This window comes from Paenibacillus sp. J5C2022 (genome assembly GCF_025567625.1).
In the GTDB taxonomy this organism is placed as follows: Bacteria; Bacillota; Bacilli; order Paenibacillales; family Paenibacillaceae; genus Pristimantibacillus.
In genome coordinates this window covers 1-57,671 of sequence record NZ_JAOQJC010000043.1, presented here as the reverse complement: position 1 = coordinate 57,671, position 57,671 = coordinate 1, and the positions used below count along the sequence as shown (strand labels likewise).

General features: G+C 51.8%; 42 protein-coding genes and 1 pseudogene (1 of these 43 running past the window's edge). 12 read left to right on the top strand and 31 right to left on the bottom strand.

The genetic code is table 11. The features are described 5' to 3' along the window. Both M6D81_RS25860 and M6D81_RS25855 read right to left on the bottom strand, forming a co-directional pair. Positions 1 to 218 carry the 5' end (the start) of a carbohydrate ABC transporter permease gene (locus M6D81_RS25860; RefSeq protein WP_262680068.1) on the bottom strand. Its footprint begins 619 nt before the window's first position, so 218 of the gene's 837 nt are visible here — the first part of the coding sequence; its start codon is at positions 216 to 218; its stop codon lies beyond the left edge, outside the window. A 27-nt stretch (positions 219 to 245) separates the two neighbouring features. After that, positions 246 to 1,193, bottom strand: a complete 948-nt coding sequence (locus tag M6D81_RS25855; protein ID WP_262680067.1) for a carbohydrate ABC transporter permease — start codon at positions 1,191 to 1,193, stop codon at positions 246 to 248. A 329-nt stretch (positions 1,194 to 1,522) separates the two neighbouring features. Here M6D81_RS25855 and M6D81_RS25850 point away from each other — a divergent pair, with 329 nt between their 5' ends. After that, positions 1,523 to 2,929, top strand: a complete 1,407-nt coding sequence (locus tag M6D81_RS25850; protein ID WP_262680066.1) for an extracellular solute-binding protein — start codon at positions 1,523 to 1,525, stop codon at positions 2,927 to 2,929. A gap of 53 nt (positions 2,930 to 2,982) precedes the next feature. On the opposite strand, the gene M6D81_RS25845 is transcribed toward M6D81_RS25850, so the two are convergent. Beyond that, a complete protein-coding gene (locus M6D81_RS25845) occupies positions 2,983 to 5,013 on the bottom strand; it encodes a right-handed parallel beta-helix repeat-containing protein (RefSeq protein ID WP_262680065.1) in 2,031 nt (676 codons plus the stop codon). 101 nt (positions 5,014 to 5,114) lie between these two features. Between M6D81_RS25845 and M6D81_RS25840 the strand changes: the two genes are divergently transcribed. Continuing rightward, the gene (locus tag M6D81_RS25840; RefSeq protein WP_262680064.1) at positions 5,115 to 5,921 is read left to right on the top strand and encodes a helix-turn-helix domain-containing protein; all 807 of its coding nucleotides are present in this window, start codon (positions 5,115 to 5,117) and stop codon (positions 5,919 to 5,921) included. A 30-nt stretch (positions 5,922 to 5,951) separates the two neighbouring features. On the opposite strand, the gene M6D81_RS25835 is transcribed toward M6D81_RS25840, so the two are convergent. From M6D81_RS25835 to M6D81_RS25815, 5 genes are all read right to left on the bottom strand, one after another. After that, the gene (locus M6D81_RS25835) at positions 5,952 to 7,493 is read right to left on the bottom strand and encodes an FAD-dependent oxidoreductase (protein WP_262680063.1); all 1,542 of its coding nucleotides are present in this window, start codon (positions 7,491 to 7,493) and stop codon (positions 5,952 to 5,954) included. Between the two features lie 201 nt (positions 7,494 to 7,694). After that, complete coding sequence (locus M6D81_RS25830; RefSeq protein ID WP_262680062.1) at positions 7,695 to 9,581, bottom strand: hypothetical protein; 1,887 nt, start codon at positions 9,579 to 9,581, stop codon at positions 7,695 to 7,697. A 19-nt stretch (positions 9,582 to 9,600) separates the two neighbouring features. Further along, positions 9,601 to 10,503, bottom strand: coding sequence for a carbohydrate ABC transporter permease (locus tag M6D81_RS25825; RefSeq protein WP_262680061.1), 903 nt, complete (start codon positions 10,501 to 10,503; stop codon positions 9,601 to 9,603). After that, positions 10,497 to 11,402: an ABC transporter permease gene (locus M6D81_RS25820; RefSeq protein ID WP_262680060.1), complete on the bottom strand. Its 906-nt coding sequence runs from the start codon at positions 11,400 to 11,402 to the stop codon at positions 10,497 to 10,499. The genes M6D81_RS25825 and M6D81_RS25820 overlap by 7 nt, the downstream gene beginning before the upstream one ends. Before the next feature lie 27 nt (positions 11,403 to 11,429). Continuing rightward, on the bottom strand, positions 11,430 to 13,088 hold the full coding sequence (locus tag M6D81_RS25815; protein ID WP_262680059.1) for an extracellular solute-binding protein: 1,659 nt from the start codon (positions 13,086 to 13,088) through the stop codon (positions 11,430 to 11,432). 407 nt (positions 13,089 to 13,495) lie between these two features. Between M6D81_RS25815 and M6D81_RS25810 the strand changes: the two genes are divergently transcribed. Both M6D81_RS25810 and M6D81_RS25805 read left to right on the top strand, forming a co-directional pair. Next, positions 13,496 to 14,764 (top strand): response regulator transcription factor, encoded by a 1,269-nt coding sequence (locus M6D81_RS25810; RefSeq protein WP_262680058.1) that lies wholly within the window; start codon positions 13,496 to 13,498, stop codon positions 14,762 to 14,764. A gap of 26 nt (positions 14,765 to 14,790) precedes the next feature. Beyond that, positions 14,791 to 16,590 carry a sensor histidine kinase gene (locus M6D81_RS25805; RefSeq protein WP_262680057.1) on the top strand — a complete coding sequence of 600 codons (1,800 nt, stop codon included), beginning with the start codon at positions 14,791 to 14,793 and terminating at the stop codon, positions 16,588 to 16,590. A 61-nt stretch (positions 16,591 to 16,651) separates the two neighbouring features. Here the strand turns inward: M6D81_RS25805 and M6D81_RS25800 are convergent, their stop codons facing one another. The 3 genes from M6D81_RS25800 to M6D81_RS25790 are packed head-to-tail and all read right to left on the bottom strand — an operon-like array spanning position 16,652 to position 21,116. Beyond that, positions 16,652 to 18,139, bottom strand: coding sequence for an extracellular solute-binding protein (locus M6D81_RS25800; RefSeq protein ID WP_262680056.1), 1,488 nt, complete (start codon positions 18,137 to 18,139; stop codon positions 16,652 to 16,654). 30 nt (positions 18,140 to 18,169) lie between these two features. Beyond that, positions 18,170 to 20,740 (bottom strand): DUF4838 domain-containing protein, encoded by a 2,571-nt coding sequence (locus tag M6D81_RS25795; RefSeq protein WP_262680055.1) that lies wholly within the window; start codon positions 20,738 to 20,740, stop codon positions 18,170 to 18,172. Between the two features lie 16 nt (positions 20,741 to 20,756). Next, entirely contained in the window at positions 20,757 to 21,116 is a 360-nt protein-coding gene (locus M6D81_RS25790) for a hypothetical protein (RefSeq protein WP_262680054.1), read from the bottom strand. A 178-nt stretch (positions 21,117 to 21,294) separates the two neighbouring features. On the opposite strand from M6D81_RS25790, the gene M6D81_RS25785 reads away from it, so the two are divergent. Beyond that, entirely contained in the window at positions 21,295 to 21,627 is a 333-nt protein-coding gene (locus M6D81_RS25785; protein WP_262680053.1) for a hypothetical protein, read from the top strand. Here M6D81_RS25785 and M6D81_RS31920 read toward each other — a convergent pair. Both M6D81_RS31920 and M6D81_RS25780 read right to left on the bottom strand, forming a co-directional pair. Continuing rightward, a pseudogene (locus M6D81_RS31920) lies at positions 21,573 to 22,013 on the bottom strand (alpha/beta hydrolase); the annotation flags it as partial. The gene M6D81_RS25785 and the pseudogene M6D81_RS31920 overlap by 55 nt on opposite strands. 1,258 nt (positions 22,014 to 23,271) lie before the next feature. Then, positions 23,272 to 24,825: an FAD-dependent oxidoreductase gene (locus M6D81_RS25780; RefSeq protein WP_262680052.1), complete on the bottom strand. Its 1,554-nt coding sequence runs from the start codon at positions 24,823 to 24,825 to the stop codon at positions 23,272 to 23,274. Between the two features lie 156 nt (positions 24,826 to 24,981). Here M6D81_RS25780 and M6D81_RS25775 point away from each other — a divergent pair, with 156 nt between their 5' ends. Further along, the gene (locus M6D81_RS25775; protein WP_262680051.1) at positions 24,982 to 26,028 is read left to right on the top strand and encodes a LacI family DNA-binding transcriptional regulator; all 1,047 of its coding nucleotides are present in this window, start codon (positions 24,982 to 24,984) and stop codon (positions 26,026 to 26,028) included. 206 nt (positions 26,029 to 26,234) lie between these two features. Further along, positions 26,235 to 26,912 carry a M15 family metallopeptidase gene (locus M6D81_RS25770; protein WP_262680049.1) on the top strand — a complete coding sequence of 226 codons (678 nt, stop codon included), beginning with the start codon at positions 26,235 to 26,237 and terminating at the stop codon, positions 26,910 to 26,912. A gap of 184 nt (positions 26,913 to 27,096) precedes the next feature. Here the strand turns inward: M6D81_RS25770 and M6D81_RS25765 are convergent, their stop codons facing one another. The 7 genes from M6D81_RS25765 to M6D81_RS25735 all read right to left on the bottom strand — a co-directional run bounded on the left by M6D81_RS25765 (position 27,097) and on the right by M6D81_RS25735 (position 37,727). Continuing rightward, on the bottom strand, positions 27,097 to 27,531 hold the full coding sequence (locus M6D81_RS25765; RefSeq protein WP_262680048.1) for an SRPBCC family protein: 435 nt from the start codon (positions 27,529 to 27,531) through the stop codon (positions 27,097 to 27,099). Between the two features lie 163 nt (positions 27,532 to 27,694). Next, positions 27,695 to 29,815, bottom strand: coding sequence for a hypothetical protein (locus M6D81_RS25760; RefSeq protein ID WP_262680047.1), 2,121 nt, complete (start codon positions 29,813 to 29,815; stop codon positions 27,695 to 27,697). A 165-nt stretch (positions 29,816 to 29,980) separates the two neighbouring features. Then, entirely contained in the window at positions 29,981 to 32,341 is a 2,361-nt protein-coding gene (locus M6D81_RS25755) for a DUF4838 domain-containing protein (protein WP_262680046.1), read from the bottom strand. A 122-nt stretch (positions 32,342 to 32,463) separates the two neighbouring features. Then, positions 32,464 to 34,014, bottom strand: a complete 1,551-nt coding sequence (locus tag M6D81_RS25750) for an extracellular solute-binding protein (protein ID WP_262680045.1) — start codon at positions 34,012 to 34,014, stop codon at positions 32,464 to 32,466. 50 nt (positions 34,015 to 34,064) lie between these two features. After that, a complete protein-coding gene (locus M6D81_RS25745) occupies positions 34,065 to 34,940 on the bottom strand; it encodes a carbohydrate ABC transporter permease (RefSeq protein ID WP_262680044.1) in 876 nt (291 codons plus the stop codon). Positions 34,941 to 34,956: 16 nt separating this feature from the next. Further along, the gene (locus M6D81_RS25740) at positions 34,957 to 35,874 is read right to left on the bottom strand and encodes an ABC transporter permease (protein WP_262680043.1); all 918 of its coding nucleotides are present in this window, start codon (positions 35,872 to 35,874) and stop codon (positions 34,957 to 34,959) included. A gap of 35 nt (positions 35,875 to 35,909) precedes the next feature. Further along, positions 35,910 to 37,727 carry an FAD-dependent oxidoreductase gene (locus M6D81_RS25735; protein WP_262680042.1) on the bottom strand — a complete coding sequence of 606 codons (1,818 nt, stop codon included), beginning with the start codon at positions 37,725 to 37,727 and terminating at the stop codon, positions 35,910 to 35,912. A 124-nt stretch (positions 37,728 to 37,851) separates the two neighbouring features. Here M6D81_RS25735 and M6D81_RS25730 point away from each other — a divergent pair, with 124 nt between their 5' ends. Then, complete coding sequence (locus tag M6D81_RS25730; RefSeq protein ID WP_262680041.1) at positions 37,852 to 38,646, top strand: helix-turn-helix domain-containing protein; 795 nt, start codon at positions 37,852 to 37,854, stop codon at positions 38,644 to 38,646. Positions 38,647 to 38,847: 201 nt separating this feature from the next. Next, a complete protein-coding gene (locus tag M6D81_RS25725; protein WP_262680040.1) occupies positions 38,848 to 39,807 on the top strand; it encodes a MerR family transcriptional regulator in 960 nt (319 codons plus the stop codon). Positions 39,808 to 39,856: 49 nt separating this feature from the next. On the opposite strand, the gene M6D81_RS25720 is transcribed toward M6D81_RS25725, so the two are convergent. Further along, on the bottom strand, positions 39,857 to 41,281 hold the full coding sequence (locus M6D81_RS25720; protein ID WP_262680039.1) for an alpha/beta hydrolase: 1,425 nt from the start codon (positions 41,279 to 41,281) through the stop codon (positions 39,857 to 39,859). A gap of 224 nt (positions 41,282 to 41,505) precedes the next feature. Further along, a complete protein-coding gene (locus M6D81_RS25715; protein ID WP_262680038.1) occupies positions 41,506 to 45,984 on the bottom strand; it encodes an S-layer homology domain-containing protein in 4,479 nt (1,492 codons plus the stop codon). A gap of 291 nt (positions 45,985 to 46,275) precedes the next feature. On the opposite strand from M6D81_RS25715, the gene M6D81_RS25710 reads away from it, so the two are divergent. From M6D81_RS25710 to M6D81_RS25700, 3 genes are read left to right on the top strand one after another with little or no spacing between them, the layout of a single operon-like run. Next, complete coding sequence (locus M6D81_RS25710; protein ID WP_262680037.1) at positions 46,276 to 47,253, top strand: Gfo/Idh/MocA family protein; 978 nt, start codon at positions 46,276 to 46,278, stop codon at positions 47,251 to 47,253. 21 nt (positions 47,254 to 47,274) lie between these two features. Further along, a complete protein-coding gene (locus M6D81_RS25705; protein ID WP_262680036.1) occupies positions 47,275 to 48,327 on the top strand; it encodes a Gfo/Idh/MocA family protein in 1,053 nt (350 codons plus the stop codon). Further along, positions 48,324 to 49,172, top strand: a complete 849-nt coding sequence (locus M6D81_RS25700) for a sugar phosphate isomerase/epimerase family protein (protein WP_262680035.1) — start codon at positions 48,324 to 48,326, stop codon at positions 49,170 to 49,172. The genes M6D81_RS25705 and M6D81_RS25700 overlap by 4 nt, the downstream gene beginning before the upstream one ends. 67 nt (positions 49,173 to 49,239) lie before the next feature. Here M6D81_RS25700 and M6D81_RS25695 read toward each other — a convergent pair whose 3' ends face one another. The 9 genes from M6D81_RS25695 to M6D81_RS25655 form a co-directional block, all read right to left on the bottom strand. Beyond that, positions 49,240 to 50,136 carry a helix-turn-helix domain-containing protein gene (locus M6D81_RS25695; protein ID WP_262680034.1) on the bottom strand — a complete coding sequence of 299 codons (897 nt, stop codon included), beginning with the start codon at positions 50,134 to 50,136 and terminating at the stop codon, positions 49,240 to 49,242. A gap of 126 nt (positions 50,137 to 50,262) precedes the next feature. Continuing rightward, on the bottom strand, positions 50,263 to 51,324 hold the full coding sequence (locus M6D81_RS25690) for an alpha/beta fold hydrolase (RefSeq protein WP_262680033.1): 1,062 nt from the start codon (positions 51,322 to 51,324) through the stop codon (positions 50,263 to 50,265). Positions 51,325 to 51,581: 257 nt separating this feature from the next. Further along, on the bottom strand, positions 51,582 to 52,433 hold the full coding sequence (locus M6D81_RS25685; RefSeq protein ID WP_262680032.1) for a hypothetical protein: 852 nt from the start codon (positions 52,431 to 52,433) through the stop codon (positions 51,582 to 51,584). Positions 52,434 to 52,527: 94 nt separating this feature from the next. Then, on the bottom strand, positions 52,528 to 53,736 hold the full coding sequence (locus M6D81_RS25680) for a MerR family transcriptional regulator (RefSeq protein ID WP_262680031.1): 1,209 nt from the start codon (positions 53,734 to 53,736) through the stop codon (positions 52,528 to 52,530). Further along, positions 53,733 to 54,491 carry a class I SAM-dependent methyltransferase gene (locus tag M6D81_RS25675; RefSeq protein ID WP_262680030.1) on the bottom strand — a complete coding sequence of 253 codons (759 nt, stop codon included), beginning with the start codon at positions 54,489 to 54,491 and terminating at the stop codon, positions 53,733 to 53,735. The genes M6D81_RS25680 and M6D81_RS25675 overlap by 4 nt, the downstream gene beginning before the upstream one ends. A 605-nt stretch (positions 54,492 to 55,096) precedes the next feature. Then, positions 55,097 to 55,525 (bottom strand): ester cyclase, encoded by a 429-nt coding sequence (locus tag M6D81_RS25670; protein WP_262680029.1) that lies wholly within the window; start codon positions 55,523 to 55,525, stop codon positions 55,097 to 55,099. Positions 55,526 to 55,585: 60 nt separating this feature from the next. Continuing rightward, entirely contained in the window at positions 55,586 to 56,545 is a 960-nt protein-coding gene (locus tag M6D81_RS25665) for an NAD(P)-dependent alcohol dehydrogenase (protein ID WP_262680028.1), read from the bottom strand. A 200-nt stretch (positions 56,546 to 56,745) separates the two neighbouring features. Continuing rightward, positions 56,746 to 56,976 (bottom strand): helix-turn-helix transcriptional regulator, encoded by a 231-nt coding sequence (locus tag M6D81_RS25660; protein ID WP_262680027.1) that lies wholly within the window; start codon positions 56,974 to 56,976, stop codon positions 56,746 to 56,748. After that, a complete protein-coding gene (locus M6D81_RS25655) occupies positions 56,969 to 57,475 on the bottom strand; it encodes a hypothetical protein (protein WP_262680026.1) in 507 nt (168 codons plus the stop codon). Before M6D81_RS25655 ends, M6D81_RS25660 begins: the two co-directional genes overlap by 8 nt. Positions 57,476 to 57,671: the final 196 nt, after the last annotated feature.

The window sequence follows — 57,671 nt, the reverse complement described above, 5'->3', positions numbered from 1 at the left end:
GTATTCACCATCGCCTTCCCAAGCCCATAGGAATTCCACGCGTTGGCGTAATTGCTCCACAGCAACTTCTTGGGCAGCGACCATATATTTTGAAAAAACTCGGGATTCGACTTCAAGGACACATATACGATCCATGCCAGCGGAAACAGTATCGTAAGCGCCCATAAAAACAGCAGCAATCTCCATATCCCATCAACAAACGTTGCTCTATGTTCCATAGCCTATTCTCCCCCTTCGCCAATCCTCTAAAATTCATAACCCCGATTAGGCATAAACTTGTCAATCAACAGCTTCGCGCCGACCAGAATGGCGAACAGCAGCATGCCGATAGAAGATGCATAGCCATAACTGTGAACCTCCTCGCCGAAAGCCAGATTGAACATGTATAACCCGATGACATCCGTAGACCCCGATGGGCCGCCATTGGTCAGGATCAATATGAGCTCGAAGCCCTTAATCGTGCCCAGCGAGAGGAACAGCGCACCGACCCGCACAATCGGCATGATGAGCGGAATCGTAATTTTGAACAGCCGCGTCATTGGCTTCGCTCCTTCAAGAATTGCCGACTCGTACAGCGATTCCGGTATGGAACGCATCGCATTCATGTAGATAATCGTATACAGGCCGACTCCGCCCCACACCATTGGAGGGATCAGACACCAGAGCGCGGTCCGCTTATCCCCGAGCCAATAAAAGTTGCCCGTATCGATGCCGAACAGCTCCAGCACGCCGTTGAGCAATCCGTAGCTGCCATCGTAGATGAAAGCCCAGAGCAAAGTAACGACTACTGTCGCAAGTACATTGGGAAAGAAAAACAGCACCTTGTAAAATGAATTCTCACGATATCTTTTGCTAATAAGCAGATGAGCCAAAAACAGGGCGAGCATTGTCGTAGCCGCCGGAACGAATATCATAAGCAAAAAATTGTGGTAAAGCGCTTTCCATACGAACGGATCGGTTAGCATATGCTTATAATTGCTGAACCCGACAAAACTCGCATCCGTAAGTCCATCCCAATCCAATAGTGAGTAATAAATAGATAATATGTTCGGGTATAGCGTAAATAATAAATACCCGGCCAAACACGGGCCAACCGCCAATAAGACGAACAGCCTCTTCTGAGCCTTCTCCCGTAAAAGCCAACTTCCCTTTTTCAATTGTACGTCTTGCTGCAAAACTGCATTTTTCTCCACCTGTGACCCTCCCCATTGCGTTATAATAGGACTTAGAGATCGTAAGCGTTTTCTTGTTAGTTTATAAATTACTGTACAAAAGTAAAGATAAAGCATATTTAACTTAAACTCAACTTTATATATACTTTATATAGTGATTGTAATAACTGCTTCTTGAGCTGTCAACTCTTTCCTCTTCATTTCCCGCAAAATTAGCTTCTTGCTTCTTATTGCGTATTGTGCTCTCCCTTTACCCGTTCTTAACTTCACAATTGACAGTCCCAATTACTTCGACTATATTTTTATATAGCAACTATACAGTACAGATGACGATGAATGAGGGATATGTAATGAAGAACAGACCGACTCGAAAGAGCTTCCAAGCCAAGCTGGATCAGATGGTGCGGCAACTGCGGAACGATATCGTCACCGGTCGTTATGCGGCAGGCGATTTCCTTCCTTCCGAGGCCGCTCTGGTAGAGCAATATGAACTGAGCAACAAATCTATTCGCAGAGGGCTTGATCAGTTGGTAGAGGAAGGTTATATCGTGAAGAAGCACCGTATTGGCGCGATGGTCACGGAAGCTGCCCGTCAGAGCAAAGTCACGATTACGCTGGGAGTCAGCCCATCCATTGAGCGCGACTTGGATTTGCAGCATGTGCTGGACAGCTTCCATCGGGATAATCCCGGCATTCGAGTGAAGACGATTACCTTCTCCACCTCGACATCGTTCGATTACTTGAATACAGCCAGGCAGTATTTGGAGAACGGGCTGATCGACGTCATGTCCATCAACCATATAAACTTCCAGGAATTTGCGGAGCATGAGAGCACTCACTTGCTGGAACCGCTCACACCGAACGCCAAGCATTATCCATTCCTGACCGAAGCCTTCACGCTCAAGAACAAAACGTATGTGCAGCCGCTCGTATTCACTCCGGTTATTCTGTGCTACAACAAGGATCACTTCCGCGAGGCTGATCTGTTGGAGCCTGACAGCAGCTGGACATGGGACGATGTGGCGCGGGCGGCGGAGAAGCTAGCGAAGCCGCCGGAGCGGCACGGCTTGTACTTCCATCTGCTGTCCGAGAACCGCTGGCCGGTCTTCCTGCTGCAGAGCGGCATGACGTTCCGCAAGGAAGAAGAGGGGCGCTATCGCTTGAACGGAACGAAGCTGATGGACAGCATCGAGCTGTGCGGGGAGCTCATTCATAATCGCAAGGCGTTCCCCAACTTCCTGTCGGAGAACAGCGACGACGCCATTCAGCTGTTCCTGCAGGAGAAGCTGTCGCTGACGCTCATCAATTACTTGAGCTTGAACGAATTCAAGGATTCCAGCCTGAACTACGATATTTGCCCGCTGCCGTACATCAACAAGCCCGCCACCTTGCTTATATCCATCGGCATGGCCATCAATGCCAAGTCCGATCAGAAGGAAGCCGCGGGCGTGCTGGTAGATTACCTGGCTTCGGAGAAGGCTCAGCGCTTGCTGCGCGAGAGGACACTTAGTATTCCCAGCATGAAGCCGATCGCCGAGTGGAAGCCGGAGAGCGAGAACGAGTCGTTGAACAGGCCGGAGAGCTACTATTTGTTCAAGGATATTATACCGACCTATCACTTCCATCGCGATCTCAACTTATCTGCCAATCAGTTCAAGAGCATAAAGAGCACACTTCAGCTGTACTGGTCGGGCTTGCTGGACAAAAACGAGCTGGCCAGCAAGCTGGAGGAGGAATTGGCCGCTCCCGCACCGTGAAGCGAAGCTATGGTTAAGACGGCCTGTGTTGAGCTTACTTGAACAATCCTTCATTAATATCGCTCGAATGGGGCCCCCACTTCACTTAGGACAGGGTGGGCAATGTACAGCTGCTTGGAGGCCTGATCGGCAATCATGCCTACCGACAACTTGATCGAACCGCTGTCTGGCATACGGAACACACTGGATATGATGCGCCAGTCCGTGCTGTTGGCATACCCCTGCGTATTGGCCCCATTCCCTGTTATGAATAATTGCGCATTCATGCCGGAATGCGACTGCTTGATGTACATGCCGAAATACATATACTTGCCTGCTAATTCCGGATAGTCCTCTGCTTGGATGTAAAACCCCCATTGATCCGGCGTCCTTGCTCCTGTATAGGAATAAACGCTATGCATCCGATATTTGAAATTCGCTGCTGCAAACGTACCCGGCATGCCGAAATCTCTCACCTTCTGAAATTGATCAAGCGCAGGCGCATAATTCACTTTTGGACAATAGCGGATATCTGCGCCATGGAAGGTAGGCATATCGGCCAATTCCATATCGTCTATTTGCAATGGAATCACATTCAGATAAGGCCGATAGGAAGAGGTGACATCATTGTCCCGCATCGTAATGCCGTTTATTTTGGCTCCCAGCCCTGTCTTGTTGGTTCCTGTTCGAAGCACAGTGAAGTCCTTGTTCGGACCGGAGTAAATGAATGTATTCTTCTTTATTTCAAGCCCGATCTCCGCTGCGTAACCCGCCACGAAAACCTCCTCTTGCTTCACGGAGACAAAGTTGTCCGAAACGGTGACATTGCGCGATGGATAACGACCTTGAATGGCTTCCGGCTCGGCTGCCGATACATTGCCGTTCAGGATGATGCAAGCCTTCAGACTTATCGCCGGGTTCGTAAATGCAAGCCCGCTTGCGCCATTATTTTCGAAGTAGCAATTGTGTATGCCGAGATTAAAAGCTCCCTTCTTCACATAAATGCCGCATTGCTCATTTTTCTCAATCGTACAGCCCTGTATTCTGGCCTCCAGGCTTTCATGCGCCATATGAATGCCGATACCGCCATTTCCGAATATTTTGGTATTGATGACATTCAGAGCATTCACCTGTCCGGCTGTGAACAGCAGACCGTCTCCGCTATTGAAGGAAAGCTCGCAGGTGTCCAGATCGTTGCACCATCCGTACCCGATACCCAGCGCCGCTAATTGCGTCCCTTGAATGCAAAGCTTGCGGAACAACGTATGGGACAGCTTCGCCGCATACAGACCGTACCTCATCCGCTTAGGGTCATGAATCGTCCCGCTGACAATGCCGAATTCTGTGAATTCAAAGCGGTTCGCGACTCGTGTATCTGTAAACTTGAAGACAACTTCAAGCGGATTGTTCTCCGTGAATTGGGAGTGAGGCTTGAAGAGGGACAAATAAACGCCGTCACCCGCCATGCGAATCGGAGCGCCGTCCGAAGCGATCATTATTGGAGCGGATACCAAATAATGACCCGAAGGGACGTATACGCCATGCCCTTTCAATTGAGCCGTATTAATCGTCTGCTGTATCGCAGCCGTATCATCCGCCGCATCGTCCCCTTTGGCGCCAAACCATCGTATATTCAAGCTGCCGCTGAACATTCTTTTGAACCTTGCCCCCGCCAGCGCAACGATTGTGATGCCGTTATCATCAGCGGACAGAAGGTCTGTCGGGTCATAATAAAAGCATCCCTCTCTGCCTGATTCAATAACATAGTACACCAAATGTTCATGGGGCTCCGTTACCGTCCTCAGCTCAGCAATCGTTGTCGTAACAAGGAACTCCCCGTTTTTCAACGCTTCAATCCACGGGTATCTGTCCCCTATTGCATTAGTCAGCATATCGTCTCCATATACGCTGTCCGTTACAGACGAACCTTTATTGCTTCCAGGCGATGCCATTGCTGATCCTTGAAGCAGATTGCCCGCTGCGTAAGCCGCTCCCACCATTCCGATCGATGCGAGAAGCTTTCTTCTGCTGATCAAGCCCTCTTTTTTTGCATCGCTTTCATTTTCTGCTGCAAGATCCCCGTTATTTCTGATTTCATCCGTCATTTTTACAGCCTCCTGTACGAGAATTGGGTTGTTGCTCCTACATGGTGCTTGTATACTGGATGATAACGATACGACTAAATCAACTTTACCGGAGGAGCCCTATGGACTATCCTATCGTCGTTAAAGATCAACAATATATGAAGGATAAGCGCGCGTTCTTGCTGCGCTCCTCCACTTGCTTGAACTGGACCTTATTCGCGCCGGAAGCAGGCCGGTTCCAATTCCGCATCAACAGTTGCACAGGAGAAGCCGGCACAGGAGATCTTCTCGTCTGTCCGCCCCATACGGTGCTTCACCGTGAAATGGTCGATCCGTTAAGCTCGCATTACGTCAAATTCGATTATGCCCGCTCAAGCTTCCAGCATGAGAGCGATATGGCCGAGCAGCTGCGTGACCTATTCGCTTACAAGATAACGCTTACAGACCAAGAGCGCCTTCGCAGCACGCTGCGCAGTCTGCATGATGTCGACCATCTTCACGACCTGGACAGCGCTCTGTGGCGGACACATCTGATGAATGATCTCTGGTTATCCATTAAGCAAGAGGCGGCAGGCGCAGCCCACTCGCGCAGCATCGGCGATCCGCTCATGGCGGAAGCGCAACAATGGCTGCAAAGTCATCTGCACGAGGAGCTGTTCATTCGCGATGTGGCTGCACGCTTCCACCTGCATCCGGTACACTTCGCCCGCAGATTCAATCGTTGCTTCGGCGTTACGCCGTCCCAATACTTGACCGGATGCAGAATCGAGAATGGACAAAAGCTGCTGCGCCAGACCGACTATACGATTGAGCATATCGCCCAATTATGCGGATACGATAACGGCTTTTACTTCAGTCGCATGTTCACTAAAACTACCCGAATGAGCCCGTCCCAATACCGGAAGACGCATAGCCCGTTAATTCCGTAAAATGGATCAAACTATTCCGTGTCGCATCACTTAGAGCAATTGCCCATCTTGCTCCAGCCTCCGCCTGAGCGCTTCGTAATCCACATCCTGAATAGCGCAGTCGCTCTCCATCGCAAGCACAGCGGCCGTGCCCGCAGATTGGCCCAGCATCAGAAAAACCGGTTCCAGTCTAAGCGAGCCGTAAGCAATATGAGATGAGGATAAGCAGACGGGTACAAGCAAGTTCGTGCATTGCTCCCCCTTCGGCACAATCGCCCGGTATGAGATGGGATACGGACCCGCCGTCATCACTTCCACATTGCCTTCGTTGACACAGCAACCGTCAATGACAAGCCTTCTGCAGTTATGGGAGTCCATCTTGTAGGATGCGATTGCGACAGCATCATGCTCTCTGGCATAATGGCGGCAGTGATTCTCGTTAATGACGACATCGGATATCATGCGTCGCCCTTCCCGAATGTACAATTGATGCGGCCAGTTCGCCGTATTCATGAACTCGTCGCCCGCCAGTCCCCACTGCCTCATCTCTTCTCTAATATAAGAAGGTACGCTGTCATCATAGCTGAGGAAATATAGCATGCCCAGATTATAATTCACATGATCCTGGAAGATCGCTTCCCTCGTCTTGTAGTCCGCTTCCGGCCAGGCATGATTGGCGCCGATATGGTCGGTGCTGACCGCCCCGTGATTGTTCAGATCCGTCTTCCCATGCTGCAGCATGCTGTTCAGCGATACGGCGTCCCATACGCCTGCGCGCAAGTAGCGCTCCAATAGGGTGAATCGCTTCGGATCATAACCGGGCGGCTCGGGGAACGGCAGCCGATTATCGGGCACATTCGTCAGACAGATACGAAAGTTGTACGCCTGAACAGACTTGTCTCCTTGGCCTTGTACCCCCGGCGCTTCGTCCGACACGCCGGGAAGCAGTCCGCTGTCCGGCTTGCCCGGTATGACGTACGGATCAATCCAGGCATTGAAGCGATGGGTCGGCGAGCCGAACTGTATGCCGTTGTAGGTTTCCTGGTAGACGCTGTTCGCTTCCCTGCCCACATGATAAGCCACGCCCGAGCGGGCCATAAGATCGCCTTCGTACGTAGCGTCAATGAACATTTTGCCGCGGAATACGTTGCCGTTCTCCATCACAAGCTCCGTTATTCGACCTCCCCGCTTCGTCACTGAGCGCAAATATTGGCCGTAATACACCTTCACGCCCGCACGATCCAGCCAGCGCTGGAACACTTCTGTCGCTGCCGACGGCTCGAACAGGAACACGGCTCCATCTGCTTCGCCTCCGCCATACTTCTCCCCCATCTCCCGGTAGAACTGTCTTGCAAGCCCGCCAATGGTATCCTTCACGCCGAAGTCCGTCTTCCCCAATCCTCCCGCTGTCGTTCCTCCCAGATGAAAGCCGGCCTCGGCTATCACGACTGACGCCCCCATGCTAGCCGCCTGCACAGCAGCGGTAATCGCCGCCGGCGTCGCACCATATATGCACAAGTCCGCTTCTGCTGCCGACTGCAGTTTTTCACTGTCATCGGGCCTGTATACGTTTAACTGGCTGAAATCAATCATGTTCCTCGCCTCCGCCTGCGAATTGTTTGCTGCCTCTTAACTATACTTGCGGCAAGCAGCCGGACACATGCACTTAACCAATGGATGCATATACATTTGCAACATATCCCGTTATCCCATTGACGTGTGCTCAAATCAAAAAAGAGCGTCCGCCGCAGTGGATGCGGCAGACACTCTATCCTATGCTTTCAGTTTGAGAGCCTATACAAAATAAAACGAACCCATGCTTTTACTGGTTACATCGAATTGAATCGTGACTTGAACGAGTGCGTTGGTCAGCGCACCGCTTACCGTTAAAGCGGCGTCGGTGCCGGACGCCGTGAAATCCAGCGTGACCGCTAAATCGCCAGATTGCAGCACATCGAACCGGGACAGCGGCGTTGTCCAACTGCCTCCCGAGCCCTTGAATACGGTGCAGACGAACTCGCCGACCGCGCTCTGACCGGGAACATTCTGATGATTCACGATGGTGTAGGAGATTCTCGCCTTCAGCCATCCGAGCGTGTTCGGACTGAAGGAGGCGAACCGGGCCACCACCTCGCCGGAATCATAATTCTTCACATTCGTATACCGGATGGTATCCGTATAGCGGTATTCCTCTCCGTCGATCGGAATCTGAATGCCCTTCTTCCGTTCATTGGTCGAATAGCACGCAATCTCCTGACCAAGCTGCGAGTCGCCCGCGTGAGCGCCTGCACCCATTCCGTCTTGCCCCATCAGAATGCCGTACACCGTCTCCATATGCAGCACGGGGTACAATAATCCTCTGTCGGACAATACCTCGACGCTGCCGTCCGACAGCCTCACCTTGACCAGCTTCCAATACATGCTGTCATACTCCGGGGTGGACTGGTCTGCCGCGCTCCCGATCAGATAGTCGCCCACTCTTACATGCGTAGGCATATTGATGTATTCGCCGATCTTCACGGGCGCAGCTGACGAGATATCCAGCATAACGGTTTTGGCGAACAGCGTGCTATACCCTCCGACAGACATGACGCCGTTGTGAATCGTTCCGTAGCGGGGACGATAGATGCCCGGTATGCTGAACGTCCCTCTGCCGTATACGTTCCCGTCGCCGTCAATATCGAGACGCGTAATATTGTTGTCCGCCTTCCATGTGAGCAGATAGTGAATGGAGCCGTTCGATACGATGCTCGCATTGCCTACGGCGCCGATACTGAAGTATTTCTCGTTCGAGGGAGCACCATTCACGAGATCGAACACTTCGATCGTCCCCTGCCCCCAATTGGGAGCATACAGCCTGCCATTGATCATGCAGCAGGTCTGCACGAAGCCTGTCGACTTGCGCGTATACTCCAGCTTGAATTGAAGGGCGGCATCTACGATCCGGAACACCTTGATTTTATTCCCTGTGAATACGAACACGTCGTCTTGATAGACCGCCATCGCTCTTGCATCGGCGCCTACTCCGAGATCCATCCGGAACACGGCCTTGATGCTGCCCTCGCCGTCCGGCCTGACTACAGAAATATAGGAATTGTCATTCTGTGAATAGCTTCCCTTGAACAGGCAATAGAGCGCTCCTTTATAGGGAACAATAGTCTCCGCCTCATTCGCGATCTGACCGGCGGGAGGAACCGGCTTCACTCTGTCGTATTCATATAATCCGTTATCCCCGATCGGCGCTTCCTCCTTCTTCGCGTCGAATATGCGCTTATACCGGATGCCAGCCCCTGATACGATAATCGTCAGTCCGTCATCGGGCGATGATGTATCCTGATCGTCGCAGTAGAAGTGTCCTTCCTTCCCCCTATCCTTCACGAAGTAGATGACGTCGTTGTCGGGGGCGTCATTCTCTCTCAGATCCTCTATTGAAGAGACGACGACATAATCGTTCAGCATCAGATCCCGCACCTTCGTTCGCTCTTCGTCCGGATCGGCGTACGCTTTGTCCATGCCGCCATTCACAAGACTGGAGGCGGCGAAGGCTGCACCCGTCATTCCCATCCAGGCAAGCAGCTTTCTTCTGCTGATGCTTCCGTTCTCCCCCTCGCCACCCTGCCGAAGGGCTTCTTCCTCTTGCATATAGGGCTTGGACAGCCCTTGTTCCCGTTCGTTCGACATCGTTCATTCCTCCTATCGTTTACTCCTTCAAGGAACCGATCAGCACACCTTTTACAAAGTATTTTTGCAAGAAAGGATACACGAACAAGATGGGCAGGACGGTGACGATAATCAAGGCGTATTTGATCTGTATGGCATACATCGTCCGATTAATGTCTTGCGCCATCTCCTGCACCAATGCAGCGGAATTCTGAATCAGAATTTTCACGAGATACAAGGACATCGGATGCAGGCTGGGATCGCTTAAGTAAATCATCGCGCTGAAGTAGCTGTTCCAGTGGCCAACCGCATAGAACAGCGACAGTACGGCGAGAATCGGCTTGCTGAGCGGCAGAATGATTTTGTACAGGATATAAATGTCGTTGGCTCCGTCGATCTTGGCCGATTCAATCAGGCTTTCCGGCAAGCCCTGCAGGAAGGTACGGGCAATGATGATGAAATAGGCGCCTACCGCCGCCGGCAGAAGAATCGCCCATCGGGTATCGTAAAGCCCGATATTGCGGACCAGCAGGAACATCGGAATCAACCCGCCGCTGAAAAACATCGTAATGACGATGAATACCATCAGCTGCTTGCGCAGAAAGAATGTTTTTCGCGCCAGCGGGTAGGCTCCCAGCAGCGTCATCGTCACGTTAATCGCTGTGCCGATAATCGTGTAATACAACGTGTTGTAGTAGGAGCGCCATACGTCGGGATTGTCGAATACGCGCTTGTACGCTTCAAGAGAGAGTCCTTTCGGCCATAGCCATACGGAATTGTTAATGACATACTCGGGATCGCTGATCGACATGCTGACCACATAGAGGAAAGGGTACAGTGTAATGACGATAACCAGCAGCATGAAGGACAGTAAGCACGCGTCGAAGGATTTTTCCGCCAATCCTTTACGAATAGCCGCCACAGCCGTCTCCCCCCTTACCATAATGAAGTCTCCGAAGCCTTGCGGCTAATATAATTCACAGACACAAGCAGAATCAGGTTGATCACATTGTTGAACAAGCCGATTGCCGCCGACAGGCTGTACTCTCCTCCCAATATGCCCCGCCGATAGACGTAGGTGCTGATGACGTCGGCCGTTTCATAGGTGGCAGGGTTGTATAGCAATATAATCTTCTCAAAGCTGACATCCATCAGATTCCCCAAGCTTAAGATGAGCAGGATAATAATCGTCGGCATCAGGCAAGGCAGCGTAATATGCCGCATCTTGTGCCAGCGGTTGGCGCCGTCCATCTGCGCGGCTTCGTACAGCTGAGGATCAATTCCGGCAATGGCCGCCAGATAAATAATCGTTCCCCAGCCGAATTCCTGCCATATGCCGGAGGAGATGAAGATGGACCGGAAATAACCTGCTTCATTCATGAAATGGACAGGCTCGATCCCGAATGCGCCAAGTATCATATTAATGACGCCGTCGGTCGGCGATGTGAAATTGACGATCATGCCCGCTATGACGACAACCGATATGAAATGGGGCAAATAGCTGACCGTCTGCACCGTCTTCTTGAATAAATTATCCTTAAGCTCGTTCAGCAAAAGTGCAAAAATGATCGGGGCCGGAAATCCCCATACGAGCGAAAAGAAGCTGAGCAGCAGCGTATTCTTCAGCAGTCTCCAAAAATAGATGGAATCGAAAAACTGCTCGAAGTAGGCAAAACCGATCCATGGGCTCCCCATAATCCCCTGAAGCGGATAGAACTTCTTGAATGCAATGATGATGCCGTACATGGGGACGTAGTGAAAAACAATATAATAGACGATGACAGGCAGGATAATCACAAGCAGATATTTGTCCCGCTTCGCCTGCTGAATGAATGTATTCACGTTAATGAAGTCGGCTACCTCCTTGCGTTACCGATTGATGAAGCGCTCATATTGCTGCTGCTTCACCTTCACAATCTTGTCTATGCCGAATGCCTTCAGCTTCGCAGTGAACTTCTCCCAATCGATGGGGTCTTTGCCGGTAATAAAATTAACAATGGTCTCGTCGATATACGTCTGCATATCGGCGGATATGACCGACAGCTCCTCAATCTCCTGCGGCGTGAGGACGGCGAACGGCTCATTGTCGGTCATAAAGCTCTCTACGCGCTTGGCCTGCTCGAGCGCCTTCGGATTGTTCTTGAGCAGCGCCGCCGGCGACTTGGACAGCGGTCCGTTCGCAGCTCGAATCCAAGGTGTGGGCGGATAAGCTCCAATGGAACGAAGCGCGCTGGCGGGGTCCAGCCCATCCGGATTGTTCATGACGAACTGCGTATATTCCGGCTCGCCATTCACCAGCTCATAGGACATTCCTTCGATGCCGAAGGTGACAAGACGATTGCCTTCCTCGCTTGCATAGATATAATCCAGCCACTTGATGGCCGTTTCCTTATGCTTGGACTGCTTGGCAATGACCCAATTGCTGCTCAATGGGCCGTACTTCTCATAATGCGCCTGATAGCCCGGCTCCTGCGGCGGAAGCGTGAGCAGCCAGCTTGCATCGCTTTCGCCTCCTTCCTGCGACATCTTGTCGAACTGGCTTGCCCGGCTCAGGAAGTGCATCGTCGCGCCCACCTGATTCCGCGAGATCCCGGCGATAATCGTCTCCTCCGTGCTTTGCAGGAATCCGGGGTCCAATAATCCCTCTTCGTACAGCTTGTTCAGCCAGACGACAAGCGTCTCCGCTTCCGGGGTCATCCATTCGAAGCGAACGTTGCCGTTCTCATCGGGGTAATACCCCTTGCTGTGAAAGAGATGAAGACCCAGCGCGTTGCCGAACATGCTTAACCCCTTATAGCCGTATTGCGGCATGAACGGAATTTCATCCGCCTTGCCGTTGCCGTTCGGATCGTTCTGCTTGATCGCCTTCAGCGCGCTGTACCAGTCGTCCAGCGTTCTCGGCTCTTCCAGACCAAGCTTATCCAGCCAATCCTCGCGGATCTGGAAGCCGAACGGATCGGTAAGCGCCCCTCCCGTCGTGACCGCCGCCAGTGAATACAGCTTCCCGTCGAATGCCTTCATCTTGTTGTACTCGGTCGGATTGTCCTCCATGAACGCCTTGATATTGGGCGCATACTGCTCGATTAAATCGTCAAGCGGCTCAATAACCCCCGATTCGATCGCTTTTCCCAGTTCAATGGGAAGCGCGAATATATCCGGCAGATCCTTCGCCGCCGCCAGCTTGGTCTGCATGCTAGTCGCATACTGGTTGACGGGAGCGACTTCCCACTTCATGTTCACGCCCGTCCTTTTCTCGATTTCCTCCCATACCGGCAAATTTTGCGCCATGCTGGCGGGCGCGTACCAGTTATCCCAACCCCCGTATCGCAGCGTAACGGAGCCGTCTTCCACGATCGGGAGCGTGTATCCCTTCTCGGCGGATGAAGATGACACCGTCGCCAATGGACTTTCGGTGGCATTACCGGCTCCGTTAGCCGGTGAATTCGCCGGGCTTTGCTTCGCGCAGCCGCTGAAAGCTACAGCTGCCGTCAACAGGATGACGAGCGATGCCCGTTTTAGTTTTGCCATTCCATAACCCTCCTTGTATGCTCATGCTCTCTCGCGAAGCCCATCTGGCGGGCCCGGCCTTGCGGTTGCCTCGCGAATGCCCCTCCCAATCCTAACCGGTTGGGTGTAAAGCGCTTACAAACTTATTGTAGCAACCCCCCTCCCCGAAGAAAACGGTACAATATCATGATTTAGTCCCAGAAAAACGACAATCTGGCGGCTATCGCGACTAGTCCTGCTTACGCTGCCATACAGATGCTTGCCCCTATCCTCCCGGATCGCCTCCGGCTCGACGAGTGCAATATTTCAACCAATCATCCTACTCTCTTTACCTTCAGGCCGCATCGCCTTCCGCATTCATTGACAGCGCATACATTTCCCAACATAATGAACATACCATGAATACTCGTACCGGAAGAGGTGGGCCGATGTCGTATCGCTTGCTTATCGTCGATGATGAGGAGGATATAAGGGAAGGCTTGGCCGAGCTTGTCGACTGGGAGTCACTGGGCTTCACGGTCGCCGCCCGGCTCGTGGACGGAAGGGACGCCATCTCCTACATGCAGAGCGACCGCGTCGATGTCATCTTGACAGATATCAAGATGACGTTCGTGTCAGGTCTGGAGCTTGCGAAATATGTGTACGATGGGGGGCACGATACGAAAATGATCCTGTTAAGCGGCTACAAAGAATTCGAGTTCGCCCAGCAAGCCGTCCATTATCAAGTGGTGCATTATCTGTTGAAGCCAACCCGGCTGCCCGAGCTCGTCCGCGTCTTTAAAGAGGTCAAGCTGCAGCTGGACAAAGAAAAAAACGAAAAGGAACAGATGCTCAGCATCCAAAGCCAAAACGAAGAGATGCTTTCCCTGCTTCGGCGGCAATTTTTCGCTGAGCTTCTCGCAGGCACGTTGAAGGAACGCCAGGAGATCGACCGAAGGCTGCCATTCATTGATCTGCCGCTCGATCCCGACAGCTCTCCATGCTGCAGCTTCTGTATCCAGTTGCCCCGTTCGAAGGAACTTGCTCCGGAACATCCGGAGCAGGCTAACAGCCAATTCTTTCGACTTATCGCGCAAATCTATGAGAAGGAGCAGAATCCTGTCCATACGATTCCGGTAAGCGTCGAAGACGATATGATTGTATTGGCCGCTGTCGACTGCCGTGCTAGCCATAGTCCGGACTGGACGCTGAAGGAAGCCGTACACTTGCAATTCGAAACCGTCAAAGGCCGAATCCGGGCGATATGGGGAATTGAAGCCCGCTTAACCCGCTTGACGCTCGCCCCCTCCATTATGACTATGATCGCAAAGCAAGCACGCGAAGACAGCAGACAGCCCGCATCGAGCGAGGGAGACACGCCCGATACGTTAGTTATTCAGAAAGCCAAAGCTTATATACAGAACATGTACGATAAGGACATCCTGCTTGAGGATGTAGCGGAGCATGTCTATCTAAGCCCCGTCTACTTCAGCCGTCTGTTCAAAAAACAGACCGGACGCAATTTCACCGAGTATTTAACGGAGGTGCGCCTGATGAAGGCGATGGAATATTTGCGGCAGCCGCAATACAAGGTTTATGAAATCGGAGCTATGATCGGTTACAAGAGCACCAAGTATTTCTTCAAATTGTTCAAGCAGTACGCCGGCTGCACGCCGTCCGAATATCGGAACAAGCTTCACGATGCAAGCGGCCGATGAAGGACTTCGCCGGCGTTTGGTTTTATATGAAGCATTTTAAGATCCACAGCATCTTCCTGCGCAACTTCCTGCTGATCGTATGTCTCATCATCTTGCCGGTGTGCGGCATCGGAGCAGCCGTCTATTACGTCTACAACAAGGTCATGCAAGAAGAAGTCAGCTCTGTGCATCTCATCGGATTGTCCCGGCTTCGGGATATGATCGACATGACCGTCAGGGAGATCGATGACTTCGCCCTGCAGATCGCTTCCGATGAAGCCTCGCGATGGCTGCTCGAAGAGCCCTATCCGGCAACTCCGGACTACGCCATGAATACGCAATTGACAGCGCTGCGCCAGAAGCTGACGCCCGTTAACAAAATTAGCGGACAGTTCATTAATTCCGTGTACTTGTATGCGGATAGAAGCAACTACGTCATGTCATCGAATCTGAGCTTGTGGAAGATGGATTGGTTTACCGACAATGGCTGGTGGAACGATTACTTGACCCACAAGAAGGAGAGTGACAGATATTGGGTCTCGGCAAGAGCCGCCAAGCAATTTATCGGCGAACAGAAACCGAAACAGCTGCTCTCGCTCTATTACATGGCCCCGCTGGATGAGAAGGTCAAGCAAGGTGCGGTTATCGTCAATATCGATACGGAGCGTCTGGGCCATTTCATCAACAACGTGAACGATCTCGTAAGCGAGGATATCTACATTATCGATAAGGACGGCATCATTCTCTATAACAGCGAGCCGGCGCTCTTGAACCGCTCCTTGGCGGACATCGGATCGCTGAAGAATGTGCTGCGAGGCAGCGAAGGGACGCCTGTGCAGATGAGCATTGGCGGCAGAACGGAATCTGTTGCCTATCTATCCTCACAGTATAACGACTGGATCTTTATTTCCGTCATTCCGTTGCAACTGTACGATGAGAAAAATGCACACTTGCGCACGTACCTGTACGTCATATTTGCAGCAGGCTTCATCGTCGCTCTGCTCCTCGCCTGGCTGATTGCCATGAAGGTATTCCAGCCTATTCGCAAAATCATCTCCATTGTGGAAAATCCCGACAAATGGAACTATGGGGAACTGGAGAAGCAAGAGCCGCATCGCAACGAAATCCGGCAAGTGGCAGCGGCCATCACACGTTCGCACGACAAGCAGGTGGTGATGGAGCAAGAGCTGCGCAAACGGCTGGTCCTGCTGAAGCAAGCGCAGAATGTCGCTCTGCAATCGCAGATCAGCCCGCACTTCCTGTACAATACGCTGGAGACGATCAATTGGAATGCGATGCGGTTGACCGGCGGAGAGAATAAAGTATCCGATATGATTACATCCCTGTCGCTGCTGCTCCGACTATCGCTGGAGACGCCGTCCAATCTCATTCCCGTTCAAGACGAGCTCCAGCATGTCCGGCATTATATTGAAATATTAATGATCCGGTACAAGAACAGCTTTACGGTGGCATGGGACATTGATGAATACGCGATGCGCTCCCGGATACCAAAGTTCACCCTTCAGCCGCTTGTCGAGAACGCCGTGTATCACGGTCTGAAGCCTCGGCAAGACAAAGGAACCATAAGGATTACCGCTGAGCGGCGGGATGGGCGGATCTTCTTCGCGATCGCCGACGACGGAGTCGGCATCGATCCGGAGCGTACGGCACACATCAATAACGAGCTTCAGCATGGCTACAGCGAGCCTGGCGCAGGCGACCATATCGGCATTAAGAACGTCAATCAGCGCATTAAATTAACGTTCGGCGAAGATTATGGCATCGTCATCGTCAGCCGGCCGAATGAAGGCACATGCGTACAGCTAACGATTCCCGCTCCGCAATGATATAACGCCAACGTAAAGCGCCCCCTGCTATTCCAGCAGGGGGCGCTTGCTTGAATCGATCTTATTGTTGCGCCTGACGCGCCTTCTCCATCAGCTTCTCGGCTTCCTCCAGCATCGGCACAGGGTCCTTCGTGCCTTCGGCAATCTCATTAATGGAATCTGTATACAGCTTATTCGCCTGCTGGAAGGCAGGGTCCGTCAAGGTGACGGTATGGAAGCCGCTTTCCATCAACACCTTGTTGTTGTCAATGAATTCGAACATCGCTTTCGGAGCATTCTGCAGCTTGTCGGCCCTTGCAGCATCTTCTGTGAAGTCCTTGCGCACCGGCAGCATGCCGCCCTTCTCCGCAATCAGTTCCTGTACATCCATATTCCACAGCCACAGGCTGAATTCCATCGCCCATTTCTTGTTCAGCTCAGGCTTATTCGCCCAAATATGAAAGCCGTTCCCCGTGGAATTGCGGATGACGAACGTTTGATCCGGGTCCTCACCGAACGGCACCGCCATGAAGCCCCACTCGAAGCCTTCCGGCGTCGCGTTCTTCATCTCATTGCCGATCCAGCTGCCGTTGGATGCCAATGCCGCCTGCCTTTGCAGTACCTGCATCTGCGATTGCGTATGATTGAGCGCCGACACTCCTTTCGGGAAGTAGCCCTTCTTGCCCAGCTCGTAGATGCGGTTCCACATGTCAATCATCTCATCCGAGGTGTAATAAGGATTCGCATATTCCCGGAATTGCTTCGTGAATGTATCCAGATTGTCGTTCATCATAGCAATATGGAACAATGACCAGGGACCGAATGAGTTGGATATATAGCCGGGATATACGCCGGGATAGGTGATGGGAATTAGGCCATCCGCTTTAATGGCCGCCAGCAGATCCGTAAATTCCGTCCATGTCTTCGGATTGCTGTTCCAGCCCTTCTCTTCGAACAGCTTCTTGTCGAAGAACAGTCCCGCGCCTGTGCCCGCAATCGGCAAGGAGTAGGTCTGGTCCAATATGCGTGTCGTTCCTTCGAACTGCCCTTCCAGCGAGATATCCTTCAAGGTAGTGCCGGGCTTATCATACAGCTCCCGGTCCCATAGATGCTCGACCGGCTCCAGCTTCCCTGCATCTACCAGACTGTTCAATGCTGCGTTCCCGCCCGGAATTCCGCCGGAGAACATATCGAACATGTCATCGTCGCCAGCCGCGATTTTGGTCGACGTAATCTTCGCAATGTCGGGGGAGGAGGTAATATCCAGCTTCACATTGGGGAATTTCTTCTGGAACGATTCCACAGCCGCATCGAACCATTCTTTGCCCATGCCTTGATTGGCGAAGCCGACCTTCAGCGTTACCTTCTCGTTTTTCGGCAGCCCGTTCTCCGGATACACGTCCTCTTCCGGCTTGCTCGTGCTCTCCGCATCCGTCTTCCCGCCGGAATTCGTGCTGGCGGGAGAGGTTTCCTTAGGAGCATTGCTTCCTCCGTTGCCTGCGCATGCGGACAGCAGAACCGCAAGCATGCATATAATCGTCAATAAGGTGATAGGATTTCTTTTTCTCATTTTAGAACGACCTCCTTTTTTTATGCCGGCCTACGGCTGCAACGGTACACTCACAATGTCATCGATATACAGCTGATTGCCCTCTTCCACCCCGTTAATGGTGGCGACGAACTGCGCCTGGGCGACAGTCTTGCCATTGTATACGGCAGGAATATGGAATACGTGCTGCATCATGCCCCACTGGCCGCTCGGCACTGTACTGACCGGAAGCGACGCGGCGCGAAGCGTGGTGACAGCGCCGCCATTCTCATCCTTCAAGTTCAAGGTCAGCTGAATCGAGGCATTGTTGACAGTTCCTTCCGGCGTGTAATAATGCAAGGCCACGCCATACGGACCGCCCGATACCGGCACTGGCTGCACTGGACCTCCTCTTGCCAGTCCATCGGCTACAATAGAGTACTGCCCTGTGCGCGCATACAGTTCGCTTCGTTCCAGCGAGCCTTGTGCTTTAATCCAGAACCACCAAGGAGCGTCTCCATCCTCGAAGGAAGAATTGGCCATATCGGTCGCCTGACCCTTGGCCACCGCTAGCAGCAGCTCCAGATTGTGGCGCACGACATCCAGCTCCGTCGTCGCTATAATGTTCTGCACTTCAGCAGTGACCGCCCCGTTCTCATCCTCTCCTGCAATCCATTCCGACAAGTAGGACATCATCAGATCACTCAATCCCGACCAGACAAGACCGAACCGCTCCGCCGTGAGCAGATGCTTCAGGATGGGGTCGTTCATATGCTCTGCTATAATATTCATTCTCTCTATCGCATTAGCCATGCGGACAAGTCCATCTTCCAGCAGCGCCAGCGCTTCCTGCTCCGTCTGCGGCTGCGGTATATCTACGGCTGACGGATAACTAAGCACACTGGCTTCGTAGTATTGGAACGTCTTCATGATCAACTCGGCACGGGCCGCTTGGGCGTCCGTCTCTGTCAGCGACTGCATATTCTCCAGCAGCGCTCTGCTCTCAGCCACATCGTCAGCCGTCATGACGGTCAGATAGCTCGCGTCATGGAACGGCAAGTAATTCGCTCGCGTCGTGGCGTCCGCCCAGCTTCTGAACCATGTCGAAGTAGGCACGCGCTCTGTCCAAATCTCCTCCCACTGCTCGTAGTACTGCTGCAGATAAGGCGCCGCTTCCTCGCCTACCATCGCTTCGTACCAATCTTCAGCCAGCTGCTCCTCGTCCAGATCCGGATTCCATTGCAGCTTCAAGGAGATATACGGCTTCGGTCCCTCACCCCAGTTCGGATACAGCTCCGCATAGTGAGCGACTACGCCTTGATCGCGCCCATAGCGGTAATTGTCCGCCATCTGCTCCAGATATACGCGAGGAGTCGCATAAGGGGAGCCGTACATATATTCATAGAATCCGAGGTTGGTAGCCTTCTCGCTCCACCCCTCCACGACAGCCTTGGACGCTTGCTCGATTCCGCTGTCCACCCAGGCATAGCGGTCATCCGTAATGAACGGAACGACTCTCTCATGCAGCGTCACTTCCGTCGGCGGATCGAACACGTTGGAGTAGGCAAGCAGCCCGAACCACTTGTCCGGATAAACCTCCAGCACACCTTCCACGACCTGGTTGACCCAGTTGTAATAAATGTTCGAGATATTCTGAACGCCGACAGAATTCAGTTCATCGGGAAAGTCCGGATGGGCGGGGTTGGACTCGCAGTAACCGCCGCTGTCATTCACGCCCAGCGAATAAGATGTGGCATCAGGGTTCTCATTGAAGTAAGCGATAATATTGGAGATCGCTTCCTCCACAATGCCGTCGGCCGTGAAGCATGGCTGCCAGGCCACATCGCTGATAGGCACCTGTCCGCCGGGATAAAATTCCGGATGGGTCTCCCCGTACACTTCTACCGGGAACAAGTTATGAAGATTATGATGGAATTCAATTCTGGAATGCATCCGGTTGTTGCGCGCCCACTCATGCTGCAGCTCCCCTGCGGAGCCGGTCGGCTTCTGCAACGGGCTGAACAGGCGGGAGAAGGCTGCCGGCTCCTCGCGAATAAGCTCGTTGCGCGGCACTTCAAGATCCTCGAGCTCGGGAACATGCGTGCCGTCCGGGCCCGGAATAAGCCAACGGACGCCTACGTAACGCTCCAGGAAGTCATTGACGCCGAATTCCGTTCCCCAAGCCGTCGGGCCAAGGATGAATACTTTGTTTCCTCTCGTTTGGATCACGAAGCCGTCTTCATCAAGTCCTTCCAATTGCTGCTGCAGATGAGGCGATTGCCAGTGTTCGCCGGGACCTACATAAATCCGGGCGTCGCCGTTCAGCGATTGTCCGCTGGCTTTCAGATCGTACAATGTCATGAGCGGCAGCTCTGCGCCTGTCGCCTGCTGAATGTAGTCGACGAGCTTCTGCGCCGCTGCTGTCGTCTGTTCGTCTGCTTCTTCATCGACGATGACAACGGCTTGCGCCTCCCCGTCATCGACCAGTTCAAGCTGGCCATGACCGACGGCAGCTTCCGCCGCGGCAAGCTGCGGCGGCCACAGCATGATTACTGCCATCATGGCTGCCAACAGGCTTGCCAGCATCCCCTTGCGATACTTCCCCTTTTGTGAATAAGTGCTTGTCAATAAATTGAAACGCATGTCAATCATCCTCTCTTTATGAATGGGATGTTATCTCGTGCAGTTTCTTGGTGTATTGACTGATCCATTGCTTCATCACTTGCAAGCCTTGCTTCTGCTGCGGGCTATGTACGCCGTACAGGAATCCATGCTCCGCATCCGCTATAAGCACCACCTCCGATTTAGAATGTACTTCCCTTACTCTTTCGCTTAGCTCGTACACATGCTCGTGAGGGAAGAATTGCTCCAGGCCGACCACGATGAACCACATATCCGGGACTTGAGGGCCGACCAAGCTGAGTGGCGACAGCTCGCGGAACTTCTCGGGATTGGCGTCATAGTCGTCGTAGGACATCCCTAAAGCGCTTTCAATACTGCGGCGAATATCCCCGTTCATATTCGGCCAAGGCTCCAGCATCCCCGGTCCATTGAGGAAAATGCAGGCTGCGGGAGGCGGCGCGGTGAATCCGTCGAGCAAGGCCTGATGCGATAATGCTGTCTCGGCTGCTTGACGCAGTGAATCTGTAGATGCGGCAGAGCTTGGTAATGTCCTAGTTACTGAAGCGCTAGATGGTGTGCTGGTTGATGATGTGCTGGTTGATGGTGTGCTGCTTGTTGCTGATGCACTTGATGATGTGCTGCTTGATGGTGTGCTGCTTGATGATATGCTGGTTGATGGTGTGCTGCTTGTTGCTGATACGCTTGATGATATGCTGGTTGATGGTGTGCTGCTTGTTGCTGATACGCTTGATGATATGCTGGTTGATGGTGTGCTGCTTGATGATGTGCTGCTTGATGATGTGCTGGTTGATGGTGTGCTGCTTGTTGCTGATACGCTTGATGATATGCTGGTTGATGGTGTGCTGCTTGATGATGTGTTCTGCGCTGCCGCAGAGCGATGGAGTTGAGGCATGTTGTGAGGCAAATCTTGCCGCAAGCATAACAGTGCCGCCAGATGGGCGCCTGCCGAGCTTCCGATGACGATCACTTGTCGAACAGGCAGTTCTTCTTCATGAATATACTGCCAGAAGCGTTGATAGCCGGCAGATACGTCTGTTAGCTGCTCATTCATCTTCACTGCCGGAGCGAGGCGATAGCCTGCGGATGCGCATAGAAATCCCAGCTGCGAGAAATATTCCAGATGATAGTGGAAAATATCCCGCGCGCCGCCGCCCCATCCTCCGCCGTGAATGTAAAGCAGAGCGGTATCCTGCTGGAGTTGGTCCGGCAAGGCTATATCTACAGCACGTTTGAGAACAATCGGCTCATCATAATACAAGGTATGCAGCTTCATGAAATCCTCCCCTCCTGTCAAGTTTACATTTTACTGTACTAAACCTAACAAACATTGATTTCGACTTTCACTCTACTGTATATATACTGTATGCTTTTTGTTATTATAATGAAACATTTGGCATATGTAAACCTCTATTTGAACTCTATTTGAACTTTTCTCCTCAGACTTCTCCAATCCCTTTCCGAGCCAGTACGCATGACAAGAACAAAGCAAGCTGATAAGCGAGCTTCGTTGTTCGTTCTTTGGACGTTCCGTTCGACGCTCTTACGGTTGTCATAGAGCTTATTCCGTCTCACATCCCGCTTTTTTTGTTGTAACGGTTGCCACGAGACCTATTTCTCGCTGTTACACCCGATATCGCACTTTACGGGTTCCATAAGCGCCAATGCAACCGTTAGCCTGTAAATACGCCCATTTCGAGTCGATTAAGCTCTGTGGCGACCGCTACATCTGCTCCTGCTACACTTTCTACCTTAGTTATCCACGTTTCGGACTAGTTCATAAACTCCTAATGGTAACTAAAGGTACCAGCATCGTATTCCAATATAAGAAATAAGAAAAACGCCTAACGGCGTCCTTCATACATATTCCCAAATTGCAACCGAGGTCACATCGCTTACAACTCAGCATTCGCCTACTTCCCTACCTCCAACCGAGGCCACATCGCCTGCAGCCCCAGTCCCTCCTTCTGCTTAATTCGCAAGCGAAGTTTTGATGCTCCAGTGTAGGATTCATACACTAATCCGGCTCGCGCGCCCCTATTCGGCGCTCCAGTGCAGGATTCATACACTAATCCGGCTCGCGCGCCCCTATTCGGCGCTCCAGTGTAGGATTCATACACTAATCCGGCTCGCGCGCCCCTATTCGGCGCTCCAGTGTAGGATTCATACACTAATCCGGCTCGCATGCCCCTTTTCGGCGCTCCAGTGTAGGATTCATACACTAATCCGGCTCGCATGCCCCTTTTCGGCGCTCCAGTGTAGGATTCATACACTAGCTCGGCTCGCATGCCCCTTTTCGGCGCTCCAGTGTAGGATTCATACACTAATCCGGCTCGCATGCCCCTTTTCAGCGTTCCAGTGTAGGATTCATACATTGGCCCGGCTCGCACGAGTCTATTCACAAGCGTCAGGTATTCAACTCAAAATGTATTAACTCTACAGTAGAGTAGAGAACTGGAAAATAGAAAGGAGGGTATAACCCTCCTTTCTACTTTCCAGTTCCCCCCCTGTTGTCATTCCCTTCCTTGATCCCGTTACGCCCAATCCAGAATTTGTCCGTCGGCAAGCAGTCTCTCCCTTAATGGCTTGTAATCGACGTCCTGTACGGTGATGTCCGCCTCAAGCGCAAGCGCAGCAGCCGTTGCGGCAGACTGGCCCAGTATCATGAAGACGGGCTCCATGCGAATAGACCCGAATGCGATATGGGAGGAGGACAAGCAGACTGGCACCAGCAAATTGGCGCACTCCCCACGCCTCGGTACGATTGAGCGGTACGACACAGGGAATGGAGCCGGCGTATGAATTTCCACATTCCCTTCATTAACGCACCGTCCGTCGATCACCACTCTGCGACAGTGATGCGAATCGATTCCGTAGGCCGCCAAGCCGATCGGGTCTTCAACGACAATATGCCTGCGGCAGTGCCGCTCCGTCATCACAACATCGGAGATCATACGCCGCGCCTCTCGAATATAGAGCTGAGGCGTCCAGTGGCCCGTTGCCGGATATTCGTCTGCGGGCAACCCCCACTTGCTTGCTTCATCGCGAATCGCTTTAGGTATGCTCTCATCATTGGCCAGGAAGTAGAGCATGCCCAGATTGTAACGGAAATGCTCCTGGAAGATTCCTTCTCTTTCCTTGTAAGAAGCTTCAGGCCACTTGTGATTGCCTCCGATATAATCGGTGGACACCGCTCCGCGATTGTTCAGGTCGCTCTTGCCGCGCGGCATCATCTTATGGAGCTGCATCGCATCCCATATGCCGGACTGAATATATCTGGCCAGCAGCTGAAACTCATCAGGATCGTAACCCGGCGGCTGAGGGAACGGAAGGCAATTATCCGGCATGTTCGTCAAGCAGATGCGGAAATTGTAAGCTTGCACACTGGCATCCCCTTCTCCTTGCTTCAGCAATGGAGCATCCGTTACGCCCTGCAGCAGTCCGCTGTCCGGCTTGCCGGGAATCCGATACGGATCGATCCACGTCTCGAAGCGATGATGCGGGTGGCCGTAGTGAACACCGTTCAACGTCTCTTGATAGACGGAGTTGGCTTCACGTCCTACATGATAGGAAACACCGGCCATGGCCATCAGGTCCCCTTCGTATGTCGCGTCAATGAACATAGCGGCCCGGAACATTTCGCCGTTCTCCATGATCAGTTCCTTGATCCGCCCGTCGCTGCCCTTACCCACCTGCTTCAGGCGCCTCTGGCAATAAACCTCAATTTCATTCTCCTCAAGCCATCTCTGATACACTTGCCCTGCAACGCTCGGCTCGAATGTCCACTGCGTACCGCCGTCCGTCTCTGTCCCATAATGAGTGCCCAGCGCACGGTAAAACTCGCGGGATATGCCTCCGATTGCCGCCTTATTGCCAATGTCGGTAGCGCCTAATCCCCCAGTCGTCAAGCCGCCCAGATGATTGCCGAACTCCGCAATTACGACGCGCAATCCCATCCGGCGCGCCTGTACGGCGGCAGCAATGCCGGCGGAAGAGCCGCCATAGATGCACAGATCCGCTTCTACGGAGACAGGAGCGTCAAGCGGAGGCGTCTCCACGTAATACTTCAAATTCCGAAAGTCTGTCATAACCTGCATTCCACCTCTCAGAAAATATGCTATTGCTGTTTTCGCTTACATTATATCGAATAAAGAAGTTTAAATTTAGTTTCATTTTTATTTCACTTTACTTGTTTCATATGTTATAAATGAAAGTAACCATACTCACATTGAAGGAGCAGAACGATGCCGCGCAAAAAATCGGTCACACTGCAAGATCTTGCGGAGCAGCTTCACTTGTCCGTTCATACAGTATCCAAAGCGCTTCGCGGATTGACTGGGATGTCGGAGGAAACCAGGGAAGCGGTGCTGCAAGCTGCCAGGAAGGCAGGCTACCGCACGAAGGATCAGGAGCGTACGCTTGCAATGGAGAACATTCCGATATTCTCACACAAGCAGAGAAACTTTAAGCTGGTCATTACAAGCGGGGCCTTATCCTCCGATATGAATCAGCTGCTGCTGGGGGGCTTGCAGGAGAAGCTGTCTGAGCACGGCCATACAATCGAAACCGTATTGCTGCCTCATGAATTTGAACACGACCAGGAAGAGTCGTTCGAGGAGTGGGCGGAGAGGCATCATCTGAGACATGCGGACGGTGTATTCATACCGCCGCTGATAGAATCGCATTTGGAGCAGAAGCTGTTGCAACTGCCCGTCCCACGTGTCATGCTCAACTTCCCGCTTCCTGCCGCAGAAGTAGACAGTGTCGTATGGGACGTAGGAACCTCCATTCACCAGTCGGTTCGTTACCTGCTGGCGCATGGCCACCGGGAAATGCTATACGTGGGCTCGATCGATCATCACAGAGGCCTAAAGCTGCGCTGGCAATCATTCGTAGCTGCGTTGAAGGAGGCGGGCATCGATACGGACAGTAGCGAGCATGTCACGGGCAGATACCAACGGAAGGAAGAGTGGATGGCGGATATCTCGGAGAAGCTGGCCAGGCGTGAAGTGACAGCGATACTGAATGGCGCCAATCAGCAAGTAGCATGGGTATATCATGCCTGCAGCATGAACGGCAAGCAGATCCCGCACGACTATTCTTTAGTTAGCTTGGAACATACGCGCAATGAATTTCTGCCGCAGCTGACACGCCCCAAGCTGCTCATACGGGAAGCAGGCATTCGCGGCGCCGAGCGCATGCTATGGCGGCTGGCCAACCCTCATCTGCCCTACGAGCACATTTTGCTTCAAGGCGGGTTCTATGAAGGAGAGACGGTGCGCCGCATTTGAAGCTGGCCATAGGCCAGGATTCCTCGGCTAGAGCTTGAAAAGCAGCTTACTGCGACTCTGCAGGCCAGGATTCCTCGGCTAGAGCTCGGAAAGCAGCTTATTCCGTATCTGCAGGCCAGGATTCCTCGGCTAGAGCTTGGAAACTTTTTTTGGAATCTATGAATGCAGTCGTAATATAATAATAGAAACGAAGAAGACAAGCGGGCATGACGCTCTCATTCCGTCCGCTTGGCAAGGAGATGCCTATGCCCCCCTATTCGCCGCCACAGCTGCATACACCGCCGCCTAGACCGTCGCCTCGCCAGCGCCGGGGACGCAATGCCCTGCTCATGCTGCTCATTCTATTCGTGCTTGCGGCCCTGCTTGTCAACCGCTTCGAAGCCGTGGAGCGACTGCTGCCATGGACGAAGCAGAAGCCGCCTGCCATAACCGGCTTGCATCCCGTCGTGAATGAACTTAGCGAGCAACTGGTGAAGAAATGTACAGCACTGGGCATCCATGTCGTCATAACAGACGGGTTCCGCAGCCATGACGAGCAGAACGCCTTATTCCAGCAAGGACGAACAGCGCACGGTCCGATTGTGACACATGCAAAGGGCGGACAATCCTATCATAATTACGGCATGGCCATCGATTTCGCCCTGAAGACGGAGAAGGGGAAGCTGATATGGGATCTGGAATACGACGGGAACCGCAACAAGCATGCAGACTGGCTGGAGGTCGTAGCCGTTGCGAAAGGGCTGGGGTTCAGTTGGGGCGGGGATTGGAAGAGCTTCAAGGACTATCCGCATTTGCAAATGGACTTCGGCTATACGATCGATCAGTTGCAGCGCGGTTTTTATCCTCTTCATGAACATAAAGCGGCAGTCGTGCCTGGTCAATGAATAGGGAGACGTTCAAGCCTCTAGTGCTCGTCTCCTGCCGTCAATAATTCTTGCTAAACGCGGCGGTCAGCATCTATGAAGCATTTCATAAACAAATAGAGATGATGCCTGTACAGACATCATCTCCTGGCAATGCTTATGACACTCCGCAAAGGAGTTCGTTTTCGTATAGCCGTAACTGCTTCTAGCTTTCCTTCGAGCCCTCGCTATACGTTTTGAAATTATTCAATATCGCCTGCCATCCCGATTCCTGCATCTCAACGGGATTGGTCGTCTCCGCGTCGAATACTTCCACCACCTTGGTCGCATTGCCTTGGCTAGTAAACGTAATCGTAACTTTTCTTCCGTCTTCCATCGTATACGCGATGAATTCGTTACGCCTCACTTCATCATATATGCCGCCAAAATCGAAGCCGAAGCTGCCGTCCTTCGCCTCCATTCTTGTGACAAATTTCCCGCCTGCTCTTAAATCATTCTCGGCTCTCGGCGCATGCCAGTCATCGGATGCCGCACACCAATTCGTAATGTGCTCCGGCTCCGTCCAATATGTCCATACTTGCTCAACCGGCGCTTGAACGATGGCTTCCACTGTAATCGTTACAGGATTGCTTGTCCCCATTTTAATTTCCCCCTCATCGTCATCCAGTATATGATTCAATTCTATTACCTTCACTTGTTTCCTTTCACACTTTAGACACAAATAATATACTTCAACCGGATATTCGGGGTCAAGGAAAATGATCAGAATTCGCCGTCCCGTTACGTTGCGATGCAGTGCGAATTTAAGACATCATTCCAGCATTTCTTAGTTTTAACAGGAGAGCATTGAAGTCATTTTTCAATGTTGCAACGTCTCCTGCCGTACTGTCTTCTTGTATGACCGTTTTTTGCGATAGCAGACTGACCATGATATTTTTAGAAGCTATTTCCCAATAGCACAAAAACACTGCCGGCCCGCCAAAACCGCTAAAGGCTACGCTTGATGTCCCATTTACTTTCCAACCGGAAGGCGGGTTAAATGTAAACATCCCAGTTGGCGCACCACTCGTGCCGGTTCCAATAAAACCGATAATGGCATCATCAACCCCCTTGTATTTATTTGCAGTCTCTGCATCAAGCAAGTTAACCGTCCACGCATTTTTTTTATATAACCGGGGTACAACACCTTTTGGCGAAATAGATATCGATGCACTTGCTAAATCTTGGTTTCTGCTTTTCCCCTTATAGTACGCACCATCCAACATATTATCGACTGCATTCGGCATATAAAAGCGCTTCCAACTATTTGTGTCCGCAAACGCACCATAATCGCCAGTTCGATTGTTTGGCGCTATTCTCTCGCAATTCACAAACGGTTCCCCATGAAACGCACCGTAACGATTCAAAATCTGGCATGAACCTGATCCTACAAAAACAATGTTTCTAAAAACCGCTTCTGTGTAAAAACCGATATAAGCACTCGATTGTGGAGACAGAGATGAGCCCGAATACCCGACTACAGAACCGATACCGCAAAATTGTGTCGTAATGGAAGTCACATTTGCACCGTACAATGCTGCATCAAACACACCAGTACCACATCGGATTGCGTCAATCGAACCTATTTTTGCCGGTCCGGCGTTTGCTCCTACATTATACAAAGCACCGCCGAAAATAAGCTTCACTTCTCCGCTTGTTGGTTCCGCGATTTCCATCCAGGGGAACAGAGATACGGTTTTATTCGTAAAATCTGTTGATTCGACTTTGTATGTCCTGCCATTAATGACAGCATGAACAGGACTTCCTATGAGGTTATTATCGTACGGAAGTGCTGAAACTGTAATTGTCGTTCGTTGGTTCGGCACTCCGGATGCACCGGTGTGAACGGGATTGGAGTAAGTAAAAGACGTATTGTGATTCGACCACGGCGTGATTTGACTGCAACCGCAATCCCTCGCAAAAATGCTTTCAATCTCGGCGCAAGTGTTGTTGTGATAGGCGGGCGATTGAACCGGGATGCCGATTAAGCCGTTTTCATCCATTACAATGCCGAAATACTTCATTAGACTTGTTTTTATTGCCGGCAATTTTGCACTTTGCACCCCGTTCATAACAACGCCATACTCAACCGTCATTGTGTTATATTGATTAACAGAACCAGTCCCGACAACCTCAATCGTTCCCGAACCAACAACCTTTGAACCTCGCAAAGCGATCATGTAACGCATAGCATTAACGGCTGTCAGCTTTAAATCCCAATGAAGGGCTGTCTGTCCGTTACATTCAAAATGAAGCGGTCTGCTGATCGTAAAGCTACCAACACATCTTATTTTTGTTTTGCCATTGTCAGCATCTACAAAGGCCGCAAAGCGGTCAAGCGCATCACTTGCATCCGTGTTGTCTACCGCTCCTGCGTCATAAGGCGTAATGACTTCATCAACTGCTCGCAACCATCTTCCCGCAGCTGTACCGGGTTGTGAAAAAACGGTAACACCGTTGTCATTCGCTATGCTTGTCGCGTTCCACGTAAATATACCGCCGCCTGCATAATTTCCGGCGAAATACGACTTTACATAGACCCAAGCGCCATCCTGTGGATGAACGATAGCTAACATGTCAGCAATGCTTTCCAAGCCAACTGACTCACAGACCGGGTCCCCATAAACCGATTCCGTAACCGATGGGTGGGTTGACGGTCTTCCCCAGGCCGGAGGCCCGGAAGCCGCTTTTCCCCAAGCGGCAGGCCCGGAAAACGCGATTGCGGCGCCTGCTATGCCTAAGGAGGCGAGCAGTTTCCGGCGAGTTATTTTGCCGTCCGTTTCCGCGAATGACTCCATTCCTTCTTTGTTCCCGGTGCTTTCGCCTACTTGCTCCCCCGCTGCCGCCTCACGGTTCTCGCGGTCGGGTATCCGATTATCCGACATGCCGAATCCTCCCTCAATCCTATGATTGTTAGTCCTCAAGCCATGCCATGCGCCCCGCTCAAGCGCGACACTTCCGTTCAATCCGGGGGATTGGCGTGATAACACGCCCGGTTCGTCGCGCATGAGCATGAGCTGCAGCTCTACTTCAGTGCCGGTACCGGAAGATTAGTTGGATGCGGCCTCCCAAAGCATCGCCGGACCCGTAATACCGCCTGTACCCAATTCATCCAGTATGGTATTGCCTACATCAACGACGATCAAATTGGACTGTCCGAATTGGATAGCGTTCGTTGCATCAAACTCCCATGGCGATGTTAACCCGCTGCCCTTCTTCACTAACGGCAGCTCTTGTCCGTTCATCCACACACGGGCCGTCTCATCGATGCTGCTGAACCATAGGCGAATCGGATTGCCGTTGTCGAACTTTTTATCTACTTTTACTTCCGTCCGATACCATGCGTGCCCTTTGTAATAGCGAAGTCCTTGGCTGGACCAGGTCTCGGAATACGTCTTCAGCTTCATCCACGACTTCGTTCCCAGGCCAGGCTTCCACAGACCTAACAGATCTCCGTTATCGTGCGGTAACAGCATGACATTCCACTCATCAGGCATTTGGGCGACAACCCGATTTCCCCCGGTAACGCGCTGTTCGCCTTCCGTCACCATCTTCTTCCAGAAAATATCGGTATACAGAAACGATGCCCACGGATTCAAAATGATGGGAGAATGGAGTACAGCTACATTCCGGAGCGCATAGATCCGATCGAACTGCTCTTTCGCCTTGACAAAATTCAAACGATTGATGTTCTCCATCATGCCGAGGAAATTGTCGCCGAAGCTATAAGCAAGCCGCACCATTGCAACACGTTTGCCGTAAACCGGATCGCTTGACTTATTCGCTTCCTTCTCGGCTTTGCCTAACGTCTTCTCCATTTCCTTCCTGACCTTGTCCGTCAAAATGTGAGGGAAATCGTAGATGTTTCCGACAAAATAATCAGCCTCGGCAAAAGCCTGCTCCAGCGTTTCAAAATGCTCCCGCATCGACTCGGCTGCCGGACCGTAAAACTTCGTATAGTAATCGTCCAGCAAAGCCTCGATATCCAAATCCGGGTTCCACATCATTTTGGCCGCCAGATAAAGTCCCGGACCATGATAAGCCCAGGCCGGCAAGTTCTCGGCGCGTATGCCGGTAATCCCGTTCTGCTTGTAGTACTTAAACTCGCTGGCTACCTGATCGACAGGCGAAAAAGGAAGGCCCGGATCGGCAAGGTTATAGAGATACTGGTAAATCTGAGGTTTAACCCCAAGGTTCCGCCAACCGTCGATTATATCTTTCAGATGGCCGCGCTCCCAGGAAAGCGGATTGTCTATGGCATGGTAGCGGTCTATCGTAATCGAAGCGATGACCGGGATCAGCCTCGAATGCGGTGTCCACCGAACCGGCGGTTGATAGTAAGTATCATAGGCGGTAAAGCCGATGCTGATATCCGGAAATCCGGCTTGCTCAAGCTGCTCCAAAACAAGATTGATAAATTTCACGTACCGATCCGTTAACGACAAGGTGTCGTGCGTGGCATCCCAGTCATCCCCATCCCAGTCAGGGTTAGGATGAAGCACCTTCACAAGACCGTCGTTCGGCCCCATACTCAGCACTTTAAGATTCGGATTTTGCTGCAATTTCTGTATCGAGCTCTGTACGACGCAGTCTAGAACTTCAGGCTTCGTGACGTCAAATTGATTCGTCGGCGTTCCATTCTCGTTCGGCAGGAACAGATCGGGCCGATCCTTTGAGCTGATGGCGCACGGAATGCCGTGCGTTCCGTAATACTTTTGATTCAGCCGCATATGCTCAACCCAAGGCTTGCCTTCATTCAAATTGACTCCGTTTGGTAGTCCGGGAGGTTTTTGATACATTTCTGTTGCTTGCATCGTCCTGGTCGAAAAGCCGGGGTGCTGAATCGTATCTTGCAATGAAAGCGCTATCGTTTTCTTCGACGGAATGACTGTGCCTAGATCTCCAGGCATGAACCAACGTACGCCTAGCTGCTCAAGAAGCTCAAAAGCGGCAAATAACGTGCCTTGATCCGTGAGGCCATACAATTGGATGGCATTCGCCGCCGATGCAAGTCGGAAAGATGCGGGATCATCTCCGCCTTGACGGATGGCGTTCAAGTCGATATCGGGCGCTGCCCCTCCGATATAGATTTTCGTTCCGGCTGCCTCTTCCTCATTCGTTACAATGGGAAGCTCCGCCCCGGACATGCTTTTTATGTAGTTCACCAGCTCAGTTGCCGCCTTTTGCTCCAAATCGGAAGTAGATACCGTCGTCACAACGGTGGCCGAAGGGTTGCCGTCACTCACAAGCACAACGCCTTGCTCCGCACCATCTTGCCCATGCTTCTTCCCTGCCTCATGCGCCGGGCTCTGATCATTGGCGCTCACCGGCCCGGCGGTCATAAGCAGCGGGGTTACGGCCACGACGAAAATCAACAGCAAAACAAATCTTTTTCCTTTCAGCAAGCTCACATTCAAATCCTCCTTTTTTGAGCCTCCCGGAACGGAACGATCATTCCGAGAGGCTGCGGCCTAATAGCCAATTTTTTATTGTTTCACTCCCGGAAAGAAGTGCGAACAATCTTTCTGCATAACTACTTGCTTTCCATTTGGGCGATATAATCGTTCATTTCCTTCAAATACGTTTGGCCGAATTTCGTATGCCAGTCCTGCAGCACCTTCTTGTACTCGGAAGGCTCCGCATCGCCGATAATAATTTTCGTCGTAACCTCGCTGAACTTTTTATTGAAATCCAGGTAAGGCGGCGTCTTCGCAATCGGCGGCGTGAAGTCCCGGTCCTTGGACATCACGATCCTTTTTACGGCCTTCTCGATATTCGGCACGAGCATCTGCTTCAGCTCCTCCGACATAGCCGGATTAATGAAGAACATGTAGTCGTTGGCGCGGCGAACCATATTTTTGCGGACGAATGTTTCCAGCGGCGGTTCCGCGTAGACGCGCTTGTTGTTTTCCACCTTGAAATCATGCCCTTCCACGCCGGTGTAGATGGAATCCCAGCCTTTGTCCGAAAGCATGTAGTCGAATACGTCGACCACTCTTTGCGGGTCCTTCGCATTGCGCGTTACCGCCCAGAAGCCCCACAACCCTGTTCCTTGTCCCAGTCCCTTCATCTCGCCTTGCTCGTTCTTAACGAATACATAAGCAAGCTCGAAATTCGGATTGATCTTTTTACCGGCACTCAGGAAGGTTTCGTAATGACCTGCAAACCCGTCGATTGCACCCGTTTTGCCGCTTTGAAACCGTTCCAGCGTTTTCGTGGCGTCGATCGAAGGTGAATCCGGATCGATCAGCCCTTCTTTGAACAGCTTGGCCGTTAATTCCAAAGCCTTCGTATATTGATCGGAGTTCACATCGTATTGGGGATTCATGTATTTATACTCGCCTCCGCCGGACTCCTGCCAGCCGTAAAGGCCGAGCTCGTTTTGGAAAATCGGCTTGAGCGATTTATCGCCGCCTGCAGCCGTTCCAAACCCGTACGTATCGTGCTTCCCGTTGCCGTCCGGATCTTCCTTCGAAAATTTGCGCATAATCTCGATCATTTGCTCCAGCGTAATTTCGTTATTGTCCGGGAGCTGGATATTCAATGTATCGAGCCAGTCTTTTCGGAGCCAGTACCCGTCAGAGCGGATAACGGTCGTCCGCGGAATGCCGTAAATTTTGCCGTCATTGTTTACCCGCAAAGCGTCCCAGGAGACGTCATACGAATAGTTCTTAATGTTGTCGGCACTCTTCAGATAGTCATCGATCGGAAGGATAACGCCGTCCTTAACCGCTTTCAAAAACGCGGCATCGCTAGGACTCGGGAAATAGACGACGTCGGGAAAATCGCCGGTCGTCAGCGATAATTGAAGCCGCTCGCTGTAGCCCGTCGACGGCGGAATGTCGAATTTGATCTCCGTATTCGTTGCTTCCTCGATGGATTGAAACAGCAGCTTGTCCGTTTCCGACAAGTTGGATGATGCGAAATTGCCCATAATCTTCATGCTTACTTTGGCTTCGGCGGTCTCCACCGCCGCTGACTGCTTCGGATCGCCGGTCTCCGCAGGCTTGTCATTGGTTCCGCAAGCGGTCATTCCGGCAAGCAGCACCGCAGCCCCTAGCCCCGCCAATACTTTCTTCATCATCTTGGTTCAGCCTCCCTTTGAATGTATATCTATGACAAGGGTCCTTTGTATCAACCTTTTACAGACCCCAGCATAATTCCTTTGACGAAAAACCGTTGCAGAAACGGGTACACCGACAAAATCGGCAGCATGACGATCATGATCGTCGCATATTTCAGAGTCTCCGGCATGACGTTCATATTGCCGATCTCGGCGCTGTTATCGCCTGCAGATATTTGCAGCATTTTGGCGCCTTCGATGACCTCCCGCAAAAACAGCATCAGCGGCCAGTTTTCTACGCTTCGGATATAGATGATGGCCGAGAAAAAGCTGTTCCAATAGCCTACCGCCGCGAACAGCGTCAATGTGGCGATAATCGGCATGGAAAGCGGAACGACGATTTTGAACAAAATGAACGGCTCGGAGGCCCCGTCCATCTTCGCGGCTTCCTCCAGCTCCTCCGGAATGTTCTGCATAAAATTGACCATCAGGATCAAGCTGAACGCAGAGAACAGCCCGGGAAAAATGAGAGCGGCCAGCGTGTCCACCATGCCGAGAGAACGAATCAAATAAAAGTTAGGAATGAGTCCCCCGTTGAAAAGCATCGTGAAGATGACCAAATTGATCATGATCGCTCTGCCTTTCAAATGCAATTTGGAAAGCGGATACGCCGTAATGATGTACAAAAAGATGCCTAATGCTACGCCGCTTACGGTAACAATGAGCGTATTCAAATAGCTTCTGGCGAGAACGGGATGCGAAAGGATATCCTTGTAGGCGTCGAACGATATTTCGCTCGGCCATATGCGCATCGGGTTCTGCATATACGCGGTGTGCGAACTGATCGAAACCGCGGCGACGTTCAGCAGGGGGTACAGCATGACCGCGCAAATCAAAGCCACAATTAGATAGACGGCGATGTCAAAAAGCTCGATTCTCTTGTGCATATTCCCTCTTCCCCTCCTACCACAATGACTTTCCGAACAGGCGCGCAATCCGGTTGGCCAACACGATCATAACGAGCCCGACTACCGATTTGAACAAGCCGACGGCAGCCGTGAACGAGAGCCTTCCTTCCAACAACCCAACCCGGTACGTATAGGTTTCAAACACATCGGCCACTTCGTAAGTAGCGGGATTGTATAACAGGAAAATTTGCTCAAAGCCGATATCCAAAACACTTCCGACCCGCAAGACCAAAATAATGACGATCGTGGTCGCTATGCTGGGGAGCGAAATGTACCCTATTTTTTGCAGCCGATTGGCCCCGTCGATCGTTGCCGATTCATAAAGGGACGGGTCTACGGAAGTAAGCGCTGCCAGGTAAATGATCGTTCCCCATCCGAGCTCCTTCCATATTTCCGCGGAAACCAGTATCGTCCGGAAATATTCGGGCTTCAGCAGAAAATGAATCGGTTCCCCGCCGAAATCGATGATCAGCCGGTTGACCCAGCCCGACGACGGGGACAGCATGTTGACAATGATGCCGGCTATGACCACCCATGATATGAAGTGCGGCAAATACAGCACCGTTTGGGCGACTCTTTTGAATAGCAGATTGCGAATTTCATTCAGCAGAATAGCCAGCAAGATCGGTGCGGGAAATCCGAATAACACTTGATAAAAGCTTATAATTAACGAATTTCTCAAAATCGTGAAGAAATCGTCCGATTGGAAAAGATAGCGAAAATTTTCGAAGCCGATCCAATCGCTTCCCCATATGCCTTTCAGCAAATTGAAATCCTGGAACGCAATGACGATGCCGAACATTGGGCTATACTTGAAAATAAACAGATAAACAAATCCCGGTATCAGCAAAATATACAACCACTTGTTCTTTCTCATGTAGAGCCAGAGAGGACTGGCTTTGCCGTTATTCATCCCATTCTCCTTCCGAGGGCGCTGCAGCAAGCAGGTTACTCGCAAACGATTTCGACCACTCGCGCATGGTCCAGCCCGTTCGTAGAAATAACCTCCAGACGGAGCGTCTTCAGATTTTTCAGCGTTATCGGCAAGTGCAGCATCCGTTGATAATTATTCGTAATATGAGCGATTTCTCTCCTCCCTTGTTCGTCATGCGCAATCAGCTTGAACTCCTTCAGCGTCTCGGCTTGCGGCCGCCCCCACTGCATATGCTTCTGCAGCACGTCCAAATGACATAGCATCAATAAACGGTGAAGGCCGGTATCCAGAACGATCGAAATTCGGGAAACCGTTACCGGCTTCTCCCATTCCAGCTCCAGCCAAGGACTTCCGTCTCCCGGTTCCGACATCCAGCGATGCGTGCCGGCTCTCGTCAAATCGGAACGCACCCCCTTCTCCCCATGAACAGCGCGAGTATGCCCGTCAACAACATTACCGCATTTTCCTTGCTTTTGCTCGGAAGATGAAGAAATCCGGGCAAGCTTCGCAAGATTCCCTTCCAGCTTCATGCCGGGCAAAAAAGCTCCCTGCCGAAGCAATTGCTGCTGAGCTTCCTTCACAATCCCGCGTTCGCGCCACGCTTGTTCCAACGGAAGCTTGCGCTTCACCGCCGTTGCCGCGAACGTGCCAAGCCCTTCTCCCATCACCGCGCATGTCGCCATGACCCTGGTGCTGGAGAACGCGATATGGGTGGCGGATAAATTGCGGCCGGCGAACATCAGATTCGAAATGTTCCGACTGATCATCGAACGCAGCGGAATGCCATAAAGATAAGGTGTAAACGGCTGATTGCACGGCTTCTCGTCCTTCGCATCGATGCCTTGGGGCGGATGCGTATCCATTGACCAGCCGCCGTAAGCGATTACATCAATGAAGTCGATAGCCTGCTGAATATCGTTTTGGGTCAGCATGTGCTCGCCGATAAATCTTCTGGACTCTCTTTTGCCCGGAAGGAAACCGAACCAATCCAGCGCCCAATTGGCAGAATCGGGGTGATTGCCGCTGTTCTTGATGTGATCCCACACCCCCAGCATGATCGCCAGCAGCTCGTCTCGGATATGCTCGTTATCCTTGATCGTATCCAGCGTGCCGCCGAATTCTACCCACCAATAGCCGAACTCCCAGGCGTCGTGGTTTCGAAATTGCAAATCCTCCTCCGTAAACTTGCGCGCCCATACGGGCGGGGTGAACGGCATCGGGCGTCCCATGTCCTTAGATGTGAACAGAAGTGAGGAGCCGAGGCGATAAGCGTCTCTGTTCCGGCTTGCTCCGGACTCGTTATATTCCTCTACCGCTTCCCGGCCGGTCGTAAACGCAGCGCCCGCTTCAAATCCAAGCCTGCCGTCGCCCGTACAATCCGCAAAAATATCAGCCCGGATCGTAAAGCTCTCCTCCGTGCTTTCTCTCACCGCATAGGCGGAGCGAATACGGGAGCCCTCGACGTCGGCTGCGACTACCGTCGTGTTCAGCAGCAGCGTCAAATTCGGTTCGGCGCGGCATTTCTCATATAAGATCAAATCCAGCATGCTTGCGCTCCGCTGCGGATTTCTGACTGAGCATTCAAGCACGATCTCTTCAATTATGCCGCTTTCTCTGCGCTCCGTCTCCAATTCCTTCCCGATTGTGGATGAGCCGGATATATTCATGCGAATCTCCGACGACGCGTTTCCTCCAAGAACGGAACGGTCCTGGCATAGAATGACCCGGGCTCCGTTGCGGGCCGCAGCCAATGCAGCCGCCACTCCAGTCATGCCTCCGCCTGCGATCAAAACGTCCGTGTCCAACATTTTCGTATCAGTACTTCCCATCATCCTTTGACTCCTCTGCAATCTATGATATCTTTAATTACATAGTACTATCTTTCATTCATGCATTAGAATTCATAAAATTTCTTTTCCATATCCAAAATTTCAAAAACTGACGAGGTGAAGCGAAATGCCCGCGGGCTTGCCCGAATTCGTCTATCATATGTACTGGCTCAAAAAAGAAAAATTTTTGTTGGAAACGGACATCTATGTGACGTGGGTCCTTTTTGCGGTGGAGGAAGGGAGCTTCGAGTATCAGATAGGAGAAATATACGGAGTGGCCGAATTCGGAGACGTGGTCGTATGCCCGCCTCAGATTGCGTTTCATCGAAATGTGCTGACGGCCTTAAGCTTTCATTCGATTACGTTTCTCCTCCCCGAAGGAGAACCGCAGCAGCTTCAGCTCCTTCTGTCGCAGCGGAAAATAAAACTGCCCCAGATTCGGCGACTGTCTGAAAACTACAAATGTTTAAGGCAGGCGGATCTGCAGCTGTCCTTCAGCTCCGATAATAAAAAGCTGAAGCAGCACTACTTTACGGACATCTGGATGATGCTCGCGCAGCAGGCGCTGGAATCTCCCGATGCAGATCCAATATTGAAAAATGACGAGCTCATTCGTGAAGTCGCGATATATTTGACTAACCATGCCCATGAAGCGATCGAAATCCGGGATGTAGCCCAACAATTCGGATTGACGCCCGTGCAATTGATCCGCAGATTCAAAAACGGCTACGGCATCAACCCTCTGCAATATTTGACGTCGATTCGGGTAAAGCAAGCATGCAGACTGCTGCTGACTACCGAGTGGACGCTTGATGTCATTGCGGGAAGATGCGGCTATGAGAACGGCTTCTACCTCAGCCGGGTGTTCAGCAAAGCAATGGGGATGAGCCCCTCAGAATTCCGAAAGCAAAATAGATATTAGAGGTTGTTCAAAAAGCCCACTTTTGATCACGAAGTATACCGAGAAGAATATTCGACATCGAATATTGAACTCAACCGGAACTTCCGGTGCTCACGTAGCTTCCACTACGCTCCGCTCCTCATTTCCTAGTTTCATCCAATCTTCTCGGTGCTGAAAACTGGGCTTTTTGAACACGCACTATTAGCAATAAAAGTAAAGGAAGTGACGGATTTGCATACCGAGAAAACCTACTCGATCGGGGAAGTCGCCAAATTAATCGGATCTACCATTAAAACGGTCCGTTATTACGATGAAATCGGATTAGTAAAGCCCGCCGGTTATACAGAGGGAGGGCATCGGTTATATACGACGGAGGATATATGGCGGTTGGAGCTGACGACCACACTGCGCTATCTGGATTTCGGAATTGATGATATCCGGCAGATCATCTCCGGAGAAGTCCCCGTAGACAAAGCGCTCGATTGGCAGATCGAATCATTGGAGATACAAGCCAGCACGCTTAACAATATGATCTCGATATTGCGTGATGCGAAGAAGCGCAAAGGTGACTCGTTGCAGCATATTTACGACTTGGTCCATGCGCGGACGATCAATACCGAGAAACGCAAGCAATTCCTTTCGGAGAAGGTAGAGGAAACCCGCTTGTTCGAGCACTTTCCGACAGAATGGAAGGACCCGCTGTTGTTTTTTTTCAACAAATATGTCGTGCAGCAGCCTAAAGAATCCGCCAGACAAACAGCCGCTTGGCAAGAGCTCCAGGAGCTGATGAACGATCCGCAATTCGTGGCGGACCTTAAAGAGGTGGAGTCGAAGTTCGCGCATGTCGTGCAGCAGCCTCGAGATCGCGCAGGCGTATGGACGAAGAAGCTGGAAGCGATTCAGGAACGGCTGAATCATGCATGGAAGGAGCAATACGCGCCGGGCAGCAAAGCTGTTCAGAGCATTGTGGACGATATGGTCAGGCTGTATGCCAGTTCGGAGGAACAGGGCGCCCAAGAGGAATTCTTCTACCGCTTCGCAGAGTATTGCGAAAGCACGCAGACCGAGCATCTGGAGCGGTGCAATACGTTATGCGCCATCATTAGCCCGCAATACCACCAGTTGTACAGAGGGAACAGCTTGTTGTACCAAGGCGTGCAATGGAGGCTGCAGCGTCAATAACCTGTGAATCGCCGAGGGCTCGGCGCCCTCAACGATTCATGGACAAGGCTTAACCTCGCTGTAGCGTATACTCCGGATGCTCGCCAATATTATGCTCCAGCAGCCTGGATGGCTGCTGCTTCAAATAATGATCGAAGAAATCCAGCGAGTAGTCGTTAATGATGCGGTGAACCTGCCGAATATGAACACCCGCCATTCGTTCAATTAGCGGCGAGAGCAGATAGAAGTCGGAGAAGGCCGCATGGTCGCTATCGTGGATCGTTAGCCAGTAGTTGCCGCCCACTGGTACACGCTCGTACCGTGTCAGCATACGCGCAATCATCTCGGCTTGCTCCCGGTCGGCTATATCCTGCACAATACTCAGCGAGCGGTCGGCGCTCATCAACAAGAACGGCTTCTGCAAGCCTTCCTCGGGAATCCGAAGCTTGCCGTAGAGAATTCCGTCCATATTAATAGCCGCCTTGATTCGATCATCCGTCATCAGCAACTGCGTGCTTGTCGCGCCGCCGAAGGAATGACCGAACATCCCGATCTTCTCCATATCCATCCGCCCCGCGAACCGCCCTTCCGAATGCTTCGCGGCTATCTCCTCCAATTGATCAAGGACGAACTTCGCATCCTCCACCCATCCTTCATTGGCCCCATCCAAGTAGTCGGAAGATTCCTTGTCTTGCGCTACATAGTAGGCTACTTGGCCATCGTCGAAGATGGTCGCCGCGCTGCTATAGGTATGATTGAACCCTACCACGATATAACCTTGACTGACCAATTGCTCGATCTGAAAGTTGTTCTGGCTCTTGTACATTCCGAATCCATGGGAGAACAGAAGCACAGGATAAGCCGATTCCCGATTGGAAATGTCCGCGTTCACGGCGGCATGCGTCTTCACATGGCCGAACGCGGTGAACAGAAGCTTCGGCATCTCCAGGAATTGGCTTAACCCCTCCGCATAGATTCCCCCGTCGGACACATAAGGGGCCGGCGTCCGTCTCGCATCCTTATCGGCAGGATACCATATTTGCACCGCCAACTTCCTCTTGTCGCCTGACTCCGGAGTGAACGTCTCCTCTCGATGCTCATCGATCCAATTGTACGTCACGGTGCCGATCGCATACGGGCCCGCCGGCTTCTCGAAGGTGAAGACCGGAAGCAGAAGCGGCAAGGCCATGGCGATAATCGCATATAGTGAAGCCAGTACAACAGCCAACACCAGCCTTATCCGCGAACGCTTCTTCGCCTCCTGCTTCGGCTTGGTCAGTAATCGAACCGCCAGTACGACGATAGGGATAAAGGTAATCGCATAGATAGGAATCATCTGCCAGCGCATCCCTTCGATTAGCCCGTGCGTCACTACAGCTATGGCTGACACTGCAAGCCCGATAAGCAGTGCGCGCTGCGATCTCCTCACAGGAAGGATGAACCAGCCGAGCATTAGCACATTGATGATCCCGGTCACCATTTCGAATGTTCTCATTAATAGAAAGCCTCCTCGCATTATGTTCTTGCTGTCTCATGCCCAAGTATACAACCTCCAGTAACTGGACAATCAAGATCGCTTATTCAGATTCGGCAAAATAGTTGCGTTTAACGTATAGCTGACCCCTCTTTTCTGGAAAAACAGAAACAAAAAGACACACTCGTCAGGGACGAATGTGTCTTAGTATCACCCTAGTTCCAATCGCTTGTTTATGGCGAATTCTAATCTGATATAAATTGCAGATGAAGCAGCAATCGCTTCAGAATGACAGCCGCCTGTGCGCGGGTTGCATCTGCGGCAGGAGCGATGCGGGATCCATCCAAGCCGCTCATAATGCCAGCCTTCACAACCTCGCCTACTGCTTCCGCCGCCCACTCCGCAATCTCGCCGCGATCCACAAAGGCTGCCAGTCCCGTCTGCTGCAACTGGTCCCCGCCAGCTGCCCCAATCTCGTCCAACGCACCGTATTGGACCGGTTTCTCAGGATCGGCGAGCTGATGAACATACGCCATCGCTCTGGCCATCATCACCGCCATCTGCTCACGTGTAATCGGTGCATCAGGCGCGAAGGCATCTTCAGAGATGCCATTAACCATCTCCGCGTCCACGGCCGCATATACGGCAGGCGCATACCAGACATCCGTATCCACATCGGCGAATAGCGCCGCTCCAACACTGTTGGCATCATCATTCCCGCCAGCAGACAATCCAAGCGAACGCACCAGCAGCGCCGCGAATTCCGCCCGCGTGATCTTCTGATCCGGGGCGAATGCCGATGCCGACTTGCCCTGCACGATCAGCTTCGACGCCATCAGCTCAACATCTTCCCGCGCCCAGTGGCCGCGCATATCTTCGAAGCTGGCTTCACTCGGCTCCAATAACGCATACATGCTGTTATGCGGCACCTGCATCATGACCTCTACCAATCCGTCACGTCGCTCCCCCATGCTCGAAGGAACGAAATAGAAGCTATTCGTTTCCGGATCGTACAACACGCCCAGCAGCGGCTCATCCCCATTCCTATCATCAGGCACAATCGATCGGTTCATGTACATGCCGCCGAAGCTTTCGATTGCAAGCTGCTGATCCCCTGCTTCCACGATGATTTGGAAATCAACCACCTCCCCAGCCAGTACATGTCCTGCTGCGACCGCAGCTTCTCTCGCTGCCTCTTGCAGAGACTCGGCGGCTTCCTCCATCTTGATCTTAAGCTTTAAATCCTCCACCTGTACGCCTAGACGCTCCGCCAGCTCTTCCCATTGTATAGCGGCAATCGCAAGCTGGTAACTGGAGCCGTTAAGCTGCACAGCCACGTTCAAGTTCTCATGAGTCGATAAAGCCTTGGCAAGCGCCCCAGCCGTCAGCTCCGTCTGCACCACGCCCGTGGAATCATCGATTTCGATGGTGATACGAGGTTGCTCCCCGCTGACCAGCGACAGCGCTTGTTCCACTATCCACTCTTGCAGGCTTACATGCTCTGCGGCTCTGCCATCCGGCTGTGTATCCCGCCGTACCGATGCATAATCCACAATGATACGCACTTCTCCCGATGGCTCCACCACAATTCGCGGGCCAGTGAGATTAGGCGACACTTGTGCTCGTACCCGGGTAACGGTCACCGTGTACGTCTGCTGCTCGCCGTTCAATGCTGTATTTACCATTGAAATTTCATTATCGCCTACTTGCAATGGAATGGCTCCGCTCCTCTGCCCGCTGGTTAGGCTCTGCGATGCCCCTCCATAGACGCTGGCCGTCACGGTATCTGTCACATCCGTCATGACAGGCGTAATCGTGATGCTGTCCGCACGATAAGGTACGCTTAGGCGATAAGCCGTCGTACCCGGCGCGAAGGCCGGATTCAGCTCGCCCTCCGAGAAGGACAGACCGCTCAGTTCCGCCGAAGAAGTATCCATGCGGAACCGCTCCGAGACGACATTGGAGAGATTGCCCAGCTCATCCTGCGCCCGAATATGCAGGTGCCAGTCGCCATCCACCGCATTCAGGCTCAGCACTTCTCCGCTGGAGAAGGCCGTCCAACCGTTCGCCGGCGCGCTTGCATCGCTCGACCATGCATATTGCAGCGATGAAGCCGCTACGCCGCTCTCCCCATCGGTTACCGTGACCGTGGTCTGGACCGACTCGTCCCACAGCTCGCTTCCGTTGGTGCCGAAGGTCACCATCGGCCCCGTCCGGTCGATCTTCACCGCCAGCGGCAATGAGAACGAGTTGCCCGCGCCGTCAGCGGCTTCAAACAACAGCGCATGTACCCCCGCTTCATCAAGCACAATTGGCTGTCCGCTCGTATACGGCTGAGCGGCGCCTCCATTCAGCTTATACGTCAGCGAGGTGACGCCGCTCGGCCCTGCTGAGGCGTTCACGCTCACCGTTACGTCCTCGCTCGTCCACTCGCCGCTCGTATAGGGACTGCCTCCCTCTTCCGTCAACGTCGGTGTCAACAGGAGACCGCTCGTGCTGATCTTCACCGTACGTTGTTCCACTGTTTCATTGCCCGCCGCATCCACAGCTTTAACCGACAACGGATAGACACCGTCCGCCTGCAGCTCCACTTCCGACACATACGGGAACCAGTTGACGCCGCTGTCGATGGAATAGGTCACACCCGTCACCGTTCCGACATCCGCCGCATGAACACTTACCTCAACCGCCTGGTTCGTCCACGTATCATTCGCATAGCCGCCCCCCGATCCGCCCTCCATCGTCACGCTGACGGCAGGCGCCGTATTATCCAAGCGGAATCGATGCGAGGCATCATTCACAACATTGCCCGCCGCGTCTTCGGCTTGGATATGCAGATACCTATCGCCATCGCCGACAGATAAGCTGATCGTATCCCCGCTATCGAACGCCATCCAACCCGACACTGGCGTAATGCTGCTGTCTGACCACACATATTGCAGCGATGAGGGCTCTACACCGCTTTCCGCATCGCTGACCGTAACTGTCGTTTGAGCAGACTTGGCCCAGGCTTCCGCACCATTCGTACCCAAGGTGACAGAAGGCTCGGTCGTATCCTCAACCACAACAACGGCGTACACCCTCACTGTTCCGTCCTCCGCTTTCACCGCCAATTGATCGCCCGTGGCAAGAGCATCATCCAATGCTTTCTCTGTCGCTCCATCGAAATCCACAGCATTTGCGATGATTGTACTCGCTCCAACCACCTTCCATGCTGCGCCGGCATGCTTGGCAAGTCCGCTGAGCAGATCGCCTGTCAATGTCACGCCCGCATAGATGCCTGTTTCATTAGCCGCAATCATGTCCGCTGCCGTATCGACTCCATAAGCACTCCCTGCGGCTGATACGGATGCATTATCACTCAGTTCAATTGTAACGGCGGCCTCGAGCACATCTTGCCATCCATTGCCGGCCAAGTCGACCGCATTACCCGCCGACGCTTCATAGGATATCGTCATGGTCTGGCCATAAACCACCGGTGCTCCCAGTGTGAACGCCAGTTGCTTGCTCCCGGTTCCGCTCTCGTATGTGATGGATACCGGATTCCCGTTCACTTTGCCGGTCAGTCCCGAGGCATCCAGTATTTGAACCGCCTCGTCAAAGTCCAGCAGCAATCGGCTTGCCTCATCCCGATCCATCGACGCTTCCACTAAAAACGGCTGAACCGTATCCACTTGCTGCTCCGCCCACATGCCCTTCAACACCGGATAACCACCCTCGGAGAATGCCCAGACGTTGGGATCCCATCCGGCAAACGTCGTTTCATTTTTCATATCCGCCGTATCAACACCGATGACATTCGCGCCGCCGAGCGAGGTTTCCACTCCGCTCGTTTCCGTATTCCAGTAGCTGAACCCGAGATAATTACTCCAGCCGCCTTGATCACCAACCATACCGCCAACATTCGTATTGCCGGTTACTTTGCCGGAGCTGTAATTGTTCTCGAAATCTCCATTATTACTTCCGACCAATCCGCTAACATGCTGGCTTCCCGTTACCGCTCCCGTACTGTAGCTGTTTTGGACGAGCGCGATCTCGCTGGATGAAGCACTTGATGTTCTCCCAATCAATCCTCCGATGTAATCCCCGCCGCTGACTGTTGCCGTACTGTAGCTGGTCGTCAACTTTCCAGCATGCAGTTTGCCGATTAATCCACCTGCACCGTAGCCGCCCAGAACGCTTCCAGTGGAGAAGCTGCCGCTGATATTCCCCACACCCATTTTACCCACTAGAATGCCGACTTCACCAGCGCCCGTTATATCCGCATCCTCAATGCCCAAATCCCTGACTTCTCCCGCCATCACACCGAACAATCCGACGCAATTCAGCGACGGACGGTCAATCGATAGCCCCTTAATGACATGTCCGTCTCCATCGAGATGGCCGCCGAAATAGTTACCACCATCTCCAATAGGCAGCCAGCCCTCATCGCCCCAGTTCGCATAACCCTCTCCTCCTGAAGAGAGATACGGCTGCAGGTTTATATCATTAACCAGCACGTAATGCTTGTCCGCATGTGCGCTGCCCAAGTAATGCCGCAGCAAATTCAATTGCTCCGGAGTCGCAATTTGCCAGGGATCGCCCGCCGAACCGTCCCCTCCAGCAAAATCCGTCGCCGCGCTCGCTCTCTCTGCGGGTGGCACCATCATCAACAAAGGCGTCGCCACCAGCAAGAAACAGATCAGGACAAGACCAAATGAATTCCCCTGTATCCGCATCATCATCGATCATCTTTCCTTTCTATCTTAATTATAAAAATAGACATATAGCCATCCTAACACAGGCCATTCGACATCTTCCTTAGAGAATGATTAAAGGATTTTGGACATGGATCTCATGAATCTCGCTGCATAACATTCCCGAACATTTGTTGTCGGCTTACTGGTGAAATGCTTGCGGCACTATCGAGCGAAAGTGCAAAACTGTCTGCCCAAAGGACAAAGATTTTGCAGAGTTTTCTGATTATGATGATGTTAGGCGCGCACTACAAGCAAGAAATATCGGAGGGTATCGAAATGTCAAAGCAAATTCGCACAGCAGTTGTCGGTTTGAACATGGGACTCAGTCATGCGTATGCATTTCACGAATCGGAAAAGGCGGACTTGCGCTGGGTCGTCGATCTGGACGAAGCCAAGGCGAAGTCGGTTGCCGAAGAGCTCGGCTGCAAGTATGCAACAGACTGGACGACGATTCTGCATGATGTCGATGCGATCAGCTTGTGTACCCCGCATCATCTCCACGCTCCGCAGGCGCTGCAGGCCATCGCCCAGGGCAAGCATGTGCTTGTCGAGAAGCCGCTGGCCAATACGGAGGAAGAATGTCTGCAGGTCATTCAAGCGGCAGAGCAGAACAACGTCAAGCTTATGGTGGCTTACGTGCTTCGTTACCTGCCGGCACTTGTCCGGCTGAAGGAGGTGCTGGACAGCGGCCGCTACGGCAAGCCGATTAATGCGAATTGCTGGGTAGAAGGCATGCTGAAGCCGAGTCCGGGAAGCTGGTTCTCGCGCAGGGACCAGCTTGGCGGCGGCGTCCTGTTCAGTCATGGCTGTCATTACGTCGATCTGCTGCTCTGGTTTTTCGGCGAGCCGGAACGGATCGTGTCACTGGGCACCCGCCTCGGGACGGAGTGGATGGAAGGCGAGGGCACTGCTCACGCCACGATTCTGTTCAAGAGCGGCACGCTCGGTCATGTCGGCTGCAGCTGGGGATTCCGGCATGCGGCTCCCCCGGCATTGTTCCATATTCATACGACCGAGGGACTTATTACGGTATCCAGAGACTACCGCTCGATCGAAGCCGTCACGGATAAGGGCAAGGAGATTGTGTACGAGGAAGCACCGGAGGCCAATACGAGCAAGGCGAAGACGGCCATATATGAGATTGAGCATTTTCTGTCGTGTATTGCCGAAGACCGCTTGCCGCAGACGAACGGCCGGGACGCGCTGCGATCGCATCAGGCGATATGGGACGCGTATGCCATGGCGGACAACTAATGGAGTGAAGGAGGACGTCATATGCTTAAAGTTGGCATTATTGGCTGCGGGCTGATGGGAAGTCTGCACGCTCGCACATTGCGGCAAATGCCGGATGTGCAGATTGCTGCGCTGTACAATCGTTCGCGCGAGAAAGCGGAACAATTAAGTGCGGAAGTGGGAGGCAGCGTTTACGACAGCTACGAGCGGCTGCTTGATACGGATGTGGACGCTGTATGGGTGGCGACGCCGGATCATTTGCATGCGGAGATTGCCATTGCCGCATTGGAGGCGGGCAAGCATTTGTTCCTGGAGAAAGTGATTGCGACATCGCCGGAGGATGCCTCCTCAATCGTTGCGGCCAGCGCGAAGCGGCCCGATCTGAAGGCAATGACAGCTTACCCGCTGCGTTTCGCGCCGGGATATCGCAAGATGAAGGAAATCCTGTCGCGGCCCGATTCGGGCAACGTGCTGCAGGCATGGTCGATGCGGACTCACTTTCTTGTGCCGACGACGAGGGTATATGACAAGTACCGCGATCATTACTACGACACGCCGAATTGGTATTTTGACGGCAGCGACAAGGCGGGACCTATCTATTCGCATGCTTCTCACGATTACGACCTGCTGCACTGGTACGGCGGAGATATTGAAAGCGTCTTCGCTTATGGCGCGAGCAGCCCCGCAGCAGGCGGGGTCAATGATGCTTTCACATTGGCCGTTCGTTATACGAGCGGAGCTATCGCCCACGTCAGCACGCCATGGGTGACCCGCGTTGAGAATGATGCGACGGGTGTCGCCACGGATCGCCTGACGATCGTCAATACGAACGGGGAGCTGATCCTGAAGGAAGATAGCGGACCGGAAGAGCGGATTCACTTCGCGGAGAACGATATGTGGGAGAAGCTGAACGGGCATTTCGTGTCGTGTATTCGCGACAATGTGCAACCGCTCGTCTCGCTGGAGGACGGATGGCGTGCGATTGCCGTATCGGAAGCTGCGATTCGTTCGCTGCGCGAACGGCGCGAGGTGGCTGTCGATTACGGACCAGCCGCAGGCAGACGCGAAGCGGCAAGCGGGGGGCGCAACGAATGATCAAGCTTGCTTGCATGACTTGGCCGTATACGAACTGCTCGTTCGAACGGGCGCTGCAAGGCATAGCGGCTGCCGGTTACCGCTACGTGGCCTTCGGATTGCCGCATGAAGGCAAGCAAGTGCCGGAGAGCGCAGATGAAGCCGAGGCGGCGGCGATAGTAAGGCAATTGGATCGGTATGGGCTGACAGCGTCCATGCTGATCGGCACGTCATGGATTGCCCCGGGGCAGCCGATCGAACGTGCGGCCCGATTGTTTGCTTTTGCAAGAAATGTAGGTGCCGCAGAGATCATCAGCCTTGGCACGTGGGGATACCGCCGATTCCCGAATGAACCGCTCGATGCCGATGAGCAAGCGGCGGCCGACGATGCGTTCACTGCGCAGTTGCAGCTTGTGGCGGCCGAAGCGGAACGCGCCGGCGTAACGGTAACCTTGAAGCCGCATACCGGCAATACGGCTACGGCTTCCATCCTGAGAGAGACGCTTGAGGCAATAGGATCACCTGCCGTGCAAGCCTCCTATGATCCCGGCAATGTGCATTACTATGAAGGGATAGATCCCGCTGCCGACTTGGCGGCCATTGCAGAGCAGACCGTATCGCTCATAGCCAAAGACCATCGCGGCTCACGCGGTCATTCGGATTTCCCAATACCGGGTAAGGGCGATGTCGATTTTGACGCAATATTCCGAAATCTTCATGCAACCGGGTTCGCCGGTCAGGTTGTAGTCGAACGTATTGACGGCACGGACTCTTCGTTGGATGCCGATGAGATTGACCGTCGACTTGCGGAAGCAAGGAGAGCATTGATTCAACTAATGACCAGTGCAGGACTTGCCGCTGATTAGATACATAGATTTGGAAGTCTGCGCAATAAGAGCTGCTTCTCCTTCAGCGCGAGGGATGAAGCAGCTTTTATGTCCGGGATACCTTGGCCTGAATGCTTTTGGCGTACTCGGTTGGGGTCATGCCGATCATTTTCTTGAAGTCCCTGGAGAAGTAGTGAATGCTGCTGTACCCGAGCCGCTCGGCAATTTCGGTCATACTGCTGGTTTCTTCACGAATGAAGAGTTTGGCTTGCTCGAATCGAGCCCTGCGCACATATTCAGAGATGCCGCAGCCGAATCTTTTTTTGAATGCATTGTACAAGTGCGTCCTGCTAATGGCGAACTTGCGGCAGAGCGAAGGCAGGGATAGATCGTCCCCCAAGTTCTCCTCGATGTACCGGAGAAGCTTGTCGATGGCGGATTTCTCCCGATTCTCTTGCGAGACTGTTGACAATTTCGGCGTAGACCTGTCCAATTCGATCCGGCGCAGGAATGAGACCAGCAGAATCTCGATGTAGCTTCTGACCAATTGATGGCTTCCCAGAAGAGCGTGCTCGTTAAGGCTGAACGGCACTTTGCTGGGGGTCGGGTTGAGCGGCGGGGGAAGAAACGCGTTGTTGCCTTCACGAATCAACATCGACAGAATATGGTGTTCCTGATCGTTCAATCGGAATATGCGGCGAGAGAGGTGCTTCATAGCGGCAGATCGGCATTCAAAGGAAAGAATCATGACATTGGGAGGCGTGACCTGCTTCGTCTGGCTGCGGCGAATGACGCCGGGCGGGACCAGCAGGCAGTCCCCTTGCTTCATGGCGAACGTATCCGGTTCGGCGCAAAACTCCCATACTCCTTTGTCGACATAGAACATCTGCCAAAAGTCGTAGCAGTCCTGCGCCTTGAAGCTTCGAGGATACTCCGCGTATCTAAAGCTGATCACGCTATTCACATTGATCATTCGGCTTAGCTTCAGTCTGGGAAGCTCCATCGTTATACACACTCCTCTCGCTTCACTCCAGGTACAATTCAACCCAATTGAGGCAACCGGAAACACGGTAGATCGCTTTCATTATAATATGAGGATAGCGATTATGGTATATAAAGTTAATGCCGGCTAATCTTTAATTTGCTCCTTTATCCCGATCAGTGTCCGGTTGAACTTTTCGCTCTCTTCCAGCTGCGGCAGATGAGCCGAGTTTTCGAATACGATCAGTTCCTTGTCTGGTGCTTTCAACTGCTCACAGAACTGTTCTACAAGGGTATACGCTGTCGTATAATCATGTTTGCCGATAATAAAATAAGTGGGCACCTCCAGTTGCTTCACATCTTCCATCAGATTCACGCTCATGATTTCATCATTTAACCGTTTGCCCGATTTTATAATACGGCTCTGGTAGCTTAATTTATCGATCAGTCTGTATTCCGATGAGAACAACAGTGACGACATCAGCCCTTTCTCCGGTTCTGTGTGAATAACGCCGCCGAACTTGCTCACATACTTCCTGTAGCTCATCATATTGTCAAAGGTATACAACAACTCGACGTTTTCCAGCTCTTGAATAGCATCCGTATCCTGTTCTTCCTTGGCTCTTTGCAATGCAAACGAATATGCTATTTTTTCATTCTCCTTCATATTTACAACTTGTCCTACGCTAATATAAGCCGAATATTTGTCCGGATGACGCTGCACGGCCAGCGTTCCCAGTACCGTTCCCCATGAATGACCGCTAATAAAAATCCGGGATTGATCGAACCGATCTCTCAAATAATCCGTCACTTCATCGGCATCCTGGAGAAATTGCTCAATCGTGAAAGACTCCTCCGGGATGTCCTTGGAGTAGGATGCCCCTGCTCCCCGCTGATCCCATCGCACAACGACGAATTCCTTCTCCAGCTCTTCCTGATAATTTCTTATCATGCCAATGTCGCTCTGTCCCGGCCCTCCGTGCAGGAACAGAATAACGGGATTCTGTCTATTGTGGCCCCTTATGAGCAGCGTCTGCTCCATCCCGCCGATGTTTACTTTTTTAATTTCTGCAATGCTACCAGGAACCTTCTTTCCATCCGCTTCAATTTGCGGCGTTCGAGCCGGAAGCATGAACAACACGCCAACAATTAGAATTAGAACCGCCGCTATTCCCGCTGCCACTTTCATAAGCCTCTTCCATATTTTCATAGCTGCTCTCCTTGCATGATTTTGGGTTAGCTTACTACATCGTCCCAACCCGACGTCAAATCGAAATGCAGATGAATGTCCCTATAAGTAGCTTCCAACCGTGGTTACATCGCCTGTAGCCCGTCACTCGCCCACTTTCCTGCCTCCAACCGAGGTCACATCTCCTACAGCACACCATCCACCCACTTTCCTACCTTCAACCGATGTCACATCGCCTGCAGCCCGCCATCCACCGACTTTACTACCGCCAACCGATGTCACATCGCCTGCAGCCCGCCATCCACCGACTTTACTATTCCGGCCCGAACGCCTCTTTTCGACGCTCCAGTGTAGGATTCATACACTATTCCAGCCCGAACGCCTCTTTTCGGCTCTCCAGTGTAGGATTCATACACTATTCCAGCCCGAACGCCCCTTTTCTGCGTTCCAGTGTAGGATTCATACACTATTCCAGCCCGAACGCCTCTTTTCGACGCTCCAGTGTAGGATTCATACACTATTCCGGCCCGAACGCCTCTTTTCTGCGTTCCAGTGTAGGATTCATACACTAAATCGGCTCGAACGCCCCTTTTCTGCGTTCCAGTGTAGGATTCATACACTATTCCAGCCCGAACGCCCCTTTTCTGCGTTCCAGTGTAGGATTCATACACTATTCCAACCCGAACGCCCCTTTTCTGCGTTCCAGTGTAGGATTCATACACTATTCCGGCCCGAACGCCTCTTTTCGGCGCTCCAGTGTAGGATTCATACACTATTCCAGCCCGAACGCCCCTTTTCTGCGTTCCAGTGTAGGATTCATACACTAAATCGGCTCGAACGCCTCTTTTCTGCGTTCCAGTGTAGGATTCATACACTATTCCAGCCCGAACGCCTCTTTTCTGCGTTCCAGTGTAGGATTCATACACTATTCCAGCCCGAACGCCTCTTTTCGACGCTCCAGTGTAGGATTCATACACTATTCCAGCCCGAACGCCTCTTTTCGACGCTCCAGTGTAGGATTCATACACTATTCCAGCCCGAACGCCTCTTTTCGGCTCTCCAGTGTAGGATTCATACACTATTCCAGCCCGAACGCCTCTTTTCGGCTCTCCAGTGTAGGATTCATACACTATTCCAGCTCGCAGGTGGCTAACCACTAGCTTCGGACATTCAACTCGAGATTTATAAACTCTCTATAGTAAATAAAAAAAGATAGGGTTGCCCCTACCTTTTCAGCGCACATACATAAGTACTGACTTTACTGCCCTCATCCGCATGGATAGCATATTCGTCACCGGAAGGCGCCATCTCCTTTGAAGCTCTCTCTTCGTAAACGCTGTAGTTGATTTGATTGATATTCTCTCTAATTTCCTCTAAGGTGACCCTATTCCCGGTATGATATTCTGCCTTGCGATTGGAGGGAGGATGAGTAATGTAGCTGCCCAGAATGATGGAGTGCTCTTTCATGTACTGATCTGTCTCCGGAAAAAGAGCCGTATTGCGCGTAGCATTGCCTCCCGCATCGATAAGCACATCCACTACATTGGGCTGCAGCGGCAGATCCAGCGAATCTGCGCAAATGAGTACGATCATCTTGTTGGGGTGAATTCTTCTCAGCATTTCCCGAAGCGACCTTAGAATACTGATGTTATGATCCACCGCGATATAAATATTGCTGTCTGACAGGCATTCATACACATTTCTTAAAAAAACGCCATAGCCAATCCCCAGCTCCAAAATGACGGAGTTGTGATGAACATCCTGTTTAAAACGTCGGCTTAACCATCGGAAATCGCTTGTCAGCGCATGAATAAAGGCGGAGCTGCTATGTTTCAGATAGTTCAGGAAAAACTTTTCGATATCATTGCCAAAGGGATTTTCCATGTGTGTGCTCTTATCGGAACGAATAATCCCGTCCTCAATGGCAAATGACCTGCCGCAATTGCAATGGAGAGCACCGGAAATGATAAGGTTGTCCCGTATTTCGGAATCTTTCAATATGAAGCGGCTTCGGCATTCCGGGCATGCCAACAGACTGAGCGCATTCACATCCATGCCTAAATGCTCTCTGTATGGAAAAGAGGCAGCGGATATTTCATCCATTTTACGGCTTAATTTACTCTCGATTTGCTGCAACGCTTTTATTTCCTGCGTGATTTCCTTATGCTTTGTTGCATACATTTTTTTATAATATTTATTCTTTTCATACGTAATCGGCGTCGATAACCGCTTCAAATACAGGATGTCTCGTATCTCGTCCAGCCTAAAACCGGATTCCTTCAGGTCAAGGATATCCCCGATATCATCACAGCAATATTCATCGAAGTGATACTGACTTCCATCTTTTTCGGGGAGCAGCAACCCCATCTCCATGTAATGTCTGACACTGTCAATGGTCAATTGATAGGTCTTGGCGAATTTCCCTATCTTCATGCGGTTTGATCCCCTGACCCGTTCCCTTTGACAGCCGCCACAAGGAGGAACATGGGACGACGAACCTCTTCCTGCCAGGCCGGATTGTTGTTCAGCATCTCTGGGGTCGGTTGTAGCTCCGAAAGCTTCTGAATAATAAAACCGGACTCTATTAGCACATTCATATAAGTGGCCACGGAGCGATGATACTTGGTTACATCATCATCAAGAAATCTTGCCTGGCGGGGACCTTCCTGATGATAGTCGTCGACAGGCCAATGCAGCTTCTCGCCAGACGGACCATAATACCAGTCTTGTGCGGCGACGGCGGTGAATATGGGATGCTCGACCGAGAAGATGAAGCTTCCTCCCGATGCCAGACAATGATGTATTTGGCGGCAGATGACGTCGAAGCTCTCTATGTAGTGAATGGCAAGGGAACTAATTACAACATCGAACTCCTCTTCCGCAAAGTCTATGTCTTCAATCGCAAGACGCCTGTACGTAATATTGGAATCATTGGTCATCTCTCTTGCCCGCTCCAGCATTTTCTCCGACAGATCGATACCTGTCACCGATTGCGCTTGTTGTTCACGAGCATAGCGGCAATGCCAGCCGTAGCCGCAGCCCAGATCAAGCACTCTTTTGCCGCTTAGATCCGGGAGCAGCGCACGGAAGGACGTCCATTCCCCCGCCGCTTGCAATCCGCCGGTCGATCTGGGCATTTGACTATATTTCTGGAAGAACTCCGAATCATCATATTTATTCTGTTTCATACTGTGCTGCGCCTCCTAGTCTCGCTCGTTTATGTCCTGACATGTATTTTACATGCAACTATAGCCTACATGCTATTGTAAATATAATTTTAGAGATTTATGCCCGCCGATTCTATATCATAGGCGGAATCCAGGAACAAATCCCCCCTGACGTCCAACAGGCTACGCCGTTCGTTCTTCGAACGTTCCGTGTTACGCTCCTAATGGTTGCCATCGAGCTTATTTGCTTCCCTAATCCCACTTTTTTGCTGTAACAGTCGCCACGAAGCCTATTTTACACAGTGACACCCGATATCTCACTTCCCGAGCTCCATAAGCGCTACTACAACCGTTAGCCTACCAATTTGCCTATTCTGAGCTAATTAAGCTCTGTGGCGACTGTTACACCTGCTCCTGTGCCACACTAGAGACAAGTCGTTCCTCTTTTGCTCCGCAAACTGTTTTGATCCATCCCCCCCTTGTTCCCCACTGTTCGGACTAGTGCATCATTTCTATAACAACAGAAAAAGGGCACCATAAGTTAAGTCGGCGCCCCCCCTTTTTACGCAACACTATATAATGAATCGACTACATCGCATAACAATTCTTCGTCAGCAGTCCCTTTGTTACATACACTCTTCCTTGTTGCGCTCCAATTGAATACGAATTCCTTCACGATCAATCTGTATCCAATATTCCGCGATCTTCTCATTTTCCACCCGGTAGACCGCGCTTGCAATCTGCACAACGGGTTTATGAGTCGGCAAGAAGCCGTCAACTTCACCAACATGCACGCCGGATTGCTTCCAACGGACATAGACACGATCATCTTGCACCAATAGCTCGTTTATCGCTATACTGAATGCTCCGTAAACATTAAGCATTTCACGAACATGATCAGCATAATCCACTGGAGAGCGTTCGACGGTCACCTCATCTTCCGATGTAATCTGATGCGCGAGAACACGATCCGCCATCAATCTATGTGCCGCATCCGGATCTTGGCCGGAACGGACCTTCTCAAAAAATTCTCGCACCACTTTTTCTGCTGGCATCGTCACCTCTCCTTTGTTCTCATTATAACCATTTCGCGCAAGGCAGGAAACGAATCGCGGCTACAATGTAATAACAACATTTCCTTTCTTGTGTCCTTGCTCCACATATCTATGCGCCTCCGCAATCTGCTCTAAAGGAAAGTAACGGTCAATGACGGCTGTAAACGCCCCCGTTTCAATCCGTTCATTCATGAAAATCAGATCTATTGTTTTCTTGCTGTTAGACCTCAATCCAGTGGCCATAAATTTTGCTTTCTTTTTGCCAACGAGTGACGTCCAAGCAAGAGGCAGTATATTCGCAGGTGAAGGAACTGTCGTCAGATAGACTCCGTTCTCCGACAACGAGCGTTTACAGTGTGAAAACGTGCTCTTGCCGACAGCGTCAAATATGATGTCATAGTGTCCACCTGATTTTGTGAAATCCTCTTTCGTATAATCAATGACTTGATCCGCACCCAACTTCTTTACAAGCTCAATGTTGGCTGTGCTGCATACACCGGTCACTTCCGCCTCGAAGTATTTTCCAAGCTGGACCGCAGCAGTCCCTACCGCTCCGGAAGCACCCAGGATGAGGAGCTTATCTCCTTTCTTAATATTCCCCTTATCCCGAAGAAACGGCAGAGCCGTTAATGCTCCATTCGGAATGGCAGCGGCTTCAGCATCATTCAGGCTCTCAGGTGTATGAACGATGGCTGCTTGATCAGGCATACATTTATATTCAACATACGTGCCTAATAATCCAAGCCCTGTATTCCCATAAACACGGTCTCCTTGCTTGAATCGTTGCACTGCGCTTCCTACAGCTTCCACTTCCCCAGCCAGGTAGAACCCGAGAATGCTCCTCTTAGGCTTCCTCCAGCCATTCAATCCCGGGGCGGCTCGCATTCCCGGGTCTTCGGCTGCAACGGTTGTCGCATAGATTCGAATCAATACCTCATCCTCTTGCGGTACGGGTTTATTGACCTCTTTGAGTTCAAGTACATCCGGAGTTCCAAAACCTTTGCATATGATCGCTTTCATCGATTCCTCCTTATTCATTCCATCCAGATCCCCTCGCATACCTCTATCGTAAGTGCAAGATGTGAAGAGCGCATTAACTTAAATCAAGAAATGTTCGTTATGCTGCACTACCCAGGTACTTTGCGGTGACCCCCCGGAACTTAATTCACGATGCGCAAAAAACCATCCTTCCGGATGGCGCTTCATTTTCCAATTTCTTTTTAGTTTCCCGGCTCCCTCACCTCGTATTCAAATACTTCCCCGATCGGAACGCCAAACGTTTCCGCAAGGTTGAAAGCCAGTTCCAATGATGGAGAATACTTGCCCGCTTCTATTGCAATGATGGTCTGTCTTGAGACTCCTACTTTTTCCGCCAGCTGCTGCTGCGTCATTTCATTGGCAAAGAAACGCAATCTGCGAATGTTATTTGTAATGTGAAGCTTCTTAGCCATTGGTTACTCCCTTTCTGTACAAATAAAACTGGGTCAAACTTCCAACCATCGAGCCTGCAAAGAAGGATACAAACATGATGTTAATCATGACTGCGCTTGATTGATGCAGTACCTGCGATGCAAGCGCCGCGACAAATCCAATGCCTACGACGATAAAGCCAACTTTTACAGCTTTTAGTTCAATAAGCTTATCCCTTTCATCCGTCACCATTTCCGATTCAATCGTTTTCTGCATTTCGTTATCGTCGCATTTGCCATTTCGAGTTTTTTCCCGTACAGCTACCGCCACAGATAGCAGCATGTGAAAGATGAGTTGAACGGCAATGGCCACCACAATTCCGATGCCAATAAACATGAGCATAGTTCCAGCCCAGAATCTCATATCATCGTCGGCAATTGCGCCTGTCTGTAACTTTCCGTATACGTAAACGCCATAAGCCCCGGTTATCAATAGCGCGGTAATCATAGTAGCGATAGATCTCTGCTCTTGATACGACATTTCCGCCACTCCTTATCGATGTAATTCATTACATACAAAAAGTAAAGCCTATTGATCATAATGTCAATAATTATATACAGAAACGATCCACTTTGTCTCTCCATATGGATCATACTAAAGTAATGCAACCGGAAGCGGTTCTTCCTTTGATTAAACATTGATTAACGATAATGCTATCCAGCATGTAGATTTATAC

What these genes read in the sequence shown, in the direction of transcription:
- M6D81_RS25850 (WP_262680066.1), top strand. Translation starts at nt 1,523, where the DNA reads ATGAAGAACAGACCGACTCGAAAGAGCTTCCAAGCCAAGCTGGATCAG.
- M6D81_RS25845 (WP_262680065.1), bottom strand. Translation starts at nt 5,013, where the DNA reads ATGACGGATGAAATCAGAAATAACGGGGATCTTGCAGCAGAAAATGAA.
- M6D81_RS25840 (WP_262680064.1), top strand. Translation starts at nt 5,115, where the DNA reads ATGGACTATCCTATCGTCGTTAAAGATCAACAATATATGAAGGATAAG.
- M6D81_RS25835 (WP_262680063.1), bottom strand. Translation starts at nt 7,493, where the DNA reads ATGATTGATTTCAGCCAGTTAAACGTATACAGGCCCGATGACAGTGAA.
- M6D81_RS25830 (WP_262680062.1), bottom strand. Translation starts at nt 9,581, where the DNA reads ATGTCGAACGAACGGGAACAAGGGCTGTCCAAGCCCTATATGCAAGAG.
- M6D81_RS25825 (WP_262680061.1), bottom strand. Translation starts at nt 10,503, where the DNA reads ATGGTAAGGGGGGAGACGGCTGTGGCGGCTATTCGTAAAGGATTGGCG.
- M6D81_RS25815 (WP_262680059.1), bottom strand. Translation starts at nt 13,088, where the DNA reads ATGGCAAAACTAAAACGGGCATCGCTCGTCATCCTGTTGACGGCAGCT.
- M6D81_RS25810 (WP_262680058.1), top strand. Translation starts at nt 13,496, where the DNA reads ATGTCGTATCGCTTGCTTATCGTCGATGATGAGGAGGATATAAGGGAA.
- M6D81_RS25805 (WP_262680057.1), top strand. Translation starts at nt 14,791, where the DNA reads ATGAAGCATTTTAAGATCCACAGCATCTTCCTGCGCAACTTCCTGCTG.
- M6D81_RS25800 (WP_262680056.1), bottom strand. Translation starts at nt 18,139, where the DNA reads ATGAGAAAAAGAAATCCTATCACCTTATTGACGATTATATGCATGCTT.
- M6D81_RS25795 (WP_262680055.1), bottom strand. Translation starts at nt 20,740, where the DNA reads ATGCGTTTCAATTTATTGACAAGCACTTATTCACAAAAGGGGAAGTAT.
- M6D81_RS25790 (WP_262680054.1), bottom strand. Translation starts at nt 21,116, where the DNA reads ATGAACGGGGATATTCGCCGCAGTATTGAAAGCGCTTTAGGGATGTCC.
- M6D81_RS25780 (WP_262680052.1), bottom strand. Translation starts at nt 24,825, where the DNA reads ATGACAGACTTTCGGAATTTGAAGTATTACGTGGAGACGCCTCCGCTT.
- M6D81_RS25775 (WP_262680051.1), top strand. Translation starts at nt 24,982, where the DNA reads ATGCCGCGCAAAAAATCGGTCACACTGCAAGATCTTGCGGAGCAGCTT.
- M6D81_RS25770 (WP_262680049.1), top strand. Translation starts at nt 26,235, where the DNA reads ATGACGCTCTCATTCCGTCCGCTTGGCAAGGAGATGCCTATGCCCCCC.
- M6D81_RS25765 (WP_262680048.1), bottom strand. Translation starts at nt 27,531, where the DNA reads ATGGGGACAAGCAATCCTGTAACGATTACAGTGGAAGCCATCGTTCAA.
- M6D81_RS25760 (WP_262680047.1), bottom strand. Translation starts at nt 29,815, where the DNA reads ATGTCGGATAATCGGATACCCGACCGCGAGAACCGTGAGGCGGCAGCG.
- M6D81_RS25750 (WP_262680045.1), bottom strand. Translation starts at nt 34,014, where the DNA reads ATGATGAAGAAAGTATTGGCGGGGCTAGGGGCTGCGGTGCTGCTTGCC.
- M6D81_RS25745 (WP_262680044.1), bottom strand. Translation starts at nt 34,940, where the DNA reads ATGCACAAGAGAATCGAGCTTTTTGACATCGCCGTCTATCTAATTGTG.
- M6D81_RS25740 (WP_262680043.1), bottom strand. Translation starts at nt 35,874, where the DNA reads ATGAATAACGGCAAAGCCAGTCCTCTCTGGCTCTACATGAGAAAGAAC.
- M6D81_RS25735 (WP_262680042.1), bottom strand. Translation starts at nt 37,727, where the DNA reads ATGATGGGAAGTACTGATACGAAAATGTTGGACACGGACGTTTTGATC.
- M6D81_RS25730 (WP_262680041.1), top strand. Translation starts at nt 37,852, where the DNA reads ATGCCCGCGGGCTTGCCCGAATTCGTCTATCATATGTACTGGCTCAAA.
- M6D81_RS25720 (WP_262680039.1), bottom strand. Translation starts at nt 41,281, where the DNA reads ATGAGAACATTCGAAATGGTGACCGGGATCATCAATGTGCTAATGCTC.
- M6D81_RS25715 (WP_262680038.1), bottom strand. Translation starts at nt 45,984, where the DNA reads ATGATGATGCGGATACAGGGGAATTCATTTGGTCTTGTCCTGATCTGT.
- M6D81_RS25710 (WP_262680037.1), top strand. Translation starts at nt 46,276, where the DNA reads ATGTCAAAGCAAATTCGCACAGCAGTTGTCGGTTTGAACATGGGACTC.
- M6D81_RS25705 (WP_262680036.1), top strand. Translation starts at nt 47,275, where the DNA reads ATGCTTAAAGTTGGCATTATTGGCTGCGGGCTGATGGGAAGTCTGCAC.
- M6D81_RS25700 (WP_262680035.1), top strand. Translation starts at nt 48,324, where the DNA reads ATGATCAAGCTTGCTTGCATGACTTGGCCGTATACGAACTGCTCGTTC.
- M6D81_RS25695 (WP_262680034.1), bottom strand. Translation starts at nt 50,136, where the DNA reads ATGGAGCTTCCCAGACTGAAGCTAAGCCGAATGATCAATGTGAATAGC.
- M6D81_RS25690 (WP_262680033.1), bottom strand. Translation starts at nt 51,324, where the DNA reads ATGAAAATATGGAAGAGGCTTATGAAAGTGGCAGCGGGAATAGCGGCG.
- M6D81_RS25680 (WP_262680031.1), bottom strand. Translation starts at nt 53,736, where the DNA reads ATGAAGATAGGGAAATTCGCCAAGACCTATCAATTGACCATTGACAGT.
- M6D81_RS25675 (WP_262680030.1), bottom strand. Translation starts at nt 54,491, where the DNA reads ATGAAACAGAATAAATATGATGATTCGGAGTTCTTCCAGAAATATAGT.
- M6D81_RS25670 (WP_262680029.1), bottom strand. Translation starts at nt 55,525, where the DNA reads ATGCCAGCAGAAAAAGTGGTGCGAGAATTTTTTGAGAAGGTCCGTTCC.
- M6D81_RS25665 (WP_262680028.1), bottom strand. Translation starts at nt 56,545, where the DNA reads ATGAAAGCGATCATATGCAAAGGTTTTGGAACTCCGGATGTACTTGAA.
- M6D81_RS25660 (WP_262680027.1), bottom strand. Translation starts at nt 56,976, where the DNA reads ATGGCTAAGAAGCTTCACATTACAAATAACATTCGCAGATTGCGTTTC.
- M6D81_RS25655 (WP_262680026.1), bottom strand. Translation starts at nt 57,475, where the DNA reads ATGTCGTATCAAGAGCAGAGATCTATCGCTACTATGATTACCGCGCTA.